This is a genomic window from Nocardia violaceofusca NBRC 14427 (genome assembly GCF_963869435.1).
GTDB lineage: Bacteria > Actinomycetota > Actinomycetes > Mycobacteriales > Mycobacteriaceae > Nocardia > Nocardia aobensis.
The window spans coordinates 55,683-112,669 of sequence record NZ_CAWMPM010000036.1; the positions used below are offsets into that span (position 1 = coordinate 55,683).

The following is a 56,987-nucleotide window of genomic DNA, read 5'->3' on the forward strand; positions in this document are numbered from 1 at the left end:
CAGATCGGGCATCGCGAACAGGTCGTCGGATTCCGATGATGCAGACATCTCGTCCTCTCCGGTGGTCGGATCGCGGTCGAGCTCTCTCTCATCATGCCCCGCCGCGGTAGCGGGACGGTCGCGTACGCGAGGGACAAATCGGGCGAATTCCGGCCCGCGCCGCGCCCGGCGCCGATGCCGTCGATCCGGGAAGGGGGATAGGTTGGGTATATGACCGACGAATCTCGGACGGCGGCCCTGCGCGAACAGGTGCGCGCCTTGATGCCGCGGGCGAAAGCCGATCTGGCCCAGTTGGTTTCGTATCGGTCCGTGGCCGATGCCCGGCAGTTTCCGCCGGAGGAATGTCATCGGGCGGCGCGATGGGTCGCCGACGCCTTCGCCGACCTCGGTTTCACCGACGTCGGCTTGCACGAGACGCCCGACGGTAGCGAGGCCGTCGTGGCCCGGTATCCGGCTCCGCCCGGCGCTCCCACGGTGCTGCTGTACAGCCACTACGACGTGCAGCCGCCGGTGGACGAGGCCGCCTGGGAGACGCCGGTGTGGGAGCTCACCGAGCGCGACGGCCGCTGGTACGGGCGCGGCGCGGCCGACTGCAAGGGCAATATCGTCGTCCACCTGACCGCCCTGCGGGCGTTGCGGAACACGCTGGGGGACAAGGGTTATCCGGTCGGCATCACGCTGGTCTGCGAGGGCTCCGAGGAGCAGGGCACCGGCGGTCTGGAGGAATTCGTTCCGCGGCACGCGGACCTGCTGCGCGCCGACGCACTGCTGATCGGTGACTGCGGTAATTTCGCGGCGGGCGTCCCGACCTTCACCCAGACCCTGCGCGGAAACGTGAACGTGCTCGTCACCGTCGAAACCCTCTCCGGCCCTCTACATTCCGGCATGTTCGGCGGGGCCGCTCCGGATGCCGTCGCCGCCCTGATCCACCTACTCGCGACGCTGCGGGACGAACACGGGAACACCACGGTGGACGGGTTGGCGGCCGATCAGGTCTGGGACGGCGCGCAGTATCCGGTCGAGCAGTTCCGGGTCGACGCCGGCATCCTCGACGGGGTGCAGGTGCTGGGCAGCGGCGGTATCTCGGACATGCTCTGGGCGCGCCCGGCCCTGACCGTACTGGGCATCGATGTGCCGCCGGTGGTGGGATCGGCGGCGGCCGTCCAGCCGAGCGCGCGGGCCCGATTGAATCTGCGGATCCCGCCCGGCGTCGATCCGGCTCCGGCATTGAAAGCCCTTACCGCGCATCTGGAATCGCATACGCCATGGGGTGCGCGGGTGCGGGTCGAGACCGAGGGCACCGGTGCGCCGTTCCGGTCCGGGACCGGCGGCCCGGCGCGGCTGGCGATGGAGGACGCCTTCGCCGCCGCCTACGGCCGCACCGCCACCACGCAGGGGCAGGGCGGTTCGATTCCGCTGTGCAACGTCTTCGCCGAGACCTATCCCGACGCCGAGATCATGCTGCTCGGCGTCGAGGAGCCGAAATGCCTCATCCACGCCCCGAACGAGAGCGTCGATCCCAGCGAGATCGAGCACGTGGCGCTGGCGGAGGCATTGTTCCTGTCCTCGTATACGCGGTGAGGGGTTCGAGGACCGGAGGCGCCCGCTAGAAGGTCTTGTTGTCCTCCGGCTCGATGAGCGCGAATTCGGTGTCGGCCGGGCGCATTTCGGACAGGCGGCCGAAGTAGATGCCCTGTGCCTCCGGCGCGATGATGCCGTAGTGGATGGGGACGGCGGTGCGCGGCGCCACGGCGCGCAGATAGTCCACCGCCTCGCTGATCTTCATCCACGGCGCGACCGCCGGCACCGCCAGCACTCCGACCGATACCGGCGGCACCCACAGCGAATCGCCCGGGTGGACGAACTGTGCCGGATCGTCGGCGGTGCCGAGCTGGAAGACGGTGTTGTCGACGACCGGCAGCTCCGGATGGATCACCGCGTGCTTGCCGCCGCCCCCGGTGATCTGCAGATCGCCGATGGTGACGATATTGCCCGCGTGTACGGCCTGCCACGGTTCACCGCGCTGCTGTGCGGTTTGCGGATCGCTGAGCAGGCGGGCGCTCGGATTCGCGTCGACCAGGGCCTCGATCCGGTTGGGATCGATGTGGTCGGGATGCTGATGGGTGATAGCGATCGCGTCGAGACCCGTGATGCCTTCGAAGCCGTGCGAGAAAGTGCCCGGATCGAACAGGATCTTCGTGCCGTTCAATTCGACGAGGACGCAGGAATGACCGAAGTGGGCGATGCGCATGGATTCACGCTATATCCCCCGGCCGCAGCGTGGGCCGAGGCGGGCAGCATGCGTGATCACGGAGGGCCGCACGGAGGCCGGCCGACAGGCGCTGTGACGTCCCTCGCAGGGGCCGCGGCCCGGCGCGGCGCCCGGGAGTAGCCCCGATTAAGCTGTTGTGGTAATCCCCCCACCAGCTTGAGGAGCAACGCGTGGCACGAGTTGTGGTCGAGGTGATGCCGAAGGCCGAGATCCTGGATCCCCAGGGTCAGGCCATTGCCGGCGCGCTCGGACGCCTGGGTTTCCCGGGTGTGTCGGATGTGCGGCAGGGCAAGCGGTTCGAGCTCGACATCGACGACAGCGTCAGCGATGCCGAGCTCGAGAAGATCGCCGAGGCCCTGCTCGCCAACACGGTGATCGAGGACTGGAAAGTGGTGCGGCTGCCGTGACCAGCTCTGCGCGAATCGGTGTCATCACCTTCCCCGGCACGCTCGACGACGTCGACGCGGCGCGCGCGGTCCGGCTGGCCGGCGCCGAAGCGGTGAGCCTGTGGCATGCCGACGCCGACCTCAAGGGTGTCGACGCGGTGGTGGTGCCGGGCGGATTCTCCTACGGCGACTATCTGCGCGCCGGTGCCATCGCCCGGTTCGCGCCCGTGATGGGCAAGGTCGTCGAGGCCGCCGGCAAAGGTATGCCGGTGCTGGGAATCTGCAACGGTTTCCAGGTGCTGTGCGAGGCCGGACTGCTGCCGGGCGCGCTGACCCGCAACGAGGGTCTGCACTTCGTCTGCCGGGATCAGTGGCTGCGGGTGGAGTCCACCGCGACCGCGTGGTCCTCGCGCTACGACGCGGGTGCGCAGATTCTGGTCCCGGTGAAGAACGCCGAGGGCCGCTACCAGGCCTCACAGGCCGTGCTCGACGAACTCGAGGGCGAGGGCCGGGTGGTCTTCCGCTATGTGGGCGGCAACCCCAACGGTTCGCAGCGCGATATCGCCGGTATCGCCTCGCCGAACGGTCGCGTCGTCGGTCTCATGCCGCACCCGGAACACGCCACCGAGCCGCTGACCGGGCCGAGTGACGACGGACTGGGAATCTTCCTGTCGGTCCTCGACAGCCTCGTCACCACGGCCTGATCGGGCCGACGCTCAGGGAATCACGACCGCGCCGGTGGCCGGTGCCGGGTCTTCCGCCCAGCGTCGGCCGGTCTCGCGCGGTGTGATGCCGTCGTCGGTCCAGGCGGACAGCAACCGCGCGACCTTGGTGTGCATGGTGGTGCGCAGGCGATCGAAGGACGTGTCCGGCACGTCGTCGACCTCACCGAGCAGCAGCCACCACGCCCAGGCCACCGCACCGGCATTGGCGACGAAGTCCGGCAGTACCGGAACGCCGCGGGCGGCGAGCATGGCCTCCGCCTCCGGGGTGGTGGCGGCGTTGGCCGCCTCGACGACGACGCGGGCGCGCACGTCGAACGAGTTGTCCGGCGTGATCGCATACGAGATGGCCGCGGGGACCAGAATGTCGACCTCGGCGGACAGCACCGCGGTGCGTGGCAGCTGCTCGACATCGGCCGGCAGCCGGGAGCGATCGATCTCGCCGTAGTCGTCGCGCAGCTCCAGGAGTGCCGGGATATCCAGTCCGCCCGCCCGGTGCAGGGCCCCGGCCGCATCGGCCACGGTGGTGACGCGCATACCCGCCTCGTGCAGGTAGTAGGCCGCGGCGCCGCCCATCGTGCCGACGCCCTGAATCGCGACCGTCGTCTCGGCCGGCATCCGGCCCCAGGAGACGGCCGTGGCGAGGCAGGCGTGCGCGACACCGTAGCCGCCGATCACATCGCCCAGCAGGAAACCGCCCTCGACCGCCGCGTTCAGGCCGTCGCGGACCCGTTCCAGGGTGGCGGCCGGATCGGCGGCGCGGCGGATCGCGGCGTGATAGCTCTGGCCCAGGCCCAGCTTCTCGAAGATCTCGTCGATCAGATGCTGCGGGACGCCCAGGTCCTCCGCGGTCACCCAGTGCGCGTCGATCCACGGGCGCATGGCCTCGCAGAATCGCTCCAGTACGCCGACGGCGCGCGGATCTTTCGGGTCGAAGTCGATACCGCCCTTCGCGCCGCCGATCGGCAGGTCGAAGGTCGCGGTCTTGGCGGCCATCCCGCGCGCCAGATCCTCCACCTCGCTCAACGTGCAGCCGGCGCGCATGCGGGTGCCGCCCGTGGCCAGTCCGCCGCGCAGGGTGTGGACGACGAGGTAGCCGACGGCACCGGTGGCCGCATCGGTCCACTGCAGTCGCATGTACGGCTCGGGGCGGCGGATCGCGGGGATGACCGGGGCGGTCTCGGGCACCGCCGGGACTGTGGCGGGCACCGCCGGGGTGGCCGGTGCGGTGTCCTCTGCCGGGTTGTGGATCGTCGTCACGGCGAACTACCTCCTGCGCGTTCGGATGTCCGACCACCACCCGCGGGACACGTCGAGTCGCGCTGTCGGCGTCCGGACCTCGTCGTCCCGGCTGGTGATTCGCTGCCCCCAGACTGCGTCCTGCCCGGTCACACGTCTATTTACGGTTCGTTCACGGCATCGTTCAGTGCTCCTACACAGCGGTGGCCGAGCCCGGGAACCGCTTACGCTCGATGCCATGGATCTGTCGCTGCCCCGACTGCGCATGCTGCGCGAGCTCCATCGGCGCGGCACGATCACCGCGGCCGCGAGTGCGCTGCACTACACGGCGTCGGCGGTGTCGCAGCAACTCGCGCAGTTGGAGCGGGACGTGGGGCTGCGCCTGTTCGAGCGGCGCGGACGCCGGCTGCAGCTCACCGATCGCGGGGTGCTGCTCGCCGAGCACGCCGAGGAGATCCTCGCCTCGGTGGAGCGGGCGACACAGGCGCTCGAGGAGTCCGGGGAGTCGGTGTCGGCGACCCTCACCGCCGGAGTGTGGGCCTCGGTCGCCTCGGGGCTGCTGCCCGACGCGCTCACCGCGCTCGCCCGCGCCCACCCGGGCATTCTGGTGCGGACCAGGGAACTCGCGCCGGAGGCGACGGCCGCCGCGGTGCGCGACGGCACTCTGGACCTGTCGTTCGTGCTCGACTATTCGAATTATCCGATGACCTGGGACCGCGGTCTGGAACGTGCCGTCATCGCGGTCGAGCGGCTCTACGCGGCGGTTCCGGCCGGAGCGGTGCCGGCGCGGACGGCGACGTTGGCGGATCTGGCCGAACATCCGTGGATCCTCGCGCCCGCTCGCTCCCATTTCGGTCATGCGGTACGGCTGGCCTTCCAATCCGGCGGGGTGGAACCGCGCATCGACCACGAGGTGGAGGAGCAGTCGACCGCGATGGCGTTGGTCGCGGCCGGATTGGGCGTCACGCTGGTCTCGGATCTGGGGCTGGCGTTGCGCCCGGCGGGCGTGGATATCGTCGGACTCGGCGAGGGGCTCACCAGGACCGTCTCGCTGGCCTACCGCACCAATACGGCACGCCGGGCGGCGCTGCTGTTCGTCGTCAACGCGGTCCGGGCCGCCGCCGTCGACAAGGGACTCGGTCCGGACCGGCCGTTGCTCGCCGCGCCGGGCCCGGAAACCGTTGCGCCACCGAATGATTCGGTCGAGATCACCCACAAGGCGCTCGGGCTCGAGTGAGCCGGGCGCCGGTGCCCGGCGTCAGTAGAGAGTGTCCAGAATCCGCAGGTCCACGCCCTCCGCGCGGGCGATCAGGCTGGGCGGGCGGACCACGTGATTGTCGCGGTACATCCGGGCACCCGACGGCGTCTCCAGCACCACCCCGTCCTCGAGCGCGGCCCGCATCCGCGGCACCTCGAGGGAGCCGACCGCATGGGCCATCGCTCGCAGCGTGTGCAGCGCCTCGTAGGCGGTGTTGCCGAAGTAGGTGAGTTTCGGCGCGAAGCGGCCGTGCATGTGGTGGTAGCGCGCGAGCCGGTCGGGATCGGCGTTCACGTTCGGGAACAGACTGGACGCGACATAGAGATCGGTGTTGGCGCCGGGACCGGCGGCGAGCAGGAGTTGTTCGTCGACGACCGGGCTGACCCGCAGTTGCGTCGCGGCGCGGCCCATCGCGGTGAACTGCTGATTGAACCGGACCGCGTCCATCCCGACCAGCAGCATCACGATGCCGTCGACCCGGTCCAGCAGCGGATCGGTGAGGATCGATCCGAAGTCCCGGGTGCCCAGCGGCACGTAGCGCTCGTAGTGGACGGCCTCGCGGTACGCGGCACGGACGTCGCGACCGGTGGCCACCGGCCAGATGTAGTCGTTGCCGATGATCGCCCAGCGCCGGGTGCCGAATTCCCGCGACAGCCACCGCATGGCCGGCAGGATGTGGCCGCTGGGCGCCTCGCCGATCATCACCACCTCGGCCGGTTCGTTCGGCAACTCCTCGTAGACGTTGGCGAACAGATAGGGGACCCGCCCGCCGGTGACCCGGGCAACCGCCTGGCGTACCGCCGAGATGTGCCAACCGGTGATCGCATCGACCATTCCGGTGGCCAGCAGCGCCGAGACCTCGTCGGCGACCTCGGCCGGACTGCGGCCGCCGTCGATGGTCGTCACCCGCACCTGGCGGCCCAGAATTCCTGTGCCACTGTTGATTTCTTTTGCGGCCAAGGAAATCGCGGCTTCACAGGACGGCGCGACAATTCCGACGGGGCCCTGCAGCGGGACGATATTCAGTACCTCGACCACTTCGTCCGGGCTCTCGCCGAAGGAGAACATTCGGTACCCTTCTTCGTATCCGAGCGAAATGATGGGGCGGAGAATATGTCGACCATTGTAAGTGGCGTCGCCACGCTGCACGGGGCGCTGCGCGCTGCGGAACGCGGTTGGCTCCGGCACCTCGACGCGGCACTGTGTGCCAGGCAGCTGACCGCCGACCAGTGGGCCATGCTGTCGAATCTGTCCGACCGCTCCGGCATCACCATGAGCGAGCTGGCGGTTCGCGCCCAGCTACCGCCCTCGTCGGCCACCCGCCACGCCGACGCTCTGGCCGAACGCGGCCTGATCTTTCGAATTGCGGCCGAGGATGATCGCCGCCGCATTCTCATCGGTTTGACCCACCGCGGCAAGGATCTGGTGGATTCGGTGCGCGAGCAGGAGTCACTGGCCGAAGAGGAATTGCGGAAACGAATCGGCGCGCGAAATCACGCGGAATTGCTCCGGCTACTCGAGTTGATGGTCGAGACGCAGTCGGAGTGATCCCGTTCGGGGGGCGACGGCCGACTCGGCAAAAATACGGCAATTCCGGCAGCCGTTAGGATCGCCGGTATGCCGGTCTCCACCACCGCGACGGCCTCCGGGCTGTGCGCCTTCGTCGATGCCTCGCCGTCTCCGTTCCACGTATGCCGCACCGTGGCAGCCGAATTGGCGGGCCACGGATTCACCGAACTGCCCGAGCCCCGGCCGTGGCCCGAGGCGAACGGGGCAGTGGGCCGCTACTTCGTGATCCGCGGCGGATCGCTGGTGGCATGGGCCGCGAAGAACACCGATCCGGCCGGGGCGTTCCGGGTGGTCGGCGCGCATACCGACAGCCCGAATCTGCGCGTCAAACAGCATCCCGATATGGCCGTCGCGGGCTGGCAGATGATCGGCCTGGAACCCTACGGCGGCGCCTGGCTCAATTCCTGGCTGGACCGCGATCTCGGCATCTCCGGCCGGCTCACCGTGCGCGAGGGCGACGGGCTGGGGCAGCGGCTGGTGCGCATCGACGATCCGCTGGTGCGGGTGCCGCAACTGGCCATCCACCTGTCCGAGGACCGCCGCGGGGTGACGCTGGATCCGCAACGCCATGTCAACGGTATCTGGGGGCTGGGGGAGCGGCCGCGTTCGTTCATCGCCTACGTCGCCGAGCAGGCCGGGGTCCCCGCCGGCGACGTGCTCGGATGGGAACTGATGACCCATGACCTGGAACCGAGCCGGGTGGTCGGGCGCGATCAGGATCTGGTGAGCGCGCCGCGGCTGGACAATCAGGCCACCTGCTATGCCGGACTGCACGCGTTCCTGGCCGCCGCCGACCGGGACGGCGACGTCACCCCGGTGCTGGCGATGTTCGATCACGAAGAGGTCGGCAGCCAATCCGACCGCGGCGCGCAATCGGATCTGCTACCCGCGATCCTGGAGCGGATCGTGCTCGCCCGCGGCGGTGGTCGCGCGGATTACCTTGCGGCACTGGCGGGTTCGATCTGCGCCTCCGGCGATATGGCCCATGCCACCCATCCCAACTATCCGGACCGGCACGAGCCCTCGCATCGCATCGAGGTCGGCGGTGGCCCGGTGCTGAAGGTGAACCAGAATCTGCGCTACGCCACCGACGCGGTCGGCGCCGGAGCCTTCGCCCTGGCCTGTGCGCAGGCCGGCGTCCCGTTGCAGCGGTACGTGCATCGCGCGGATCTGCCGTGCGGTTCGACCATCGGCCCGATGACCGCGGCGCGCACCGGCATGCCGACCGTCGACGTGGGTGCACCGCAGCTGGCGATGCATTCGGCCCGCGAACTGATGGGCGCCGCGGACGTGCACTCCTATTCGGCGGCGCTGGCGGCCTTCCTCACCCCGGCGGGCCGCGTCGCTCACGCCGAATCGGACACCGCGGGCCGGTAGGCGATCGCCGCGATCACCAGGGCGGCGAAGGTCACCAGCACATAGCTGCTGCCGATGATCTGCTGCCACCACGCCCAGCGCAGTTCGCGGTCGGCGTTGTGCGGCAGCACCCACTGCGGGCCGACCATGAACAGCACGGTGACAGCGGCGGTGACCGCGATCCACATCCGCCGCCGCCGTGCCGCGCGCCCCGGTGTGTCCGGGGCGTCCGCGGCCGGCATGCGGGCGATCAGGTCGCCCGCGACCAGGAGCGCCGGGGCGACCCACACCCAGTGGTGCGACCACGAGACCGGCGAGACCAGCAGGACCGCGGCCGAATTGACCAGCAGCGCGGATACCTGGTGGCCGGCGTCGAGCAGCCGCTTCATCCAGAGCGCGGCCAGCCCGATCGCGATGAGCGACAACCCGATCCAGATCCCCGTCGCGGCCGCGTCGGAGACGCCCAGGCGGAATGCGAAACCCTTGAGCGACTGATTGCCGGCGTACTGCGGCGGCCCGATGCGACCGGTATCCATCAGCGTGTGGAACCAGTATTCGGTGGAATCGTGCGGGAACAGCAGGAATGCCAGCGCGATCGCGCCGATCGCCGAGGCGATGAGGGTCAGGCACGCCCGCCAGTCCCGGCGCAGCAGGAAGTACAGCAGATAGCCGGCCGGAATCAGCTTCACCGACACCGTGATTCCGATCAGCATGCCGCGCGGCCAGAACGGTTTGCGCACCAACACGTCGAGCGCGACGGCCGCCATCAGGATCAGATTGATCTGGCCGAAGTTGTAGGTCTGGCGCACCGGTTCGGACAGGCCGAGTACGGCGAGCGCCCCGATCAGCAGAATCACCCGGGTGGAGCGGTCCATCCCCGGCCGCACCCGGACCAGCACCAGCCACAGCGTGACCGCCAGGCTCGCCATCGAGGTGAGCAGCACCAGCCATTCGGCGACGGCGAGCGGCATCAGCGCGAGCGGCGCGAAGAACAGCGCGGCCAGCGGCGGATAGGTGAACGGCAGCCCGATGCCCTCGACCTTGGGCATCGGCCCGTACAGGTCGCCGCCGTCGAGCCACGTGTGCGCGCCGTTGCGGTAGACCTGGAGATCGATGTAGCCGGTCCAGATGTGGGTGGCCCAGGAGACGATCGCCGAGACGACGAACAGGGCGATCGCGATCATGAGCAGCCGTCGCTGCCGAGTCGTCAGCCCCCCGGTGGACCGCGCGGACGACGTGGTCGCGGGCAGTTCGTCCGGATCCGCGACCCTGGATCGATCGTTCACCGGCTCAGCGTACCGGTGAACAGGTGCTGGCTGGTCGAGGTGGGTTTGGCACCCACTAGACTGTCCTCGACTCCCCATCCGCGTGCATTCCGTCTCTCACTCCAGCGTCGGAGCTCGTAGCTGCACGTTTGCCCGGCCGAAAGGACCTAGGTAGCCCACCGTGACTGTCCACGTCGACACCGTCAGCGCCGCCGCAGCCACCCCGGATACCCCGCAGCCGTACAAGGAGCTGGGTCTCAAGGACGACGAATACGCGCGCATCCGCGACATTCTGGGCCGCCGCCCCACCGATGCCGAGCTGGCGATGTACTCGGTGATGTGGAGCGAACACTGCTCCTACAAATCCTCGAAGGTGCATCTGCGCTACTTCGGCCAGACCACCACCGACGAGATGCGCGCCTCCATGCTGGCCGGTATCGGCGAGAACGCGGGCGTGGTGGACATCGGTGACGGCTGGGCGGTCACCTTCAAGGTGGAAAGCCACAACCATCCCTCCTATGTCGAGCCGTATCAGGGTGCGGCCACCGGCGTCGGCGGCATCGTGCGCGACATCATGGCGATGGGCGCGCGGCCGATCGCTGTGATGGACCAGCTGCGCTTCGGCGCTGCCGACCACCCCGACACCCGGCGCGTGGTCGACGGTGTGGTGCGCGGTGTCGGCGGCTACGGCAACTCCCTCGGCCTGCCCAATATCGGCGGCGAGACCGTGTTCGACGCCTCCTATCAGGGCAATCCGCTGGTGAACGCGCTGTGCGCGGGTGTGATGCGGGTGGAGGATCTGCACCTGGCCTTCGCCTCCGGCACCGGCAACAAGATCGTGCTGTTCGGCGCGCGGACGGGTCTGGACGGCATCGGCGGTGTGTCGGTGCTGGCCTCGGACACCTTCTCGGGTGACGAATCCGGTTCCGGCCGTAAGAAACTGCCCAGTGTGCAGGTGGGTGACCCGTTCGCCGAGAAGGTGCTCATCGAGTGCTGTCTCGAGCTGTACCACGCCGGACTGGTGGTCGGTATCCAGGATCTCGGCGGCGCCGGATTGTCCTGTGCGACATCGGAGTTGGCGGCGGCCGGCGACGGCGGTATGCGTATCGACCTGGACAAGGTGCCGCTGCGCGCGGCGAATATGACTCCCGCGGAGGTGCTTTCCAGCGAATCGCAGGAACGCATGTGCGCGGTGGTGACGCCGGACAACGTCGAGGCGTTCATGGCCGTGTGCCACAAGTGGGATGTGCTGGCCACCGTGATCGGCGAGGTCACCGACGGCGACCGCCTGGTGGTGAACTGGCACGGCGAAACCGTGGTGGACGTGCCGCCGCGCACCGTCGCGCACGAGGGCCCCGTCTACGAGCGCCCCGTGCGGCGCCCCGAGGAGCAGGACGCACTGGTCGCCGACACCACCGCCGGGCTGGCCCGGCCGAAGTCCGGCGACGACCTGCGGGCCACGCTGCTGAAGCTGATCTCCAGCCCGCAGCTGTGCAGCCGCAAGTGGATCGTCGAGCAGTACGACCGGTACGTGCGCGGCAACACGGTGCTCGCCGAACACGCCGACGCGGGTGTGATCCGCATCGACGAGGAGTCCGGCCGGGGCATCGCGCTGGCCACCGACGCCTCGGGTCGCTACACCAAACTCGACCCGTACACCGGCGCGCAGCTGGCGCTGGCCGAGGCCTACCGCAATGTCGCCAGCACCGGCGCCACCCCGAAGGCCGTCACCAACTGCCTCAACTTCGGTTCCCCCGAGGATCCCGGCGTGATGTGGCAGTTCCAGCAGGCCGTGCGCGGCCTCGCGGACGGCTGTGTGGCCCTGGGCATTCCGGTCACCGGCGGCAACGTCAGCTTCTACAACCAGACCGGTCAGACCGCGATCCTGCCGACCCCGGTGGTCGGCGTGCTCGGCGTCATCGACGATGTGCACCGGCGCATTCCGACCGGATTCGGCACCGAACCGGGTGAGACGCTGATTCTGCTCGGCGAGACCCGCGACGAATTCGACGGATCGATCTGGTCGCAGGTCGAGCACGAGCACCTGGGCGGTGTGCCGCCGCGGGTGGACTTCGCCCGCGAACAGTTGCTCGCCGAGGTGCTGACCGCCGGTTCTCGCGACGGAATGATCAGCGCCGCGCACGATCTCAGCGAGGGCGGACTGGCCCAGGCGGTGGTCGAAGGGGCGCTGGCCGGTGAAACCGGCGTCCGCATCCTGCTTCCCGAGGGCGACGACCCGTTCGTCACGCTGTTCTCGGAATCGGCCGGACGCGTCCTCGTCGCGGTGCCGCGGTCGGAGGAGACGCGTTTCACCAAGATGTGCACCGCCCGCGAACTGCCGTGGGTGCGCATCGGCGTCGTGGATCAGGGCTCGGACTCGGTCGAGGTGCAGGGCCAGTTCTCGATCACGATGGACGAACTGCGCACCGCCCACGAGGGCACGCTGCCCGCGCTGTTCGGCGCCACCGCGAAGTGACCCGATGCGGACCGCGGCGCCGCGGTCCGCTCACATCCGGAACGGATCGTGCTCGGCCATCAGCTTTTCCACGCGGGCCTCGTCGATGCGCTGATGCACGCGTGCGGATTCGAACCGGTCGCGGATCACCTTGGCGAGGGTGAAGGCGCTCGAGACCATGAACAGCGTTGTCATCAGCAGGAACCCGCGCTGCCAGATGTCCGGCGGCAGATAGACGATGCCGGCGGTGGCGGCGACGAAACTGACACCGAAGGCGATCGCGGCTTGGGCCAGGAATGCGGGGCTGCTCTTCTGCTGGGTGGAAGTGCTCATACCCTCGAGTCTGCGGTCCGGGGCCGCGGGGATCGTGCGTAGAACTACTCGAGTACCCCGGGTAATTCCCGTCGTAGCAGTTGTTTGCCTCACGTGGCGAGTTCCCCGATTTCCGCACGCCGACCGCCATACTTGACGGGTGCTCGATACCGCCGAGACTCTCACAACGCTGCGTACGCGCGGCGTTGTGGTCTATCGGCGAGGCCAGCGGCTGTTGCGACGGCTCGAGGACGACATCATCGCGCTCAATTACGTCGGACTCGTCACCGCGACAGTATTTTTCGCGTGGTCGGTGACACCGTCGCTACTGCCGCGCGACTGGTTGTTCCAAGGCCTGATCAGCGGCCTCAACGCCGCCATCGGCTACGGCGTGGGCTGTCTGCTGGAGTGGGGTTTCCGCAGACTGATCCGGCCGCGCTTGCGTTTTCGCACACCGTCGCTGCGGATTCGCTACGCGGTGAAGGTGACGATCCTGACGATCTGCCTGCTCACCGCGATCTACATGCTCGTCCTCTCGGCCGACTGGCAACGGCAGATCTACGAACTGATGGATATGGAGGGCACCACGCGCGCCGCCTATCTGCGCACCGGTGGGCTCAGTCTCGCGGTCGCCGCGCTGGTGGTGGCGATCTACCGGACGGCGCGGTGGATCGTGCGGTTCTTCGCCCGGCTGCTCAGCCGCTGGGTGCGAGTGCCGCCGCAGCTGGCTCCGAGCGTCGGCGCGATCGTGCTGGCCGTGGTGGCGGTGCTGCTGTTCAACGGTGTGCTGTCGGAGGCGTTCTTCACCGTCGCCAATTCGGCGTTCAGCGTGCGCAACGACAAGATGACGCCGTACGCGGTGCAGCCGACCGACCCCGGGCGCTCCGGCAGCCCCGCATCGATGGCCAAATGGGACACGCTCGGTTCGGAGGGGCGATGGTTCGTCTCGCACGGACCCGATGCCTTCCGGATCGGCGCGGTGACGGGTAAGCCCGCGCGCGAACCGGTCCGGGTCTACGTCGGCCTCGGCTCGGCGGGCGAGGGGCAGACCCAGGAGCAGCTGGCGGTCGCCGAACTCGAACGCACCCACGCCTTCGACCGCAAGGTGCTGGTCATCGTCACCACCACCGGAACCGGATGGGTGAACTCGGCGTCCGCCGGTGCGCTCGAGTACATGTACGGCGGCGACACCGCGATCCTGGCCTCGCAGTACTCCTATCTGCCCAGCGTGCTGTCGTTCCTCGCGGACCGGGAGAAGGTCGCGGTGGCCGGGAAGAAGATGTTCGACGCGGTGTACGCCGCCTGGTCGGCGCGGCCGCCGCAGTCGCGGCCGAAACTACTGGTCTACGGGGAGAGCCTGGGCTCGCAAGGCTCGGAGGCCGCCTTCGACGGGCTGGCCGATCTGCGCGCCGAGGTGGACGGCGCGCTGTGGGTGGGACCGCCGAATTCGAATCGGCTGTGGAAGCAGTTCGTCGAGCGCCGCGATCCCGGCACCCGCGAGGTGGAGCCGATCTACGCCGACGGCCTCGTGGTCCGCTTCGCCTCCGGCGCACCGGATCTGGCGAAACCGTCACCGGAATGGCGGCATCCGCGCATCGCCTATCTGCAACATCCCTCCGACCCGATCGTCTGGTGGTCGCCGGATCTGATTCTCTCCCAACCGGATTGGCTCTCCGAACCGCGCGGCTCCGACGTGTCCACGCAGATGCGCTGGTGGCCGCTGGTCACCTTCTGGCAGGTCGCCGCCGACCTGACCAACGCCCAGGGCGTCAGCGACGGGCACGGCCACAACTACGGCACCCTGGTCCTCGACGGGTGGGCGGCCGTGCTGCCCCCGCCGGATTGGAATCCGCAACTGCAGGAGAGCATTCGGACCCAGCTCGAGCTGTCGGAAGCATTCGAACGCGCGGTGAAATGAGCGGCGTAGTCGTCACCGCCACGGCGGAGAACACGCACTCGCACGGTGTGGGTCGATGAGTCGCCGAGGCCTGGCACGCACCCTTCCGGCAGCCTGCGTCGCCCTGATGTGGAGCAATCTCGTGCTGCCGCGGCTGGGGTCGGGCATACGCGGCCGCACGCTCGCCAACGCCGTGTTCGCGACCGGATACGCCGCTGTCTTCGACGGCCGGCCGGAGTGGCTGTCCCGGCGCGGATTCGTCTGGGGCGCAGCCGCATTCGGCGCGGTCGGTGCTGCGTACGGCGCGGGCCTCGCCGTGCCGGGCATCCGCGATCGGATAGCGGGGGTCGCCGATCGTGCGCCGGAGGTGAGTACGGCCGAATGGGTCGGCCTGCACATTCCGGTGGGCACCGTCTACAGCGAGGAGCTGATCTTCCGGGGCACGCTGGATCGGCTGTTCGAGGATGCGGGGCCCGTGCGAAGACATTGCGGCGCACTGGTATTCGGCCTCTGGCATATTCTTCCGGCGCGCTCCGCAGGCGACAGCGTCCCGATGACCGTCGCCGTCACCACCGCGGGCGGCCTGCTCTTCTCGTGGCTTCGCCGCCGCACCGGCAGCGCGACGGCGCCCGCCCTCGCCCACCTCGCCCTGAATGCCGGCGGTGCGCTGGCCCCGCCGGCGGCCGCGGCGCTGCGCGGCCGGAGCCCGTCTCACCGCTACGCTCGGTGGAATGGCGCGACATTCGGCTGTGGACCCTGCTCAGGTGCGTGATTCGGTGGCAGCGGTCGGTGCGTGGCTGCGCGACGAGTCGGCGGCGCAGCCGGGGCGGTCCGAGCTGGCGGCGGCCGTGCGCGCAACCGCGCGCAGTCTGGCCGCGGCGGCGCCGGGCGCCTCGGTGGAGGTGCGGGTACCGCCCTTCGTGGCGGTGCAGTGCATCGAGGGTCCGCGGCACACGCGCGGGACGCCGCCGAACGTGGTGGAGACCGACGCGCGGACGTGGCTGTTGCTCGCGACGGGACTGCTCGATTTCGAGACCGCGGTGGAAACGGGCGCGCTGAGCGCCTCCGGAATCCGGGCGGGAGAGTTGGCCCGCTGGCTGCCGCTGGTGGCGCTGTGAATCCGGGGCGGCCTCGGTGAACTAGGCCGGGGCGGGCTCGGTGCGGTTGATCGGCTTGCGCTCCAATCCTTTTCGGTCGTAGAAGCGCGTCACGATCAACCCGAGCGCCACACCGATTCCGAGGCCGAGCACGGTCATCCAGAATCCACGGGTGAAACCGGCCGCGCCGTTGCCGTCGAAATACAGCAGCGAACGCACCGCCAGGAACACCTGATGCATGGGTTCGAAGGTGGCCAGCCAGCCCAGGTACTTCGGCGTCGCCTCGATCGGCACCGTGCCACCCGACGACGGCAGTCCCAGCACGATGAACAGGATCATGTTCACCAGCAGACCCGCCGAGCCGATCGCGGCCAGGATGGAGATACCGGTGAATCCGACCGCGATGATCGCGAGCACCCCGTAGAGATACAGGCCCAGCGGATTGTCCAGAGGCATCCCCAGCGCCGCGCCGATACCGAGCAGAATCGCGGAGACCACCACCGCGGCGACCGCCATGACCGCCCACTTGATCAACAGCGTGCGGAGTCTGGAGACCGGTGTGGCGGGATAGTGCACGTACCACGGCCCGTATTCGGTCGGCACGAACCCGAGGGCCGAGTCGATCATCGTGTGCACGATCATCGCGCCGAGCATGCCGGCCATCAGCAACAACAGTGCGTAGAAGAAGGCGGTCAGCCCCTGACCGGATCCGCCCGGCAGGGGGTGGAACTCCTGCACCAGGATCTCCAGCGGTTGCGCCAGCGTGAGGCGGGTCGCGCCGGACAGCTCGGGGGCGGGCGGGCCGCCCGGCGCCGGCGTGAGCTGAGCCCGCACCTGCTCGACGAGCTGCTGACCGACCTTGTCGTTGATCTGCGGCAGCGCCTGATTACCGAAACGCACCACGATCTGGGTGGCGTAGGTGCCCGAACGCGGATTGGTCATCAGGGTGATGATCGGACGCTCGATATCGCCCGGTATGACACTGCCCACACCCAGGATCCCCAGCCGCTTGCTGAAATCGCTGGGAATGACGACCGCGCCGTAGACCTGGCCGTTCTGCATCTGCTGCTGGGCCTCCGGCAGCCCGAGTACGCGCAGATCGATCTGATCGGCGGGCACGGCGGCACGCAGCCCGTCGGCGACCTGGTCGCCGAAGTTCACGTGTTTTTCCTGGCCGGGTGCGCCGAGCGTCTCGCCCACGTCCTGGTTGACCAGGGCGATCGGGAAGTCGTGCAGATTTCGCTGCGGATCGACGACGTAGTCGAGATACAGCAGGCCCAGCAACGCCGCCACCACTGAGAGGACCGCCACAGGGAACATCCATCGAAACGGAATCAGCCGCCGCAGATTTCGACTTTGTAGTGCGGTGTCGGTGCTCGCCACGGTCGAACCGTAGCAGCAAACAGCTCGCCACCCGGCGGATCCGGACGTGGGTTTCGCGCGGATGACCCGTAGAATGATGAGTGCCCCCCGCCCGACTAACAGGGAGCAAACGGTGACCCACGCCGATCTGTCTATCCCGAAGACCGCCGCAGGCCGAAACACCTCCGCAGTCGACGAGCCTGAGAACGAGCCCCGCGAGGAGTGTGGCGTCTTCGGCGTCTGGGCTCCGGGCGAGGATGTGGCCAAGCTCACGTATTACGGCCTCTATGCCTTGCAGCACCGCGGACAGGAGGCCGCCGGTATCGCGGTCGCCGACGGTGCGCAGGTGCTGGTGTTCAAAGACCTGGGTCTGGTCTCGCAAGTCTTCGACGAGCAGACGCTGGCGGCGATGCCCGGGCATATCGCCATCGGGCACTGCCGTTACTCGACCACCGGTTCCACCATCTGGGAGAACGCGCAGCCGATCTTCCGGACCACCGCGGTCGGCACCGGACTCGCGTTGGGACACAACGGAAATCTGGTCAACACCGCCGAATTGGCGACCCGGGCCCGGGAATTGGGTCTGATCAACGGCCGCCTGCCGGGCAGCGCGATCACCGCCACCTCGGATTCGGATGTGATGACCGCGCTGCTGGCCCATGCCGCGGCCGACAAGAGCATCGAGCAGGCGGCCATGGAGTTGCTGCCCACGCTGCGCGGCGCCTTCTGCCTGACCTTCATGGACGAGCACACCCTCTACGCGGCGCGAGACCCGCAGGGTGTGCGGCCGCTGTGCCTGGGCCGCCTCGACCGCGGCTGGGTGGTTGCCAGCGAGACCGCCGCACTCGACATCGTGGGCGCTTCGTTCGTCCGCGAGATCGAGCCGGGCGAACTGCTGGCGATCGACGCGGACGGGGTGCGTTCGCTGCGGTTCGCCAATCCCGAACCCAAGGGCTGTGTCTTCGAATACGTCTACCTGGCCCGGCCGGATTCGACGATCGCCGGTCGCTCGGTGCACGCCACCCGGGTCGACATCGGCCGCCGGCTGGCTGCCGAACATCCCGTCGACGCCGATCTGGTGATCCCGGTCCCGGAATCCGGCACGCCCGCCGCGGTGGGCTACGCCCAGGGATCCGGTGTGCCCTACGGCCAGGGACTGATGAAGAACGCCTATGTGGGCCGTACCTTCATCCAGCCCAGCCAGACCATCCGTCAGCTCGGTATCCGGCTCAAGCTCAACCCGTTGCGCGAGGTGATTCGCGGGAAGCGGTTGATCGTGGTCGACGACTCGATCGTCCGCGGCAACACCCAGCGCGCCCTGATCCGGATGCTGCGCGAGGCCGGGGCGCTGGAGATCCACGTGCGCATCGCCTCACCGCCGGTCAAGTGGCCGTGCTTCTACGGCATCGACTTCGCCTCGCCGGCCGAGTTGATCGCCAACGGCGCCGGACCGGAACTGGCGGAGGGCTCGCAGGATTCGGAAGCGGCCATGGTCGAGAGCGTGCGCCGTTCCATCGGCGCCGACAGCCTGGGCTATATCTCGCTCGATGGCATGATCGCCGCCACCGAGCAGCCGCGCACCCGGTTGTGCTGCGCCTGCTTCGACGGCAAATACCCGATCCCGCTGCCCGACGAGGCCGCCGTGGGCAAGAACGTGCTCGAGGGGATTCTCTCCGGTAAGCCGGAATCGGAACTGCTGGGCGAGAACGCCAACGCGAGCGCGCTCAGCCGCCCCTGAGCGGCACGGCTGACGTGGCCGGGCCTGTCGTCGTGGCGGCCCGGCGCGTTCGTCGAGGAACTGGCCGAATCGGCCTGTGGCGCAAGCGCATTCGCCGTCGTTCCGGTTCGCCGGCCTAGGGGCTCGGTGACGTGCTCGGCGGTGTGAGCAATCCGCCGACCATCATCAGAATGCACTGCTCGGCCTCGGCGCCGGCCGCATCCGGATCGTCGGCGTGCGCGACGATCATGCCCGCCTCGGTGACAGCGGCCAGAATCAATTGGGCCAGGGTACGGACCGGGACCGCGGGCGCGAGTCCGGACTCCACGGCCAGTTCCAGCTGATTCATGATCAGGCCGAGGCCGTGGCGCGCTTCCATCTCCCGCCAGCCCTGCCAGCCGAGTACCGCCGGACCGTCCGACATGGCGATCCGGACCGTTTCCGGGCGGCGGCTGATCACGAGGAAGGTGTGCAGGCCGGTCGCCATCGCGGCCAGCAGATCGGTCGGGTCGGGCAGGGTGTCGATCGCATCCCTGATCTCCTCGGTGTTGTCCGCCTCGAGCTGTTCCAGTACCGCGATGAACAGGCCACGCTTGTCGCCGTAGTGATGATGCAGCGCGCCGCGGGTGACACCGGCCGCGGCGACGATCTCTTCCGCCGACGCCGCGGAATATCCGCGTTCGGCGAACAGCCGCCGCCCGACCGCCTCGAGACTCGCCCGCGTCGCGCGTGATCTGTCCTCCTGGCTACGGCGTGGCATGCAGCCGAGTGAACTCCACGATCAACTGGCTGAGCAACTCGGGCTGGTCCTCGGCGATGAAGGTGAGCGAATCGTCGATCGTGCGCAGGGTGGCATCGGGCAGATCGTGTGCCAGCCGCTGCGCGAACTCGAGCCGGAACACCTTGTCCTCGGGCGCCCAGGCCAGCAGAACCGGCAGATCCCACTCGCCGAAACTGCGTGCGGCCGCGAGGGTGTGACGGTTGTGGATATCGCGCAGGAACCGGCGCAGGTCGGCGCGGATCGCCGCGGAGTTGCGGCTCGGCAGCAGATACGAATCCGCGATCTCGTGCGGCAGCGGCTGTTTCGTGACCAGCCCGTAGGCGATGGGCAGACGCTGCGCCGGCCGGAAACGCAGGCTCTGCAGAACCGCGGTGAGCAGGCCGGGCACGCGCGAGAGTCGCGGCAGCGGAGTGAACGGCTGCGGGAAGAACTTCTCGTAGGCGTCGCAGTTGGTGAACACCACGCGTCCGACGCGGCTGCGGTCGCGCGACAGCATGATCTGCGTGATCGCACCGCCGGTGTCGTTGGCCACCAGGGTGACGTCGGTGAGATCGAGTTCCCGCAGGAACGCCGCGATCAGGTCGGCCGCGCCGGCCGGGGACAGGTCGGCGGCGGGCATCGGCTCCGAATGCGAGCCGAACGGCCAGTCCGGGGTGAGGCAGCGATGCCCGGCCGCGGCGACGTCCGGCACCACCTTGCGCCACAGATCGGCGTTGACGAGCAGGCCGTGCACGAAGACCACCGGCGAACCGGAACCGGTGTCGTGATAGCGGATGCGGCCGCCCGGCACCGCGACGTGTCGAATCGGGCCGAGGCTGGTGCTGATTCCCATGACATGCCTTCCGGAGTGGGGGTGATGTGTTCCAGAGTTACCTACATACCGTATGTATGTCAATGGCGGATGTGACGGTAGCCTCGAATCCGTACGTGCAGCCCAATACCGGTGCAGTCTCGTTATCCGGCTCCGGTAGCGTGATCAGGCATCTGTCCGCCGATTCGGTTTGGAGCTTTCCCGAACAATGACTGAGCAGACCCCGAGTGGTGCCGGTGTGAACGACACCGGCGCCGACGAGGCCCAATCCGGAGGCGCGTCGTATGCCGCCGCCGGTGTCGACATCGAGGCCGGCGACCGCGCAGTCGAGTTGTTCGCGCCGCTGGCCAAGAAGGCCAGCCGGCCCGAGGTGCAGGGCGGTCTGGGCGGTTTCGCCGGATTGTTCGCGCTCAAGGGTGGCTACCGGGAACCGCTGCTGGCCGCCTCCACCGACGGTGTGGGCACCAAGATCGCGGTCGCGCAGGCGCTGGACAAACACGACACGGTCGGCCTGGACCTGGTCGCCATGGTCGTCGACGACCTTGTCGTCTGCGGCGCGGAACCGCTGTTCCTGCAGGACTACATCGCGGTCGGCAAGGTGGTTCCGGAACGAGTCGCGCAGATCGTGTCCGGTATCGCCGAGGGCTGCATCCAGGCCGGATGTGCGCTGCTGGGCGGCGAGACGGCCGAGCATCCGGGCCTGATGGGCGCCGACGACTACGACATCTCCGCGACCGGCGTCGGCGTCGTGGAGGCGGACGAGGTGCTGGGACCGGACCGGGTCCGCCCCGGCGACGTCGTCATCGCGATGGGCTCCTCGGGCCTGCATTCCAACGGCTACAGCCTGGCGCGCCGGGTGCTGCTCGACATCGATCGGATGGCGCTCACCGGGCACGTCGAGGAATTCGGCCGCACCCTGGGCGAAGAGTTGCTGGAACCTACCAAGATCTATGCCAAGGATTGTCTGGCGCTGATCGCCGAGACCGATGTGCGCACCTTCGCACACGTCACCGGCGGCGGCCTGGCGAACAATCTGGCTCGCGTGCTGCCGGCCGGGCTCGTCGCCGAAATCGACCGCGGCACCTGGAATCCCGCGCCGATCTTCAAGCTGATCGCGCAGCGCGGCCGGGTCGAGCGGGCGGAGATGGAGAAGACCTTCAACATGGGCGTCGGCATGGTCGCCGTCGTCGCCCCCGAGGATGCCGATCGTGCGCTCGCGGTGCTGACCGCGCGGCATATCGAATGCTGGACCCTGGGATCGGTCAAGAAGGCCAAGGACGCCGACGCCGCGCGCGTGGCGCTGCTCGGCGAACATCCCCGATTCTGACCGGAAATACGATCGCCTCCTCGACCCGGGTACGGCCCGGTTCGGGGAGGCGATTGTCGTTCGGTTGAGCCGCTGCGGCATCCGAAGGCGACCGGCGGAAGCGCGGCCGGGCGGCAATGTGCCGAGGCACGTTCAACGCGGGTAGTGCCGCCCTCGGTATCACTGATACCCGCGGCGGCAACCCGTACTACGAGCCCTCATCGAGGTGGGATCGGTCGACCCTATCGGCCGAAAACGCTGCGCGACGTGCGAAGGGGGAGGCCCCTCAGGCCTCCCCCTGCAACGCGTCGATCGGAGTCAGCGGCGCCAGTCGTCGTAGTCCTCATCTTCCTCCCAGCGCTTGAGCGATTCGTCCGAATCGTGTTCTTCGGACAGCACACCGCTCCGCCGGGGGGTGTGCCCCGACAGCTCGCGCTGAAGGCTCGCGAAGTCGGTCGACGGCGAGCTGTACTTCAGCTCGCGTGCAACCTTGGTCTGCTTTGCCTTAGCCCGGCCACGGCCCATGGCTGACCCCCTCGCGTCACTGCGGGGCGGCCTGGGGTGGTTGGCGGCCCCGTTCGAATTAATAATCTTCCTGACAGACACTTTAGCGTGTGTCACGCGGTCGCGCTTCCAGGAGTGGGTGAAGACTGCGGAACATCCACCGTCGGCGGGGCGGTCGAACGGGGCTTCGGCGAAATGGTGAGTCTCTACACCGCACCCGGGATTGCCCGGATGATGCCGACCCGCGCCCCGCCGCCCAGTACCGGCGGCCCGGCGAGCGCGGTGTGGGCCTCGGTCCACTCGACCCCCATACGCTGGAGAATCGCCTGCGTCAGCGGCATCCGGGCGCGGTCGTGGCCGTCATCGATCTTGTAGGCGAAGGCGCGGCCGTCCGGTAGGGCCCCCGCGTGCACACCGTCCGCCCCGATCTTGCAGACCAGTCCCGGGGTCGCGCGCATGGTCTCGAGATCGGGGGCGTCCGTGCCCGAAATCACTCGGGGGTGGTGGCGAATCGCGTCCGCGACCCGGCGTTCCGGCGATCCGGGGGCGGCGGTGGCGAGACGGGCGTAGGCGCGGGCCAGATTGATCAGCGAGACCGGGACGATCGGCAGGCCGCAGCCGTCGATGCCGAGGTCGGTCTCGGGTTCGCCGGTGATGTCGGCGATCGTCGCCGTGACCGCCTGCTGCAGCGGATGGGAGGGGTCGAGATATCCGGTCGCCGGCCAGCCGTTGACCACACAGGTCGCCAGCATCGCGGCATGTTTGCCCGAGCAGTTCATGTAGATCTTGCGGGGGGCCGAGTGACGATCGCGCCCGGCCAGCGCCTCGGCGCGGGCCTGTTCGCCCATCGGCAGATCCGGCGGGCACTCCAGGCTGTTCTCGTCGAAGCCGAAGCGCTCCAGCAACCGCCGTACCAGCGCCAGATGGTCGGGTTCGCCGAAATGCGAGGCGGTGGCGATGGCCAGTTCGGCCTCGTCCACCGGCTCGAAACCGTTGCGCAGCAAGGTGATCGCCTGCATGGGTTTGTTGGTCGATCGCGGGAAGATCGGCAGATGCACCTCACCCAGGGCGAGCGAGGGCTCCCCGTCGGGTTCGACGATCACCACCGACCCGCGGTGCACACATTCGCGGAAGCCGGAGCGAACCACTTCCACCAGTTCCACACTCATGGCCGGTCTCCTCCCTCCGCGCTGCCGGCAGCCGTCGCGCCCGATGCCTCCGCCCGCAGCACCGCCCCGCTCGGCATCGCCGAGTGCGGCGTTCCGGCCCCGGTCGCCGCCGGCTTCGACGCCGTCCGGCCGGCCGTCGCATCCGACCTCGCCGCGATGCCGAGCCCTTCGGAGGGCGCGGTGGTCCGCGCCGCGTTGGCGGCCCGCCGCGCATGCCGGGCGATCTGCATGCGCACATCGTCGGAGATCGTCGGTTCGGCGGCGAGCAGATGCTCCAGCCGGGCCGGATCGTGGCCGGTGAACAGGTCGCGGACCGTGATGCCGTGTCCGGGAATGTGTTCGACGTGCACCCGGTCACCGGCCCCGATCGTGCCCTCGGTCAGCACACGCAGGTAGGCGCCGGTATCGGCCTGCAGGGTGAAGCGCTTGACCCACTGCTTCTCACCGGACCAGTGCCCGAAGGTCGCGCACGGCACGCGCGGTGCGCTCACCTCGAGCACCGCCTCACCGACGCGCCACCGTTCACCGATCACCGCATCGCTGACCGGCAGCCCGGTCACCCGCAGATTCTCACCGAACCAGCCGGGAGCCAGTGTGCGGCCCAGTTGCTCGCCCCACTGCCGCGCGTCCTCGTCGGCATAGGCGTAGACGGCCTGGTGGACGCCGCCGTGATGTTTCGTATCGCAGACGTGGTCACCGGCCAGGCCCAGTGTGCGGACCGCGACCCGGTCGGCGACCGGGCGCTTGTCGATCGCGGTCCGGCCGACCCGGCTCACCTTCGCGGGCACCTCGAGTTCGGCATGCAGAACGCAGACCGCGAGCACGTGGCCGATCGCGCCGATTTCCCGGGGCGCTGCGGGCGCGCTCACCGGCCGCGCAACTTGTCCACGGCGAGCCGGCCGGCCTGCGGCTCGTCATCGGACGGGATCGAATCCGGATCGATGGCGGCGGCCATCGGACCGGCCTCCAGCCGGGTGTCGGCGGGAATGGCGCGTTTGATCAGCGCGAGTGCGATCGGCCCCAGTTCGAAATGGTCGATCACCGTGCCGAGCCGGCCGACCGCGCGGCCGCCGGCGGTCACCGCGTCACCGGCCGCGGGCCGGGCATCGGCGGAGCCGTCCAGGTGCAGCAGCACCAGATGCCGCGGCGGTTTACCGAGATTGTGCACGCGGGCGACGGTTTCCTGCCCGCGATAGCAACCCTTGTTCAGATGGACCGCGCCGAATTCGTCCGGGCCGCCGATCCAATGGGCCTCGTGCGGAATGGTCCGATCGTCGGTGTCGACGCCGATACGCGGGCGTAGCGCGGCCACTCGCAGCGCCTCGAATGCCCACAGGCCGGCCGGTTCGGCGCCGGCCGCGGTCAGCGCCGTCCACAGCTCGCTCAACCGCTCGCGCGGTACGACCAGGTCGTAGGAGTCCTCGGTGGGCCACGGCATCCGGCGCAGGAATCCGCCGCCGGGCAGGGCGACCGCGCCGTACACCTGCGGCAGGGCCGCGATTCCGAGCGTCTCGGTCAGGTCGCTCACCCGCGGTCCGAGCAGGCTCAGGACCGCGTGATCGGGTGCGGCCTCGGGTTTCGCGTCGGCCCAGAAGACCATCTTCTGCAGGAAGTCGAGCAGCGCGGGGCCGCGGTCGGCTTCGGTATCGATCCACACCGTGCCGTCGAGCTCGGTGAGCACGAAATGGTGCTGGACGCGTCCGTTGAGGTCCAGATCCAGATTCTCGGCGGACCGGCCGTCGCTCAGGTCGGCGATGTGCTGGCTGGAAATCGTGTGCAGCCAGCTCAGCCGTTCGGCGCCGGTGATCCTCGCCACGAAACGGTGGGAACGGTCCACGAGAGCGACACGCTGGGCCGCGGCACGCTGTTCCCCGAAGGGATCGCCGTAATGCCAGGCGACCGCGGCATCGGGACTTTCGGGCGGGCCGGGCACGGCCCCTGGGAGACCGAGCAGTGGACTGGGGGCGGCAACCACGGACACGTTTTCCACAATAGGCGGTCGCGCCGACCCGCGCCGCGCAGCGGGTTGCCGCAGGTGTGCGGTGAGTATGCCGTGGATACGCCTGTGGGCGCGGGGCTCGCCCGGGCGTTGCCGGACGATTGCGTACCCACGCCTGGAGCGCTCGATTCGCCTAGGCTGCCACGCATGGTGGATCGAGTTCTGGTGACACTCGACGGTACCGTCCGGAATCCGGACGAGCCGTTGCTCTTCGCGGACGACATCGGCGCGTTGCGCGGCGACGGCGTCTTCGAGACGGTGCTGGTGCGTGACGGTAAAGCGAGTGCATTGGAATTACACCTGGCTCGGCTACGCCGCTCGGCCCAGGCGCTGGACCTGCCGGACCCCGACGTCGCCCAGTGGCGCACCGCGGTGGAATCCGCGGTCAAGGAATGGGGGTCCGACCGCGAGGGCGTGCTGCGCATGATCGTGACCCGGGGTCGCGACGGCGCCGAGTCCAGACGGGTCGGTTCGGGCGAACTGTCGGGCCCGGCACCGGATCTCACCGGCTACGTACTGGTGAGCGCGGTCGCCGAGCGGGTGAGTAAGGCTCGCGCCGAAGGTATTTCGGTGATCACCCTCACCCGCGGCATCTCCACCGAACTCGCGACCACCGCTCCGTGGCTGTTGCTCGGCGCCAAGACGCTCTCCTATGCGACGAATATGGCGGCGCTGCGCTTCGCGGCCCGCCAGGACGCCGACGACGTGATCTTCACCAGCACCGAGCATCGCGTGCTGGAGGGACCGCGCTCGACGGTCGTGATCCAGCGCGACAAGCAGTTGCTCACCCCGCCCGCGCGCGACGGCGTGCTGCCCGGCATCACTCAGCGAGCCCTGTTCGCCGAGGCGGGGAAAGCCGGCTGGGACTGCAGCTACAAATCGCTGTTCACCGCGGATCTCGTTACCGCCGATAGTGTTTGGCTACTGTCGAGCATCACGCTCGCCGCGCGGGTGGCGACGTTGGACGGGCTGCGGATGTCGGCGCCGGATTGTGCCGAGGAGATCGCGGATCTGGTGAATCGCGGGATCGAGCGAGCCTGGAATATCGCCGACTGGACCTGATTCGATCGTCGTGTCGGAGCGTCGGATCGGAACTCGTTACCGCGCAGCAATAATTGTTGGAATGTCGTGACGTAGGACTCGTTGCTCCACGGCTGTTCCGGCGTAGGCTCTACTACGACATGTCGTAGTACGTGTGGATGTCCCGCATGACACAGGAGGCCGCCGGATGGATGTCGTCGACGTCTCACGTTGGCAGTTCGGGATCACGACCGTCTATCACTTCATCTTCGTGCCGCTCACCATCGGCCTCGCGCCCTTGGTCGCCGGGATGCAGACCGCATGGGTGATCACGGGTAAGGATCATTGGTACCGGCTGACGAAGTTCTTCGGCAAGTTGTTCATGATCAACTTCGCGCTCGGCGTCGCCACCGGCATCGTGCAGGAGTTCCAGTTCGGTATGAACTGGAGCGAATACTCGCGCTTCGTCGGCGATGTCTTCGGCGCTCCGCTGGCCATGGAGGGCCTGGCCGCGTTCTTCCTGGAATCGACCTTTTTGGGCCTGTGGATCTTCGGCTGGTCGCGGCTGCCGAAACTGGTCCACCTGGCCACCATCTGGCTGGTCGCGATCGGCGTGAACGCCTCCGCCTACTTCATCATCGCCGCAAACTCGTTCATGCAGCATCCGGTCGGCGCCCGCTACAACCCCGAATCCGGCCGCGCCGAACTGGAGAGCATCGGCGCCCTGTTGACCAACAACACCGCGCTGGCGGCCTTCCCGCACGTCGTCGCGGGCGCGTTCCTCACGGCCGGCACCTTCGTCGCCGGTATCGGCGGCTGGTGGATGGTCCGCAACGCCCGCTCGGGTCATCCGGAGTTGATGGCGGAGGCGCGCGGTATGTGGCGGCCCGCCGCCCGCGCCGGGATGTGGGTGATCGTGATCGCCGGTATCGCGCTGATATTCACCGGCGACATCCAGGGCAAGCTGATGTTCAAACAGCAGCCGATGAAGATGGCCTCGGCGGAATCGTTGTGCCACACCGAAACCGATCCGGACTTCTCGGTGTTGACCGTCGGCACCCACAACAACTGCGACAGCATCACCCGCGTCATCGAGGTGCCCGGTGTGCTGCCGTACCTCGCCGAAGGCAAATTCAGCGGCGTGACGTTGCAGGGCGTCAAGGACCTGCAGGCGAGCTACAACGAGAAATTCGGACCGGGTGACTACCGGCCCAACCTGTTCGTCACCTACTGGACCTTCCGCGCCATGATCGGCTGGGCGGCCGGTTCCGCGGCAATCGCGCTGCTGGGCTTCTGGCTGACCCGGCGTGGGAGGGTACCGGATCAGCCCTGGTTCAAATGGCTGAGCCTGATCTGCATTCCGACGCCCTTCCTGGCCAACAGCGCGGGCTGGGTCTTCACCGAGATGGGCCGGCAACCGTGGGTGGTCGCCCCGAATCCGACCGGTAACCCGGCCATCCGGATGACCGTGCAGCAGGCGGTCTCCGGGCATACCGCCGGCACCGTGCTGACATCGCTGATCATCTTCACGCTGCTGTACGGCGCCCTGGCGGTCGTGTGGTTCTTCCTGATGCGGCGCTATGTGATCGAGGGACCCGAACAGCCACCCGCGGAGACGGAAACGCCTGCGGTCGAGAAGCTTTCGTTCGCGTACTGAGGAGCCGAGGATGAGTCTGCCCGAATTCTGGTTCTTGCTGATCGGTGTGCTGTTCACCGGCTACTTCGTGCTCGAGGGTTTCGATTTCGGCGTCGGCATACTGATGCCGATCATCGGCCGCGGCGACCAAACGCGAAAACGCGCCGTACTCAACACGATCGGGCCGGTCTGGGACGGCAACGAGGTGTGGCTGATCACCGCCGGCGGTGCGATGTTCGCCGCTTTTCCGGAGTGGTACGCCAGCCTGTTCTCCGGGTTCTATCTGGCGCTGCTGCTGATTCTGGTGGCGTTGATCGTGCGCGCGGTGGCGATCGAATGGCGCGGCAAGATCCATGATCCGCGCTGGTACAAGTGGTGTGACGCCGCGATCGTCTTCGGTTCCTGGGTGCCCGCGCTGGCCTGGGGGCTGGCCTTCGCGAATATCGTGCACGGAGTACAGCTCAACGCGCACAAGCAGATCGAGGGCGGTCTGCTCGGCTTGATCAACCCCTACGGCCTGCTCGGCGCCCTGACGCTGCTGCTGTTGTTCATCCTGCACGGCGCGGTGTTCATCGCCTTGAAGACCGGTGGCGATATTCGCGAGAGCGCCGAGCGGATCGCCCGGGTTGTCTGGTTGCCCGCCACCGTGGTCGCCGGCGCGTTCGCGCTGTGGACGCAGTTGGCCCACGGCCAGGGCTGGACGTGGATTCCGCTGGGCGTGGCGGTCTTCGGCCTGCTGCTCGCGGGCGGTGCGGTGCTTCGGCACCGTGACGGCTGGGCGTTCACCGGCACCGCCGTCACCGTGGTCGCCGCGATCGTGCTGCTGTTCGGCGCGCTGTTCCCGTACGTGCTGCCGTCCACCATCGACGCCGCCTACGGGCTCACCGTCGACGGCCGGATGGTCGACGGGCATCCCACCGTCAGCGCGTCCTCCACGCACTACACGCTGGTCGTGATGAGCTGGGTCGCGGTGGTGCTGACCCCGGTCGTGCTGATCTACCAGGGCTGGACGTACTGGGTCTTCCGCAAACGCATCACCGTCGAGCAGATTCCGGCGCCGATCGGCCTGTCGATGCGCAGCGGCGCGCGGTAGGTCCCGATGGCCCGACCCGTCGATCCCCGGCTGTGGCGCCACGCCCGCTCGGCCCGCCGCTACCTGATCATCAGCGTGGGACTGTCGCTGGTGATCACGGCGGGCATCGTGGTCGCGGCGCTGATGCTGGCCCGGATCGCGGCGGGCGTCATCACCGATCCCGGCCTGCGCACGGTCGGCGCGTGGACGACCGAGTCGGCGATCCTGGCGGCGGCGATCGCGGTGCGGACGCTGGCGAGTTGGTGGCAGTCGCGGCTCGCGCATCGGGCCGGCGCGCAGGTGGTCGCGGAATTGGAGACTTCCGTACTGGCCGCCGGAGCCGCCCTACCGCCGCGCGAAATGGAAAGCCGGCGTACCGAACTCGCGGTGGTGGTCGGCGACGGTCTGGGCGGTCTGCGCGCCTATCTCACCGGCTATCTGCCGGCGCTGCTGCTCGCGGTGCTGGTACCGCCCATCGTGCTGACCGTGATCGCCGTGCACGACCTCACCGCGGCGATCATCATCCTGGTGACGCTGCCGCTGATTCCGATCTTCATGATCCTGATCGGGCTGATGACCCAGGGCCGTGCCGCCGACGCCCTGGCCGCCACCACCCGGCTGTCGGAGCAGATGCTCGACCTGTTCGCGGGGATGCCGACGCTGCGGGCGCTCGGCCGGGAAACCGGTGTGGCCGAAGACGGTTCGCCGACCATGCGGCATCGGGTCCGCGAGCTGGGCGAGGCGTTGCACAAGCGGACCATGGCCACCCTGCGGATGGCGTTCCTGTCGTCGATGGTGCTGGAAATGCTGGCCACCCTGTGCGTGGCGCTGGTCGCCGTGTCGATCGGCATGCGGCTGGTCTTCGGGCATATGGGGTTGTACGCGGGCCTGCTGGGCCTGATCCTCGCCCCGGAGGTCTATCTGCCGCTGCGTGCGGTGGGGGAGAGATTCCATGCCGCGCAGGACGGAATGGCCGCTGCCGAACGGGCTTTCGCGGTATTGGACCCGGACGGCTCGGTGGCGGTCCCCGCGCCCAGCGGACCTCCGCGAGCAGATGCCCACACCGCTCGGCGATCCGGCGAGCCGCCCGCGGTGCGAGTCCCGGTGACGGTCGAACCGGGGGCCGGAGATATCGAGCTGTGTGACGTGTGGGTGCGCGCGCGGGACGGGCACGCACCCGCCGGATTGTCGGGTGTGCTGCGTCCGGGGGCGGTGACCGCTCTCGCCGGCCCCAACGGCAGCGGGAAATCGACTGCGCTACAGGTGATATTGGGTTTGATGGCACCGGACCGGGGTGCGGTTCTGGTGGGCGGGCGCCCGGTCGGCGAGTTCGATCCGGACGCATGGTGGTCGCATATCGCCTGGTTGCCGCAACGCCCGGTGCTGCTGCCCGGCACCTTGCGCGAGAACCTCGAACTCTTCGGCGCCCGAGCCCGCGACGCCGGGTGCGGTGAGGGCGGCGACGAGGCGGCCCGCCGCGCCGACGCCGTCGACAAGGCCTGCGCGGCAACGGGTTTCGACGCGGTCCTCGCCGAACTTCCGGACGGGTGGGACACCGTGGTGGGCCCCGGCGGCCTCGGCCTGTCGCTCGGCCAGCGCCAACGCCTGGCATTGGTGCGCGTGCTGGCCGCCGACCGGCCGATACTGCTGTTCGACGAGCCCACCGCCCATCTCGACGAGCGCAGCGAAGCCACTGTTCTCGCCGCCCTCACCGAACAGGCGCGCGCGGGTGCGACGGTCGTCGTGGTAGCGCACCGGCCCTCGGTGCTCGCCATCGCCGATCACATCATCGAGGTACCCGCGCGGACGGAGCCGAAGCCGGCGGAACAGCGTGCCGCGCAACGGGAGTCGGACGATCCCGGACTTCGCCGGGCGCAGCCATCGATCGACGGGTCCGGCGGCTCTCGGGCGTACGACGACGTCGAAGCAGGGCTGACGCATCGGGTCGGCGAGCTGCGGCGGGGCGATGCGCCCGCCTCGGGCACGCCCGTTGCGCCGATCGGAGTCGGCCCGACGAAGACGGGGGAGTGGACGCCGTGAAATCCCTGTGGGCCGAACTGCGCGAGCTGCGGCGAGTTTCGGAGATCTCTCCGTGGCGCGTGGTCGTATCGATCTGCTGGGGGACGATCGCGCTGGGCAGTGGACTCGCGCTGGCGGCGCTGGCGGCGTGGCTGATCGCTCGGGCGTGGCAGATGCCGCCGGTGCTGGACCTCACTGTCGCCGTGGTCGCGGTGCGGGCGCTGGGTATCTCCCGCGGGCTGTTCCGCTACATCGAGCGGCTGGCGAGCCACGATGTGGCACTGCGCGCGATGACCACCGCCCGTACGTCGGTGTACGCGGCCCTCGCCCGCGCCGATTTCTGGACGCTGCGACGCGACGGCCGGTCCGAGGGCCGTCCGGACTCGGGTAGCGGTGCCGGACGGGGGACCGGTCTGCTGCGCCGGGGCGATCTGCTCACCCGGATCGGTGCGGATATCGACGACCTGGGCGCCGTGGTCGTGCGGGCGGTGGTTCCCATCGCCGTGGCGATCCTGCTCTCGGTCACCGCCGTCGCCCTGCTCGCCACCATTTCCGTACCTGCCGGTGTGATCCTCGCGGTCGCCCTGCTGGTCTCCGGCGGGTTCGCCCCCTGGCTGTCCGCGCGGGCGGCCAGGGACGCCGAACTGGCCGTGCAATCCGATCGTGCCGAGTTCCGGGCCGCGGCCGTCACCGTGCTCGATCACGCCGCCGAGCTACGGGTCGCCGGCCGGCTCGACGCGGCGACGACGGCAGCCACGACCGCCTCGGCACGCGCGGTACGCGCCGAGGACCGAGCGGCCGCACGCAGCGCCTGGACCGCCGCGGCGACCCCGCTGTCCGTCGGAGCCAGTGTGCTCGGCGCGTTGCTCATCGGAATCACGTTGTACGGCAACGGCTTCGGCGCACCGTCCGAGCCGCTGCAACCCGCACCGGCCGGCGGTATCACCCCGATGGCCTTCGCGATACTGGTGCTGCTGCCACTGTCGGCATTCGAGGCCGTGGCGGTGCTGCCGACCGCCGCGCAGGCCCTCACCAAGGGCCGTGCCGCCCTACGCCGCATTCGTGCCCTCGACCCGGCCGAGTCGGCGCGGGCGGTCGCTACCGACGACGTCGTGACCGACGACGATGCCTCGGCGCCGGCCGATCACGCGTCCGGTGATCTGCGGGCCCGCCTGATTCGCGCGCTGCCCGACCTGCCGCCGGGCCGCCGGATCGCGGTGGTCGGTCCGAGCGGGGCGGGTAAGACCACGCTGCTGATGAGCTGGGCCGGACTGTTCGACACACCGCGCCCCGGCCGGACCTTCTTCGCCGAGGATGCCCACGTCTTCGGCACGTCCGTCCTGGAGAACCTCCGGGTGGCCCGCGGCGACGTGACCGATGCGGAGGCAGAAAACGCCCTGCGTGCGGTCGGTTCCGGTCCGTGGCTCGACGTCCTGCCGGAGGGTGTGGACACGGATCTGGTCGGCGGCGCGGCCGCACTCTCGGGCGGGCAGCGCCGCCGTCTGCTGCTGGCGCGCGCACTCGTCGCTCCTACCGACACCCTGCTGCTGGACGAACCGACCGAACATATGGAGGCGGCGGCGGGTGCCGAACTGCTGCGCGCACTGCTCGATGAAACCAGCGGTCTCGTCGACCCGGACCGCACGGTGGTCGTCGTCACCCACCAGCTGCCCCCGGACCACCGTGCCGACACGGTGGTCACGGTCGCACCCGGCGGCGAGATATCGATCACTCGCCGCGTCTCCGCCTGACCCGGCGAATGCCCAGGTCGGCACCGGAATTCGGCTCTGCGAAAAATCCGTTGCAGCCCCGCGTCCACGGCCGGTAGTTTCGTCTGTACACGGGAAAGGAGGTGGTTCGAAGAATGGATATTCAGAGGACGCGTGAGGTGGCTGCCGGTTGAGCGCCACAGCCGCGGTCCCCGTACCGCGGCCCGCTGCAGTGGATTCGGTCCCCGCGCGAGCGCTGAACTAATCCAAGGCAGTCACCCGGCCCCCGAGCCCCCGGTTTGTCCGACCGGGAATCGCGAGAGACGAGATCTCCGCGGTAAGGCTCGGGGGCCGTACCCGTTTCCGCCTCGCCGCGTATTCGGGGGTTTGGGCTCGGCTCAGCCGATGTAGCGCTGGAGGCGGGCGGAGAGGCGGGGCTTCAGGGCGCCGTCGGCTTCCACTCGTTCCTCGACGTAGCCGAGGTCGCCGCCTTCGACGATGCCGTACAGGCGTTTGGCGCCGCCGACCACCGCGCCGGACTGGCTGCGGATCACGACATCGGTGGCCAGTTCCCAGGACGACTGGGTGAGGGCCTGACCGTAGAAGAGTTCGACGATTCCGGAGCTGTGGGTCAGCAGGAGTTCGATGACCTCGTCGTCGCCGTCGATGCCGACCCGCCAGAAGCCGCTTTCGCGCAGATCGGGGCCGGAGTAGTTGCCTTCGGCGTCGATGACCCAGGAACGGGAATCCCAGGCCAGATAGTCGCCACCGTCGTGGGAGACGATGATCTGCTGCCCGAAGTGGTAGTCGCCGCCGCGCTCGGGATCGTTGCCCTCGCCTTCACCGCGCCAGACGCCCACCAGGGGCAGCAGCGCGAGCATGGAGGCGCTCAGATCGGGACCCAGCCGCAGATTCGCGGTGTCCTCGGGCAGCGGCAGACCCGGCAGCTGCGGGATGTTGCGGCCGCCGGTCGATTTGGCGCGCTCGGCAGCGTCGGCTACCGCCTCGTCGCCACTGCGGCGAGCCGCATCGTCGGGACTGCGGCGAGCCGCGTCGTCGGGCTCGCGGCCCTCGGCGTGCGCCTGCGAGGCGTGACCGTTGGTCGCTGCGTTTTCGACGTTCTCGCTCGCCGAATCGGTCACGACTCGGTGAAGAGCCGGTAGAGGACGTAGAGCCCGAACCAGGCGATCAGCACGGAGCAGATGACCAGCAGAATCTCGAAGGTTAAGACCACATATCGGAGTTTAACGACCCGCTCGGCGAAGACGAAAACGGCCCCGGGAAAACGAATCCCGGGGCCGTTCGCGTGCGATGAGCGCAGTTTCCGGCGCCTGCCGGCGACGCTCCGCGTCGGTGTTACTTGGCGACGCTCACGTCGACGTTGTGGACGCCCGCCCCTTCGGGGCTGACCTTGGCCGAACCGTTGCCGGCCGACGACAGGGCCCGGATGGTCCAGGTGCCGGGCGCGGCGAAGAAGCGGAAATCACCGGTGCCGGAGGCCACGACCTCGGCGGTGAACTCGTCGCTCGAGTCCAGCAGGCGGACGAAGGCGCCGCCTACCGGGTTACCGTCCGCATCGAGGACGCGTCCGGTGAGGACGGTCTCCTTCTCGGTGTCGACGTTGGCCGGAAGGGCCTGACCCTGGGTAGGTGCTGCACACATATCTATTTACGCTCCCAACTCGATCGGTGCACCGACGAGGGAGCCGTATTCGGTCCAGCTCCCGTCGTAGTTCTTGACGTTCTTGTGGCCCAGCAGCTCCTGCAGCACGAACCAGGTGTGCGACGAGCGCTCACCGATGCGGCAGTAGGCGATGGTCTCCTTCTCGCCGTCGAGGCCCGCTTCCTTGTAGATGGAAGCCAGTTCCTCGTCGGACTTGAAGGTGCCGTCCTCGTTCGCGGCCTTGCTCCACGGCACGTTGATGGCGCCGGGGATGTGGCCGGGACGCTGGCTCTGCTCCTGCGGCAGGTGCGCGGGAGCGAGAATCTTGCCGGAGAACTCGTCGGGCGAACGCACGTCGACGAGGTTCTTGACGCCGATGGCCTGGATGGCGTCGTCGCGGAAGGCGCGGATCGACAGGTCCTGCTCGGAGGCCTTGTAGGTGGTCGCCGGACGGGTCACCGCATCGGTCGACAGCGGGCGGGCGTCGAGCTCCCACTTCTTGCGGCCGCCGTCGAGCAGCTTGACGTTCTGGTGACCGTAGAGCTTGAAGTACCAGTACGCGTAGGCCGCGAACCAGTTGTTGTTGCCACCGTAGAGAACGACGGTGTCGTCGTTGCCGATACCGCGGGCCGACAGCAGATCCGAGAACTGCTCCCGGTTGACGAAGTCACGCCGAACCGGATCCTGCAGATCCTTCTTCCAGTCGAGCTTGACGGCACCTTCGATGTGGCCCGTGTCGTAGGCGGAGGTGTCCTCGTCGACCTCGACGATCACGACGCCGGGGGTGTTGAGGTTCTCTTCGACCCAGTCTGCGGAGACCAGGACATCGGAGCGAGCCATGTTGTTCCTTTCGATGTGACTTGCCGGGGTATGTGGAGAGATGAACGGTGGATTGTGGGGCCGGTCAGTTCGTCGAGCTGCTCGAAGCGACCGGGGTTCGCGAGGTGAACCGCTGGGTGAGGGGATAGATCTTGCAGCCCAGGCAGATTCCGAACGCAGCGTTGAGGAACGCCGCGAACAGTGCGAAGGCGGTGAAGATCGCGCCCACCACGCCGGATCCGGCCGCGAAGCCGACGAAGCCGACGATCGCGAACACGAAACCGACCAGCTGCGCGAACCGCAGCGGCGGCACCGGCTCGGTCTCGGTCGCCGGGCCGACACGCGGCGCGACGAAGGTGGCGAACAACCACCCGTAGGGGCTGCGCCGCGGACCGTACAGCGCGCCGAGCGCGAAGACGATCGCCTGCACAGCGATCAGCACCGCCGCGGCGGCCGTGGAGAAGGCGGAGACGATCAGGACCAGCACGAGGACACCGGTGGTGATCCACGCCGCGAACCGCGGTCCGCGGACGTCCACCTGACCGGTGGGTGAGTTGGTGTTCTGAGGCACGGGGGCTCCTGCGCTGAAGGAAGGCTTATCTGGCTTATCCGGTTGCGGGTTATCCGTCAGATAGGTCGGATCACCGGGGGATCGACGAGATCTCACACGCGGTGGAGAAACCGGTCGGCGGCAGGGATACGAAAGGCCGACCGGCTACATGCACAGGCAGCAACAACCGCCGAGGCGGCACAGATCGACTGTGCGGCGTCGGGTGAGCATCAGCTCTCGGCGGGTTTGCACGCCAAGCAGTTTACCCGGTTTCGGGAGGGAATTGGACCCGGGGTACGAAACTCGACCCGACGCCGGGCGCGTGGACGGCTCGCACGCCGCGCGCAAAGATGTTCGGAAAGCCCTCGTGAGCAGGAGGTTCAGGCCGCCTCGGGGACCGTCAGCGGCGCAAGGGCACTACGCAGATCGGTGGCCTTGGGCACACCGGAGATCCGGAACCGCTCACGCCCGTTGGCGTCGAAGACGAACGTGGTGGGCAGCGACAGGACGTTGAGTTCGCGCGCGAGTTCGGCCTCGGCGTCGATATCGATCTCGACGTCGCGGGGCGGCCGCACGGTATCGGCCAGATCGGCGACCACTCCGGCCACCACCCGCCGGACCGCGGCGCAGGGACCGCACCATTCGGCGGAGAAGTGCAGAACGGTCGGCACCGCCTCGGTGACACCGACCGCGCTGAGCAGTTCGGTGCGCGAACCCGCGATCTCGGTGGTGCCGGCCGGCCGCACGCGGCCCTCGCGGTAGCGCAGGGCGATACCCGCGGCCACCCCGGCCAGCAGGACGACGGCCAGAATCGTGAGTTCAATCATGGTCGGGCAAACCTGTCCATATCAATGCGAATATTCTCCCCTTCCCCCTCTACCACGATATTGCCGCCGATGGCCTGCACCTTCTTCGGGGGCACCCCGAACGGCAGATCCTTGGTGTCGATGGTGCGGGTGAAGCGGGCCAGGACCGCGGCCTTGTCCAGGTCGGGACCCAGTTCGGCGGCGGTGGTCGTCGGCGCGTTGCTCTCGACGCCGCCGTGATAGAGGTCGGTGGCGACCAGTTTGATCTGATCGCCGTCGAGGAACAGATCGGCCTTCACGCTGACCCGATCGGTACTGCGGGTCTCGGGTCCGAGCTGGATGGTGCCGGTGAGGACCAGCGCGCCCTGGGTGGTCATGCCGGAGCCACCGGAACCGCCGGTGCCGTCGGATTTGTCGGCCGGGCGGGTGACCACCTCGAGGTCGGGAATGTTGAACAGCCGTCCCAGTTCGACCGGTTCGATCCGCATCCGGCCGGCCACCTGGTCGACCATCACCGAGCGCATGTCGTTGTCCACCAGATCGTGCATCGACAGGTGGACGCCGTTCAGTGTGGCTTCGACCAGGATTTCGCCGGGAATGTCGGGGCGGTTCGCGCGCGCCCGGATCTCGAGATTGCGGTAGTCACCGCGCGCGGTCTGGGCCAGGAACGGGAATCCGTGGATGGTCACCTCGGGATCGGCGCTGAGTTCACCGCCGGCCCGCAGCGACCGCGAAACCCGGTACTCCGAGTAGGCCGCCGCAGTGAAATCGACCACTACGGCGATCGCGACCACCAGCAGCAGCCCGACGATCAGTTTTCTCATCCACATGCTCCGAGTTCAGGCCGTCCGGGCGCGCGGTACACAGCGGTCGCGCGCGGAGGGGTGCGAGGCGTGGGTGTCCCGAGGAGAGGCTACCCGGTACGAAGATATCTGCCCGGACCGTGCCGGCCGCGCGGGTGTGGGCCCGGCGGTGGCCATCACCGCTGGTCCCCGTGCGAGTGCGGAATACATGATCGGGGCCCCGCACGCGCTAATGTAGGCACGAATTACCTGTGCCGACGCGCATGGATTCGCGAATGACGTCGAGGTTGCCCGCGGACATGCCAGATTGGGAGGAGAGCCGGTGGAGCTGCTCCTGCTGACCTCCGATCCGAACCCGGAAGCCGTGCTGCCGTCCCTGGCGCTGCTGCCGCACAACGTGCGGCCCGCGCCCACCGAGGTGGCGTCGCTGCTCGAGGCGGGAACCGCGGATGTGGCTCTGGTCGATGCCCGCACCGATCTGGCCGCCGCGCGCGGACTTTGCAGACTGCTCGGCAGCACCGGTTCCTCGGTGCCGGTGGTGGCGGTGCTGACCGAGGGCGGTCTGGTGGCGGTCAACGCCGATTGGGGGCTGGACGACATTCTGCTGCCGGGAACCGGCCCCGCGGAACTGGACGCCCGGCTGCGTCTGCTGGTCGCCCGCAACGGCGGCGCGGCCAGTCCGGAGAACACCGGCAAGATCACGCTCGGCGAACTGGTCATCGACGAGGGCACCTATACCGCGCGGTTGCGCGGCCGCCCGCTCGACCTGACCTACAAGGAATTCGAGCTGCTGAAATATCTCGCGCAGCACGCCGGCCGGGTCTTCACCCGCGCGCAGTTGCTGCAGGAGGTGTGGGGTTACGACTTCTTCGGTGGCACCCGCACGGTCGACGTGCACGTGCGGCGGTTGCGAGCCAAACTCGGCAGCGAATACGAGTCGCTGATCGGCACCGTCCGCAACGTCGGTTACAAGGCGGTTCGCCCGGCGCGCTCGGCCAACAACAAGGGCGGTGAGCAGGCGGCCGGCATACCGGACGAGGGCGACGACGGCGCCGACGACAACCAGTTGACCCAGGTCAACGGCAGTCCGTCCTGAGGCCGGTGGGCCGGGACGCGAACGGGATGCCGGTGCGGTGGGCGCGGCCCGGACGATCGGCCGGCGAAAAGGATTGCGCCGAAAGGACACCCGCAGCCGGGACGGGTGTTCGCCGCAGGCGGGAATCAGGGCGGTAGCCGAGCCGGTTGTCGGAAGGGCCGGTTGTCGGAACAGCCGGTGTGCCGGCGGATGTGAACGGATGAGCGAGGGATGGGTGTGAGCGTGCAGGTGCCGGACTGGACCACCGAATTGGCTCCAGCGACCGCGGCCAAGATCGTGGACCTGGTGGAACGCGCGGGTGCCGCCGACGCGGTCGCGCCGATCTCCGAACAAGCGGTGCTCTCGGTGACCGCATCCGGGCAGGCCGATGTCGATACCGATACCGATACCGATACCGATGCGCCGGTCGGGCGGACGCGGCACCTCGCCGTCGAGCGCGACGGCGAACTCGTCGCGTACGCGAATCTCGTTCCCGCGCACGGTGATCACCCGGCGATGGCCGAGGCCGTGGTGGATCCGCGGGTGCGCGGACGCGGGATCGGCGCGACGCTCGTCGCCGCGGCCCTCGACGCGGGGGGCCCGGGTGCGCGGATCTGGGCGCACGGCAATCTGGCGCCGGCGCGGGCGGTCGCGGGGCGGCTCGGACTGACCGTCGCGCGCGAGCTGTGGCAGATGCGACGGGCCCTGACGCAGGCTCCGGACGGCGATCGGGCAACCGCTGAGCTACCGGAATTGAAGGTGCCCGCCGACATCGTGCTGCGGACCTATGCCGGGCCCGCCGACGACGCGGAGATTCTGCGGGTCAACAAGGCCGCCTTCGACTGGCATCCCGAACAGGGCGGCTGGACCGAGGCCGAGATCGCGGTCCGGAGGGCGGCGCCCTGGTTCGACCCGAAGGGGCTGTTCATCGCCGCCGATCCCGCGGATCCCACGCATATTCTGGGCTTTCACTGGACCAAGGTGCACGACCCGGACGAGAACTCGGACGCGGTCGGGGAGGTCTACGTGGTGGCCATCGACCCGGCCGCTCAGGGCCGCGGTCTGGGGCGCGTGCTCACCCTCGCGGGCCTGCACTATCTGCGCGATCGGGGTCTCGGCGCGGTGATCCTCTACACCGAGGCCGACAACACCGCGGCCGTGCACACCTACACGCGTCTCGGGTTCGAGACGGCCCACATCGACGCCGCCTACACCGCCCGGTGATTCGCTCGCAGTAACGCTGCGGCAAATCTCACAGGTTTGAACCGCAATCGCGCCGGGTTGTTCACTCTGCGTTCACTTGCCCAGGTCCCGCTGTCAACCGGACGAATCTACTTTGATCGTGGGCGGCATTCGCTGCTCGGTGCGCAAGTTCTCTGCGAACGGCCACCCACTGGACTCGTCCGGTCGTTGAGGGATCGGACGCGTACGAAGCGTTTCCCGGAGGAACAGGTGAATTTCAAGCGCAGCGGCGCTCTCCTCGGCGTGCTGGCGGCAGCCGGCACTCTGACACTGACTGCCTGTGGTAGCGACGACAACTCGGCCGCGACCGGTAACACCACCAAGGTCGACGTGGCCTGCGGTGGCAAGAAGGCTCTGAAGGCCAGCGGATCCTCCGCTCAGAAGAACGCGATGGACCGCTTCATCGCCGCCTACGAGCAGAACTGCGACGGCGCGAAGCTGGACTACACCTCCAGCGGCTCCGGCGCCGGCGTGAACGAGTTCGTCGGTGGCCAGACCGATTTCGGTGGTTCGGACTCGGCTCTGGACCCGAAGAAGGACGAGCCGAAGAAGGCCGCCGACCGCTGTGGCGCACCGGCCTGGAACCTGCCGACGGTCTTCGGTCCGATCGCCGTCACCTACAACCTCGACGGTGTCACCAACCTGACCCTCGACGGCCCGACCGCGGCGAAGATCTTCAACGGCACCATCACCAAGTGGGACGACCCGGCGATCAAGGGCCTGAACCAGGGCGTGAACCTGCCGTCGGACCAGATCCACGTGATCTTCCGCAGCGACGAGTCGGGCACCACCGACAACTTCCAGCGTTACCTGGACGCCGCCTCCAACGGTGCGTGGGGCAAGGGTGCGGGCAAGGCGTTCGCCGGCGGTGTCGGCGAGGGCGCGAAGGGCAACGAGGGCACCTCGGCCGCCATCAAGAGCACCAAGGGCTCCATCACGTACAACGAGTGGTCCTTCGCGCGGTCGCAGAACCTGTCCACCGCGCAGATCATCACCGATGCCGCCGTGAAGCCGGTGGCGCTCAACGCGGAGTCGGCCGGTAAGGCCATCGCCTCCGCGAAGATCGTCGGCGAGGGCAACGACCTGATCATCGACACCAAGTCGTTCTACAAGCCGACCGATCCGGGCGCCTACCCGATCATGCTGGCCACCTACGAGATCGTGTGCTCGAAGTACGCCGACGCCGACACCGGCAAGGCCGTCAAGGCGTTCCTGACCTCGGCGATCTCCAACGGTCAGAACGGCCTCGAGGACTCCGGCTACGTGCCGATCCCGGATGCGTTCAAGACCAAGCTGACCACCGCGATCAACGCCATCTCCTGATTGCGAAACCCATGACCGTCCACGACGAAGTCACCGCCGCGGGCCAGTCGGATTCGACCGGCCCGCGGACGGGCAACGAAGTCCCGCCGGGAGATACTTCCTCCATGCCGAGTGAGTCGAGCACCAAGCCGGCCGGTCGCAACGCCGGCGGTCACAGCCGCCGGGGGGAGACCGTTTTCCGTTCCCTGGCCACGGCCGCCGGGGCGACGATCGTCGCGGCGATCGCGCTCATCGCGCTGTTTCTGCTGATTCGCGCGGTGCCGTCGGTGGCGGCGAACAAGGCGAACTTCTTCACCAGCGCCGAGTTCAACGTCACCAACGCCGACAACATGCACTTCGGCATCCGCGACCTGTTCATGGTCACGGTGCTGAGTTCGCTGCTGGCACTGCTGATCGCCGTGCCGCTGGGCGTCGGTATCGCGTTGTTCCTGACGCAGTACGCGCCGAAGGTGTTGTCGCGTCCGTTCGCGATGCTGGTCGATCTGCTCGCGGCGGTGCCTTCGATCGTGTTCGGTCTGTGGGGTTTCCTGGTGCTGGCCGAGAAGCTGGCACCCTTCGAACAATTCCTGAACGACAAATTGGGCTGGTTCTTCCTGTTCAAGGAAGGCAACGTCTCCATCAGCGGCGGTGGCACGATCTTCACCGCCGGTGTCGTGCTCGCGGTGATGATCCTGCCGATCATCACCTCGGTCAGCCGCGAGGTCTTCCACCTGACTCCCCGGGCGCACATCGAGGCCGCGCAGGCCCTGGGCGCCACCAAGTGGGAGGTGGTGCGGATGACCGTGCTGCCGTACGGCCGCAGCGGTGTGATCGCCGGTTCCATGCTGGGCCTCGGCCGCGCGCTCGGTGAAACCATCGCGGTGCTGATCGTGCTGCGTACCGCCGCGACACCCGGCCACTGGTCGCTGTTCGACGGCGGTTACACCTTCGCCTCCAAGATCGCCTCGGCCGCTTCGGAATTCAGCCAGGCGCTGCCCACCGGCGCCTACATCGCGGCGGGCTTCGTCCTGTTCGCGCTGACCTTCATCGTCAATGCCCTGGCTCGGATCGCCGCCGGCGGGAAGGTGAACGGGTGATGACCACCACGTTGGACAAGCCGATCAAGGCGCCCACGTTCCGCCACGTGAGCCTGGGCCGCAAGGTCCGCAACAATGTCGCCACCTCGGTCATGTGGCTGTGCTTCGGCATCGCGCTGGTGCCGCTGGGCTGGGTGCTGATCCTGGTGCTGAACAAGGGTTTCCACGCGATCGTCAGCAGCGGCTGGTGGTCCAAGTCGCAGAAGGGCGTGCTGCCCGACCAGTTCGCGGGCGGTGTGTATCACGCGATCTACGGAACGATCGTGCAGTCGGCGGTCGCCGCGGTGATCGCGGTGCCGCTGGGCATCATGGCCGCGGTCTACCTGGTCGAATACGGTCGCGGCTGGCTGGCGAAGACGACCACCTTCATGGTCGACATCCTCGCCGGTGTGCCCTCGATCGTGGCGGCGCTGTTCGTCTTCGCGCTGTGGATCGCCACCTTCGGTTTCCCGCAGTCGGCCTTCGCGGTGTCGCTGGCACTGGTGCTGCTGATGTTGCCGGTGGTGGTGCGCAGTACCGAGGAAATGCTCAAACTCGTGCCCGACGAATTGCGCGAGGCCTCGTACGCGCTGGGCATCCCGAAATGGAAGACGATCCTGCGGATCGTCGTGCCGACCGCTCTGCCCGGCATGATCAGCGGTATGTTGCTCGCGGTCGCCCGCGTCATGGGCGAAACCGCGCCGGTGCTGGTCCTCGTCGGCTATTCGAAGTCGATCAACACCAACATCTTCAACGGAAATATGGCGTCGCTGCCACTGATGATCTACCAGGAACTGGCCAACCCGGAAGCGGCCGGCCGGATGCGAGTGTGGGGCGCGTCGCTGACGCTGATCCTGATCATCGCCCTGCTGTACATCGGCGCGGCCGTGGTCAACAAACTGCTCACGCGGAATCGATAGAAGCGAACGGAATACGACAATGGCCAAGCGGATCGACGTCAAAGATCTCAACATCTACTACGGCAAATTCCACGCCGTAAGCGATGTGTCGCTGACCGTATTGCCGCGCAGCGTCACCGCTTTCATCGGTCCGTCCGGTTGCGGTAAGTCGACGGTGCTGCGTTCGCTCAACCGCATGCACGAGGTGACGCCGAATGCTCGCGTCGAGGGCGCGGTGCTGCTCGACGGTGAGGACATCTACGGCTCCGCGGTCGACCCGGTCGGCGTGCGGCGCACCATCGGCATGGTGTTCCAGCGGCCGAACCCGTTCCCCACCATGTCGATTCGCGACAACGTGGTGGCCGGGCTGAAGCTGCAGGGGGTGCGCAACCGCAAGGAACTCGACGAGGTCGCCGAGCGCTCGCTGCGCGGCGCCAACCTCTGGAACGAGGTGAAGGATCGCCTCGACAAGCCGGGCGGTGGCCTGTCCGGCGGTCAGCAGCAGCGTCTGTGCATCGCCCGCGCGATCGCGGTCTCGCCCGACGTGCTGCTGATGGACGAGCCGTGTTCGGCGCTGGACCCCATCTCCACGCTCGCGATCGAGGATCTGATCTCCGAGCTGAAGAAGGAGTACACGATCGTCATCGTCACCCACAACATGCAGCAGGCCGCGCGTGTGAGTGACCAGACGGCGTTCTTCAACCTCGAGGCCCAGGGCAAGCCCGGCAAGCTCATCGAAATCGACGAGACCGAGCGGATCTTCTCCAACCCCACGCAGAAGGCGACCGAGGACTACATCTCCGGCCGCTTCGGCTGAGCGGGCCGAGCCTGTCGGTGTTTCGGAAGCCCCGTCCCTGGTGGGACGGGGTTTTCTCTTGTGGCACGCAGGGACATCGATATGGCGTCCATCACAGTGATCCCGAGTTGTGTGCTCGCTCATCTCCTACCGTAGTCGGTTGTCTGACACTCGCGGTAACAGTTATCTTCCTCCTGAACTAAACCGATCGTTATAGTCAGGAGGCGGGATGACGGTGTCAACGGCGAGACCAGTGGCCCAGCAGGGGATTCCGATCGCGACGCGGATGCGGATCTTCGCGTTGATCGCGATCTGTGTGGCCGAACTGCTGGTCGTACTGGACAACACGCTGGTCAATGTGGCTCTGCCCTCGATGGCGGTGCAGTTGCAGGCCCGGATGAGTGGCCTGCAGTGGATCGTGGACGCGTTCACCCTGGCGTTCGCCGGACTGCTGCTGCCGCTCGGCCATCTGGGCGACCGCTACGGCCGCCGCCGGCTGATGATCATCGGCCTGGCGGGCGTGGCGGTCATGTCGGCCGCCGGTGCGATGTCCTCGGGCCTCGGCCAGGTGATCGCCGCGCGCGCCGGCATGGGCGTCTTCGCCGCCGCGGTCTTCCCGGCGACGCTGGCGTTGATCATCAACCTGTTCCCGGAGGCGCGGGCCCGAGCCGCGGCCATCGCGTTGTGGACCGCCATGGCAGGTATCGCGGTGGCGATCGGACCGGTGACCGGCGGGTGGCTGCTCGAATACTTCAGCTGGCACGCCGTGTTCTGGATCAATGTGCCGATCGCGGCGATCACGATCGCGGCAGTGCTCGTCGTCGTTCCCGAATCGCGGGCCGACCACAGCGGCCGGCTCGATGTGCTCGGCATCGGTCTCTCGCTGGTGGCGGTCACGACGCTGGTGTGGACGATCATCGAGGCGCCGAAGCACGGCTGGTTGTCCGGGCGCAGCGTCGGCGGCTATGCGCTCTCGCTGATTCTGCTTGCGCTGTACGTGATCTGGGAGTTGCGGGTCGAATCACCGGTGCTGAACATGCGGCTGTTCCGGATCCGGCGCTTCTCGATCCCGGCCCTGGCGATCACCGTCTCCTATTTCTGCGCCTTCGGATTCCTGTTCCTGATCACTCAGTACTTCCAGGGGGTGAAGGAGTTCAGCGCCCTCGAATTCGGTATCCACTCCTTGCCTTTCGCGGCGGCGGTGGGCTTCGGCGCGCCCCTGGCGACCCTGGCGGCGCAGCGCATCGGCACCACCGCCACCGTGGTGTGCGGTCTGCTCCTGCTGGCCGCCGGCATGTTCTTCGCGGGCCGGGTGACCGTCGAAACACCCTATCTGGGAACGGTTCTGGTCTCGATGGTGCTGATGGGCATCGGCTTCGGCGTCGTGCAGGGACCGGCCACGGAATCCATCATGGGTGCGGTGCCGATCGAGGAGGCGGGCGCCGGGTCCGCGGTCAACGACACCACCCGCGAGGTGGGCGGCACCCTCGGCGTCGCCGTCCTCGGCTCGATCATGACCTCCGTCTACACCGATCGAGTCGGCGCCCGCATCGACGCGATCCCGGACGCGATCATGAATCCCACCCAGAAGAGTCTGGCCCGCGACACTCCGATCAGCGTGCTGGAGATCGTGAAGGCGCCGATCAGCCCGTTCTTCGCCGGCGCGAAAGCCGATCTGGTGCATGCCATGAAGGTGGCCGCCCTCGCCGGCTCGACGGCCGCATCCTGGGCGGCGGTCGGCGCACTGCTGGTCTGCGCGGTGCTCGTCGCGGCGCTGTTGCCCTGGAAACCTCAGCGCGGCGCGTCACTACTGCTGGGCCGAACCACGGAGGAAGTCCCGGCAAAAGCCGATTTCCCCGGCCGCACATAACATCGCTGCCCGTCCGCATGCTGGACGGGCAGCGGTCTCCGCCCGGACCGGAGAGGCGGCCCGACCTCAGATCTTCTCGGTCGCGGCGTCCGGGTCGGGCGGCAGCACACCGGTCACGAGGAAGACGACCCGGCGGCCGATCTCGACCGCATGGTCGGCGAAGCGTTCGTAGTAGCGGCCCAGCAGCGTGACATCGACGGCGGCGGCCACGCCGTACTTCCATTCCCGGTCCATCAGCAGCGAGAACAGGTGGCGATGCAGATCGTCCATCGCCTCGTCGTCCTCGTTGAGTTGCGCGGCCCGCTCCGGATCGCGCGTCTCCAGGACCTCCTTGGCGGCGGCGCCCATATTCACCGCGATGCGGCCCATCTCGGCGAAGTAGCCGTTCACCGATTCCGGGAGCGCGTGGTTCGGATGCCGGCGGCGGGCCACCTTGGCCACATGCAGCGCCAGCACACCCATCCGATTCACATCGGAGACGATCTGGATGGCGCTCACCACCTGCCGCAGGTCGCCGGCCACGGGCGCCTGCAGCGCCAGCAGCGCGAACGCCTTCTCCTCGGCCTGCGCGATCATCTCGGCGATCCGGTCATACTCGGTGATCACCTGTTCGGCCAGCGAGATGTCGGCCTGCAGCAGCGACTGGGTCGCCCGCTCCATGGCCGAACCGGCCAGTCCGGCCATCTCACCCAGAAGATCGGCGAGTTCGGCCATTTGTTCGTTGTAGATGACACGCATGAAACCAAAGACTAGTTCCCGGCTCTGACCAAGTCACGAACGGTGGGTGAATCGTCGGTGCCGGGCAGACCGGCGCTGTCGTCGCAGGTGAGCGCGGCTCACTTGCAGAGGTCGTCGCCCGCGTTGACGTGCTCGAGATCGGAGGGGAGTGTGACCGGCGTCGCGGCGGCATCGGTGGCTCCGGCCGGGGCGGGAACCGGCGACCCGAACGCGGTCGGCGTGCCGACGGTGCCGGAGAAGTCCGCGCCGAGGGCCACCTCCACGATGCTGCCCAAATTCGATGCCACGGCCAGTTTCGCGCCCGGCAATGCCGAGGCCACCGTCGCGGCCTCGGCCTCGTGACCGGCCGCATAGCGGACCGTGGTGTTGTCGATCGTGCCGCCTGAGTAGTTGCCGACGTTGTAGATCTGGAAGCCGTCGACCGCGAACCTGGTCGCCGCCGTGCTCGCCACGCCGGTCACTCCGGAACCGTTGGACACCTGCACCGACACCGTGTTCGGATCCACGGCGGTCAGCTGCGGCGGGGCCGGGGCCGGAGCGGACTTGGACGGCTCCGGCGCCTTCTTCTCGCCCGGCAGCGGCTGGTCGTCGATGATCGCCTGGAAGATCGCCTTGATATCCGATTCGCGGGGAATCTCGTTGCCGTAGGAGGTGGTGCCCGCGGTCGGCACCGTCAGGAACGTGATCGCGCCCGCGCTCACCTTCTGCAGCGAGCGGCCCAGCATCAGCAGATCCTTGGTGTTGACGTTGTCCATGAAGGCATGGCTGCTGAACGCGCCGATGAAGCCGTTGAGCTTGCCGATGTCGAAGAGCACCTTCGAGGACAGGGCACTGCGCAGCAGCGAGGAGAGGAACAGCTGCTGGCGGTGGATGCGGTCGTAGTCGCTGCGCTCCTCGCCCTGGACGTGGCGGGCGCGGACGTAGTCCAGCGCGGTCGGGCCGTTGAGGATCTGGCGGCCCGGATTCGGCAGCACCGTACCGAGCTCCTCGTCGACCAGCGGCCGGTTGGTGCACACCTCGACACCGCCGATGGTGTCGACCATCGACTGGAAACCGCTGAAGTCGATGCCGACGAAGTGGCTGATCTTCAGGCCGGACAGCCTCTGGATCACCTTGGTCAGGCATTTCGGCCCGCCCAGGGCGTAGGTGGCGTTGAGCTTGTCGCCGATCGCGGAGGGGAATTTCGCGTCGGTGTATTTGGCCTTGTCGTTGTCCCAGCCCTCGCATTCGGGGCGGCTGACGTCGAGGTCGCGGGGGAAGGAGACGGCCACGACGCGGGAGCGGTTCGCCGGAATGTGCACCAGCATCACGGTGTCGGACCGGGCGCCCTCGGCGTCGTCGGTGGTGCCGGCACCGAGCGAGCTGTCCACGCCGGCACGGGTGTCGGTGCCGACGATGAGGAAGTTCTCGTCACCGGTCTGGCCGCCGGGATCGATGATGTCGGCGGAATTCTCGTCCAGCGCCGACACCTGGGTGAACCCGTTGTCGGTGGCACGCAGGTAGTTCCAGCCCACACCGGTCATGACGAGAGCCAGAACCGCGCACATCGACGTGGTCACCCGGGCCGCGAGCCGGGTACGCCGGCGCCGGCGCTGCCGACTCGCCGCCAGCCGCGACAACGGCGGCTTGCCGACCGTCGCGGGGCCCGCCGAAGCCGTTGCCTCCGTGCCGGATTCGTCGTCGGGTACGGGCAACTGGTCGGTCACCTGGTCGGCGACGGGCGCCTTGGCGGTGGCAGGCCGATCGGCCGGACCCTCGGCAGCGGGGGCGCGGTAGACCGCGGTTCGCTGGGCATCGGCGGAAACCGGTGCGGCACTACGCGTTGCGGCGGATTCCGGTCGTTGCGATCCCGGTTTCGACGCTGCGCGTGGATCGGATGCGCCCCCGAGGCGACGTGGGTCCGCGGCCGTACCCGGCGGAACCGGAGTGGCCGGCGGGCGTGTACCCGCCGCGGGTTCACGCTGCGCGGCGGCCGGCCCGGGCTGCGGCGGCGCGGGCTTCGGATCGGGGCCACGCCTGCCCGGTGCCGCAGGTGTGGCGGACTGCTCGGGGCGCGGCCGGCGAGTGCGCGGGTCGGGCACCGGGCCGGATGTTCCGCTCGAGGCGTTGCCGTCGGCCGGCTTGAGGCCGCGTGTGGTCGGGATGGCGCCCGATGCACCGGTCGGTGCCTTCCCGCGGGCGAGGTCGCGCGGGTCGCCGCCGCGGCCGGGCGGGTTTGCCGGCTGGGCGCCCCGCGGGGTGCCGCTACCGGCCGCTCGGTTCGCGCCGGTGGCGGGCCGGGCGGTGTTATCCGTTGTGCGCCCGCGGTTTCCGGCCTGACGGCTGGTGTTCTCGGGCTGCGGGGTGCGGCCGGCGCCGCTCTCGTTCGCGGTGCGGCGCTTACCGGCCTCATCCTTGCGGCGGCGCTCGATACGTTCACTGTCGACCCGCTGCACGAGGTCGTGGACGGTGATCGGCTTGGAGGTCTGCGGTTCCTCCGCACGCCGGTTACGGGGGGCCTCGTCGGAATCCGGCGCAGGGTATCGCTCCCACGGGGCGCGACCTCCGGGCCGGGACGAACGCCCGCGCCGATCGTCGTCACCCACCAACGAACCTCACTTCACTCTTCGTCGCGACCGGAGCTGTCGATTCCATCACTCCGGTGGCGGCACGCGCAGTCACATCCGGCCGAATCGGCCCCAGCCATGATAACGATTACGCCACAGTTGGCCACTTCTCAATCACCCATCACTGTCGGCGCAGGTCGGAGAGTATGCGCGCGTCAGCCTCCGCTGTGCATCACGTCGGCGGCCGAGGGCACGGTGGGATCCTCGGGATCGTCGAGCCAGCCCTCGGGCAGCACCACCTTCGCCGCCGGGGAACCCTGGCGGCCGCGCGGCCCCTGCGCATCCGCGGGGAACGGCACGTCCGGCGGCAGTTGCTCGATCAGCTCGCGCAGCTGTGTGAGACTGCCCACGGTCGCGAAGCTGCGGCGCAGCTGCGAACCCAGCGGGAAGCCCATGAAGTACCAGGCCATATGTTTGCGGATATCGCGCATGGCCTTGTCCTCGCCGTCGTGGTCGACGAGCAGGGTCGCATGCCGGTACAGGATTTCGCCGACCCGGCCCAGTCGCGGTCCCTCCGGAATCGGCTCCCCGCGCAGCGCGGCGCTCAGCTCGGCGAACAGCCACGGACGGCCCAGGCACCCGCGCCCGACGACCACTCCGTCGCAACCGGTTTCGGCGATCATCGCGAGTGCGTCTGCGGCACTGAAGATATCGCCGTTGCCGAGTACCGGAATCGTGGTGACGGCCTGCTTGAGCCGCGCGATGGCCGACCAATCGGCGGTGCCGGAATACAGCTGCGCGGCGGTACGGGCGTGCAGCGACACCGCGGCGGCGCCCTCGGCCTCGGCGATGCGCCCGGTGTCGAGATAGGTCCGATGGTCGTCGTCGATGCCGATGCGGAATTTGAACGTCACCGGCACACCGGCGGGTTCGGCCGCCGCGACCATCTCCCGCACGATCTCGGCGAACAGCCGTCGCTTGTAGGGCAGCGCGGCACCGCCACCCAGCCGGGTCACCTTCTTCACGGGGCAGCCGAGGTTCATATCGATGTGGTCGGCCCAGCCCTCGCCGACGATGATGCGCACCGCCTCGCCGAGCGTCTTGGGGTCCACGCCGTAGAGCTGCATCGAGCGGGGATGCTCGTCCTCGTCGAAGGCCATCATGTGCAGCGTCTTCTCGTGCCGCTCCACCACCGCGCGCGCGGTGATCATCTCGCAGACGTAGATCGAGGTGCGGCTGCCGAATTCGCGGCACAGCTTCCGGAACGCGACATTGGTGATCCCGGCCATGGGCGCGAGCACCACCGGCGGATCGACGGGGTAGGGGCCGATTCGCAATCCGGTTCTGGTGTCGAGTGCCGCGGTCACGAGTTCCAGTGTCCCATCCGAATGACAGTGCGAGAGATCACAGGTCTCCCGGTGCGTGCGACGGGACCGGTGCCGTGCGGCACCGGTCCCGGTCGTAGTCGTGCGGGCGAGCTCAGCTCGCCGCGGTGAGGTCGCGCTCGCGCTTGGCGGCCTCGCGGGCCAGCATGCGGTCGCGCTGCTCCTCGAACTTCAGGACGTCCTTGCCCAGCTTGTCCAGGAACAGGCCGAGCCGCTCGCGGGTCTGCTCACCGCGCGCGGTGAAGTCGTCGCGCTCGAAGATCTGCCACTTCTTCAGCACCGGCTGCACCACGTCTTCGAGGTGCTGGCGCAGGTCGTAGATGCCGTGCTTGGCCATCAGCACACCGTTGCGGCGGAAGTTCGGCATTCCGGCGCCGGGCATCTGGAAGTTCTCGAGGATCAGGGTGATCGCGTCGAGGGCCTGATCCGGCGCCAGATCCAGCGCCGCACCGCACATGTTGCGGTAGAAGATCATGTGCAGGTTCTCGTCGGCGGCGACGCGCTGCAGCATGCGGTCGGCGATCGCGTCGTCGCACACCTTGCCGGTGTTGCGGTGGCTGACGCGGGTGGCCAGCTCCTGGAAGGTCACATAGGCGACCGAGTGCAGGAAGCCGGCGTCGGCCTCGGCGGGGGAGGCGAAGCCGTTGGTCATGTGGACCATGCGGGCCTGTTCCAGCGCCACCGGGTCCACGCCGCGGGTGACCACGAGATAGTCGCGCATCACGATGCCGTGGCGGTTCTCCTCGGCGGTCCAGCGGCCGACCCAGGTTCCCCAGGCGCCGTCCTGGGAGAAGTTCTCGGCGATCTCGCGGTGGTAGGAGGGCAGGTTGTCCTCGGTGAGGAGGTTGGTGATCATCGCGGCCTTCGCCACTTCACTGAGCTTCGACTGCTCCGGATCCCAGTCGACGCCGCCCAGCGCGGCGAAGTTGCGGCCCTCGTCCCACGGCACGTAGTCGTGCGGGTGCCATTCCTTGGCCATCGAAAGGTGCCGGTTGACGTTTTCTTCGGCAACCGGCTCCAACTCCGTCAGCAGCTCGAGTTGAGTCAGATCCCTTGCCATACATACGCCCTTCGGTGTTGTCCTGCGATATTGCTGGTCGCCCCCCTGCTGGCCGTGCCGCAGCCGCCCATACCTTACGGCACCGTAGGTGTGATGCGAAGCGCACCTGTATGAGTTCACAGCCTCGGTGACAGAACTCATAAGGGTGTTCGGCACATGCCCCAACCGGTTGCGAGTGTAGGGGGGAGACCTGTGCGTCAACGGTGTATCGGCTGGGAGTCTCGAACGTTAGCCGAGTATCGGATTGCCCAGGTCCCGGCCGCCCGAGCCGGGGGACGACGCCGGAGACGGCGATGGGCCGGAGCGTGCACTCCGGCCCATCGGTGTGCCCCCACCAGGGCTCGAACCTGGGACCTGCGGATTAAAAGTCCGTAGCTCTACCAACTGAGCTATAGGGGCGCGGTCCGCAAGTCTAATGTTTCGCGCGCGGAAGTGGTAACCGGTATCCGTGTGACGGTGTGGGGGTGGGTATCTGCGCTGGTCGCGCGGCATTCGACGGCGGGGTGGCGGCTCCCGGGAGCGGGATCGCCGCCGGCGATGTCGGGGCAGCCCCCTGAACGCCGGGCCGCGCCCGCCGCGGCGGTCCGAGGGTTCCGTATCCCGGCCTCGCCGGTTCCGGAGCGCCGGGGCGTTCCCGGATACCCGGCCGATTGCCGGGCAATCACCTTGCTCAGCAATTTGTTTCAGCGCGGAAGTGTGGAAACATTGTTCAAACGTAGTGCGTGACAACATATTTGGTACGGGAGGTGATCGTGTCGGTGGATCCGCCCGGTGGCCGACCGCAGCGGCCGGGATGAGTCCCGGGTATCCACGGCGCCGGCCGGTGGTGGTGAACATTGCTGGGGCGCGCCGGAATTCGCATACCCGGGCGCTAACCGGGCATTTGCCGCAACCGGTTCCGGTTCCCGGTGAAGTGACTCCTCGGTACGTGGCGCGCTGCCCGGGATTCGGGGTACGGTGATCGCTTGGTGAATTCCGGCGAATCCGGGAGATCTTCCGGCCGTTGGGATTCGGCCGAAGATTGTGGTGCCGGCACATCTCGCGACCGGCCGGGCCGGTCACGAGGTCGGAGGAGACGACGTCGCAGGAGGCGGATCCGAGACGAACGAAACGCCCGGGTGCGCACCCCCTGCGGCGCACCCGGACGTCGAAACTATACCAGCTGGTGTGTTTCAGGTATCCCTGCGAATTTTCGTACCGAAAGTCTGAAAGCCGGGCGTTAGCCCGGAATTAAGTATTTGAAAATCTAATAACTTCTCGTCGAGGACCGTCCCCTATCGGTTCCTCCGGCGGCAAGCAGCTTCGGAGGCGTTTCGAGCATGGCACGGCAGCAAGAGCGGGCCCGCCGGACACGGGCGGCGATCATCAGGTCCGCCGCCGTTGAATTCGGGAAGAGCGGCTATGCCGCGGCATCGCTGAATCGCATATTGGAGGGATCGCGCGCCACCAAGGGCGCGATGTACTTCCATTTCGATTCCAAGGAGGATCTGGCCCGGGCGGTGCTGGACGCTGCCGTCGAACGATATCGGGCGACCACCGAAAGGTGGCTGGCCAGAACGGATCTCGAGCCGCTGGACATCATGCACGGGATGATCGACGAGGTCGCGCTGCGCTTGGAGAACGACATCATCGCCCAGGCGGAGTTCCGGCTCGTGATCGAACCGGAGTTCTATCAGGACGCGCGAGCCGGCGGCAGCCGCATCGTCAGCCGGTCCGCGCGGCTGCTCGCGGTGCGCGCCGTCGACCGCAAACAGCTGCGCCTGGATACCGACCCGGACCGCTTCACCCGCACCCTGGCCGCCGCGCTGGCCGGACAGCGCTACATCATCGATCTGCTCGGCGGCGGGGTCGATCTGCGCACCCGGTTCACCGAGGCGCTGGAGGTGATCATCGAGGCGATGGCGACTCAGGATTGGCTCGAGGAGTTCCGCCGGCACGGCTGGAAGGCCTCGGCACGCCTGGAAGATCTGAATCTGGGCCTCTGACCAGCCGATTTGGGAATAGCGCAAAGCCTGTCATAAGCTATGCGAGCTCCCAACGGAAGCCGTTGAGGTACGGACCGGAGAGATCCGGCGGGCCCCCTTCGTCTAGCGGCCTAGGACGCCGCCCTTTCAAGGCGGTAGCGCGGGTTCGAATCCCGTAGGGGGTACGGTGGCAACACCGTTGAGAGCATGCAAGGCCCTGTGGCGCAGTTGGTTAGCGCGCCGCCCTGTCACGGCGGAGGTCGCGGGTTCGAGTCCCGTCAGGGTCGCTTTGTTGTACGGCATTCGGTTCGGGTGCCCCGGCCAGGTAGCTCAGTTGGTACGAGCGTCCGCCTGAAAAGCGGAAGGTCGCCGGTTCGATCCCGGCCTTGGCCACCACATCCCCCTGACATATCACCTGGTCAGGGGGATTTTTCGTGTTCTCCGGCAATGAGGGCCGCTGCCAGGATTGACCGCTGGTATCCGCCCCGATCCGCGCAATGTCGCACGTTCGTTGCACGCGCGGACGGTGGTCTGGCTGCCGCCGACTGCTCTTCCCCGCCTTCCTCATACTGGCCGCCCTCAGCGGAAGTCGGGCGTGTCAAGGATGCGCAGCACCGCGTAGCGGACGCCGTAGGTGGTCCTTGACTCGTTCGGCTGGAGCGAGACGATTCGGCTATGAGGAAGGTGGGACACTCGCTTCGCGAAACTGCCTTGGCACCGGTGGCCCGAGGCGATACGTTCGCGGCGTGATAGCAGTCAGCGTGCTGATCGATGACATCGATGCGGCGATCGATCGCGTACGGCGGGCCTCCACTCCCGAGGAGCAGCGGCGCGCGGTCAAGAACGCGCTTGACGAGCTGTACTCCCTCCGGACTTACCGCGAAGCAGCCCACGACGACAAGCTGAAAAAGGCGTATCACCGACGTTCGGGCGCCACTCACGCTGGGCAGATCGCGGAGGGGCTCAGCCTGGTTCGAGGTGCGAAAGCGCACGATGCGCTCAAGGACGTGGACCCGCGCCCTCGGATGCTCTATCCAAGCGCCAATCTGTTTCCGGGAGAGAACACCTATCCCGGTCGACAACTGATCTGGCGCGATGCCGTCGAAATGGGAGGTCTGGGCCTTGGCAAGGATAAGCGTAGGCCGTACTACGACAGTGTGGTCGCCGGACAACCGGCGCTGGAGACACTCGTACAGGCGCGGAACTTCTTGGCGACTGATCCCGGACCCTGTAGCCCGTAGTCGCGCCACCTCCTCCATCTACTAGATATAAGGCGAATTCGGCAGCGACTCAACGCGAGTTGTGGCGGTAACCCGATGCGGACGGAAGGACCGTCGTCCGCACCGGGTGACCGGTGTCCCGATGTGACCAGCATCGGGGGATCGGCTGGAGTCGACGTCGTTGGCGACTCACTCACCGGCGGCGCTGCCGGTGGCCGAAGTGGTGAGATCCTGGTGAGCTTCCTCGGATATTCGGCTACCGAGGGCGACCACAGCCGGTCGACTGAGCTGGTGGCCGGCCGATTCGGTCCTCGGCTGCGGGAGGCCCGGCCGGGTACGGCAGACGGAGTGCCCAGCACTGCCACATCGTTGCGTGAAGTGGCCAGATAGGAACAGTCGTCGTCACTGCGCCGCCCGCGCGGTACCGACGTGCCGACGCGCCGCGTGCGACGCCCCATCAGCGCGCGTTGCGCGTCGCCGCGCGGCGGAGCCGCGCGGGCGGCGCAGCAGGCGCGCCTTGATCCTCTGTGGCCAAATTCGGCAATGGGCGGATCAGGAGTGAGCAAGCGGTGAGCACAGCTCGGATGTCGATCACTCCACCGCGACTGCTCCAGTCCGGGTGGGAGCGCACATAGCGATTGCGAGCGATGCGGATCGCCTGGTCGGAGGCTTTGGTTCTCTCTGAGTCTCCGAATGTTCACCGGGCTGTGACTAAATCCCCTGCCGAAAACGTACGGAAGAACGTACAGTTCTCGTATGGACGCACATGCGAAGCCAACCGACACATCGTCAGTCGTGGCTCTGACAGAAGCGAGAGAGAACCTCAAGGACATCATCGATGAGGTGGTCGAGACAGGGACTGAGTTCACGATCACCCGGCATGGCAAGCCGTTGGCGGTGGTGCTTTCGTACGAGGAGTACGAGTCCCTTCTTGAGACGCTGAACATCCTGAGTGATGACGACGCGATGGATGCGATCGCCGAAGCGGAGGCGGAACTCGACGCATGACTCGACGAACCAAGAGGGCTACCGCCGATCTGGATGGTCTGCCGCCGGCCTTGAGGGAGAAGGCTGAAACGCTCATTGAGCGCCTACAGTCTGAGCCTGCGCTAGGCAAAAAGCTTAAGGGCAAGCTTGAGGGCAAGCGTTCCCTTCGGCTTGGTCGAACGCATCGTATTATTTACGTGACAGAGCCCGTAATCGTCCTTACGATCGTGCCCCGGAAGGACGCATACCGTTGACCGACCCGGGGGAGGCTAAGCGCAAGCACGACAGTTTGTTGTATCGCGCCCTAGCACAGTATAGTGATGCGTGCGATTTGCCGGACTTGACACCTTCGTGCCCATTTTACGCGGTTCAATCTGACGGAACCCCTGTGTGCGCTGAGGAATGCAAAGATATTCTCGGCGATGAGCTCGCTGCAACTATCCGGCATAACGATGAAGTGTTGTTGGTGCGGGACGAAGCGCTCGATTTGGGGAGCGACTTGCGCGCATTTAGGCGACCGCGACCGAGGCGGGGGCCTCAGGAAAACGCAAAGCCGTTTGATGCTCGTGAGGTTTATATACGCGAACGTTCACGCTCAATTGACACGTGGAGCATGACAGCGTTGGTCATGGGTCTGAAGAATCAATTCGCATGGATGAAGATCGATGAGGATGACCGCCCCAACCTCGAATTCGCAACGAAGATTCTTGAAGAGCTCACGGCGCGGAAAGTTGACGCTCACTCTGTTCTTCGGCACGGACTCGCGACGAGTATGCAAGCGTCTATCTACTACCACATTTACGCAGCCATCAAAGATAAGTCTGGTGCCACAAGCAGCCTGGGCTGGATCGAATATCTGAAATCCGCCATTCCGGGGGATGTTGTTCTCGATGGTGATGTCGAAGACGTCATCGAGCCGATTTATAGCGAATTTACGTGGCATATTGTTCTGTGGATACTCACGGCACCGGTAGAGGATCTCATCAGCCACCGTGCCCCTTCGGCTGTTCCGTATTCCGCGCCGAGGGAGTCTGAGCTCCCGCCACGTGATGCAGATGCTGTGTGGCTCGTGGATAGGTTCACCGAGACCTATCTTGGTACTTGGACTCCGTCATCGTGGGTAAGTGAATGGCGCTACATGCATTCACAACGATCTGGTTGTTGTCCGCCGGGGTACATGCGTGATCGGCCCGTGGATGGCCCCAAACTCGCTGAGGTTCTCGCAGAGTACGGGAGTCGTGAATTCGAGAAGGT

At 67.9% G+C, this 56,987-nt stretch carries 51 protein-coding genes, 4 tRNA genes and 1 pseudogene (2 of these 56 cut by a window edge); 32 read left to right on the top strand and 24 right to left on the bottom strand.

Annotated features, from left to right (window positions below):
• A protein-coding gene (gene gad, locus AC5592_RS27615; protein WP_063065916.1) for a glutamate decarboxylase crosses the window boundary here: on the bottom strand, positions 1 to 48 show its 5' portion. It extends 1,398 nt beyond the left edge of the window; 48 of the gene's 1,446 nt are visible here — the first part of the coding sequence; the start codon lies at positions 46 to 48; its stop codon lies off the left edge, out of view.
• Between the two features lie 162 nt (positions 49 to 210).
• Here gad and AC5592_RS27620 point away from each other — a divergent pair, with 162 nt between their 5' ends.
• A complete protein-coding gene (locus tag AC5592_RS27620) occupies positions 211 to 1,581 on the top strand; it encodes a dipeptidase (RefSeq protein ID WP_063065917.1) in 1,371 nt (456 codons plus the stop codon).
• A gap of 25 nt (positions 1,582 to 1,606) precedes the next feature.
• Here the strand turns inward: AC5592_RS27620 and AC5592_RS27625 are convergent, their stop codons facing one another.
• Positions 1,607 to 2,251 (bottom strand): MBL fold metallo-hydrolase, encoded by a 645-nt coding sequence (locus tag AC5592_RS27625; protein ID WP_036497758.1) that lies wholly within the window; start codon positions 2,249 to 2,251, stop codon positions 1,607 to 1,609.
• A gap of 191 nt (positions 2,252 to 2,442) precedes the next feature.
• Between AC5592_RS27625 and purS the strand changes: the two genes are divergently transcribed.
• Both purS and purQ read left to right on the top strand, forming a co-directional pair.
• Positions 2,443 to 2,679, top strand: a complete 237-nt coding sequence (gene purS / locus AC5592_RS27630; protein WP_030517414.1) for a phosphoribosylformylglycinamidine synthase subunit PurS — start codon at positions 2,443 to 2,445, stop codon at positions 2,677 to 2,679.
• Positions 2,676 to 3,362: a phosphoribosylformylglycinamidine synthase subunit PurQ gene (gene purQ / locus AC5592_RS27635; protein ID WP_036497761.1), complete on the top strand. Its 687-nt coding sequence runs from the start codon at positions 2,676 to 2,678 to the stop codon at positions 3,360 to 3,362. Before purS ends, purQ begins: the two co-directional genes overlap by 4 nt.
• A gap of 12 nt (positions 3,363 to 3,374) precedes the next feature.
• Here the strand turns inward: purQ and AC5592_RS27640 are convergent, their stop codons facing one another.
• Positions 3,375 to 4,517, bottom strand: coding sequence for a Glu/Leu/Phe/Val dehydrogenase dimerization domain-containing protein (locus tag AC5592_RS27640; RefSeq protein ID WP_036497819.1), 1,143 nt, complete (start codon positions 4,515 to 4,517; stop codon positions 3,375 to 3,377).
• A 340-nt stretch (positions 4,518 to 4,857) separates the two neighbouring features.
• Between AC5592_RS27640 and AC5592_RS27645 the strand changes: the two genes are divergently transcribed.
• The gene (locus tag AC5592_RS27645; RefSeq protein WP_051024189.1) at positions 4,858 to 5,856 is read left to right on the top strand and encodes a LysR family transcriptional regulator; all 999 of its coding nucleotides are present in this window, start codon (positions 4,858 to 4,860) and stop codon (positions 5,854 to 5,856) included.
• A 21-nt stretch (positions 5,857 to 5,877) separates the two neighbouring features.
• Here AC5592_RS27645 and AC5592_RS27650 read toward each other — a convergent pair whose 3' ends face one another.
• Positions 5,878 to 6,945, bottom strand: a complete 1,068-nt coding sequence (locus AC5592_RS27650) for a substrate-binding domain-containing protein (RefSeq protein WP_063065918.1) — start codon at positions 6,943 to 6,945, stop codon at positions 5,878 to 5,880.
• A 45-nt stretch (positions 6,946 to 6,990) separates the two neighbouring features.
• On the opposite strand from AC5592_RS27650, the gene AC5592_RS27655 reads away from it, so the two are divergent.
• A complete protein-coding gene (locus tag AC5592_RS27655; protein ID WP_036497765.1) occupies positions 6,991 to 7,425 on the top strand; it encodes a MarR family winged helix-turn-helix transcriptional regulator in 435 nt (144 codons plus the stop codon).
• A 69-nt stretch (positions 7,426 to 7,494) separates the two neighbouring features.
• Positions 7,495 to 8,823 carry a M18 family aminopeptidase gene (locus tag AC5592_RS27660; RefSeq protein WP_063065919.1) on the top strand — a complete coding sequence of 443 codons (1,329 nt, stop codon included), beginning with the start codon at positions 7,495 to 7,497 and terminating at the stop codon, positions 8,821 to 8,823.
• Here the strand turns inward: AC5592_RS27660 and AC5592_RS27665 are convergent.
• Positions 8,793 to 10,088 (bottom strand): glycosyltransferase 87 family protein, encoded by a 1,296-nt coding sequence (locus AC5592_RS27665; protein WP_232329581.1) that lies wholly within the window; start codon positions 10,086 to 10,088, stop codon positions 8,793 to 8,795. The two genes, AC5592_RS27660 and AC5592_RS27665, sit on opposite strands and share 31 nt — an antisense overlap.
• 160 nt (positions 10,089 to 10,248) lie before the next feature.
• On the opposite strand from AC5592_RS27665, the gene purL reads away from it, so the two are divergent.
• Entirely contained in the window at positions 10,249 to 12,543 is a 2,295-nt protein-coding gene (gene purL / locus AC5592_RS27670) for a phosphoribosylformylglycinamidine synthase subunit PurL (protein ID WP_063065920.1), read from the top strand.
• Positions 12,544 to 12,573: 30 nt separating this feature from the next.
• Here the strand turns inward: purL and AC5592_RS27675 are convergent, their stop codons facing one another.
• Positions 12,574 to 12,855, bottom strand: coding sequence for a YiaA/YiaB family inner membrane protein (locus AC5592_RS27675; protein ID WP_063065921.1), 282 nt, complete (start codon positions 12,853 to 12,855; stop codon positions 12,574 to 12,576).
• 139 nt (positions 12,856 to 12,994) lie between these two features.
• On the opposite strand from AC5592_RS27675, the gene AC5592_RS27680 reads away from it, so the two are divergent.
• From AC5592_RS27680 to AC5592_RS27690, 3 genes are read left to right on the top strand one after another with little or no spacing between them, the layout of a single operon-like run.
• Complete coding sequence (locus AC5592_RS27680) at positions 12,995 to 14,752, top strand: alpha/beta hydrolase (protein WP_063065922.1); 1,758 nt, start codon at positions 12,995 to 12,997, stop codon at positions 14,750 to 14,752.
• Positions 14,753 to 14,807: 55 nt separating this feature from the next.
• Positions 14,808 to 15,503, top strand: a complete 696-nt coding sequence (locus AC5592_RS27685; RefSeq protein ID WP_084507298.1) for a CPBP family intramembrane glutamic endopeptidase — start codon at positions 14,808 to 14,810, stop codon at positions 15,501 to 15,503.
• Positions 15,463 to 15,849, top strand: a complete 387-nt coding sequence (locus AC5592_RS27690; RefSeq protein WP_036497768.1) for a sterol carrier family protein — start codon at positions 15,463 to 15,465, stop codon at positions 15,847 to 15,849. Before AC5592_RS27685 ends, AC5592_RS27690 begins: the two co-directional genes overlap by 41 nt.
• A 21-nt stretch (positions 15,850 to 15,870) precedes the next feature.
• On the opposite strand, the gene AC5592_RS27695 is transcribed toward AC5592_RS27690, so the two are convergent.
• Entirely contained in the window at positions 15,871 to 17,148 is a 1,278-nt protein-coding gene (locus AC5592_RS27695; RefSeq protein WP_063065923.1) for a YhgE/Pip domain-containing protein, read from the bottom strand.
• Positions 17,149 to 17,323: 175 nt separating this feature from the next.
• Between AC5592_RS27695 and purF the strand changes: the two genes are divergently transcribed.
• Positions 17,324 to 18,928 carry an amidophosphoribosyltransferase gene (purF, locus tag AC5592_RS27700; protein ID WP_036497769.1) on the top strand — a complete coding sequence of 535 codons (1,605 nt, stop codon included), beginning with the start codon at positions 17,324 to 17,326 and terminating at the stop codon, positions 18,926 to 18,928.
• Between the two features lie 115 nt (positions 18,929 to 19,043).
• Here purF and AC5592_RS27705 read toward each other — a convergent pair whose 3' ends face one another.
• Together AC5592_RS27705 and AC5592_RS27710 are read right to left on the bottom strand one after the other, a co-directional pair.
• A complete protein-coding gene (locus AC5592_RS27705; protein ID WP_063065924.1) occupies positions 19,044 to 19,667 on the bottom strand; it encodes a TetR/AcrR family transcriptional regulator in 624 nt (207 codons plus the stop codon).
• A complete protein-coding gene (locus AC5592_RS27710) occupies positions 19,654 to 20,520 on the bottom strand; it encodes an alpha/beta fold hydrolase (protein ID WP_063065925.1) in 867 nt (288 codons plus the stop codon). Before AC5592_RS27710 ends, AC5592_RS27705 begins: the two co-directional genes overlap by 14 nt.
• Before the next feature lie 187 nt (positions 20,521 to 20,707).
• Between AC5592_RS27710 and purM the strand changes: the two genes are divergently transcribed.
• Positions 20,708 to 21,826: a phosphoribosylformylglycinamidine cyclo-ligase gene (purM, locus tag AC5592_RS27715; RefSeq protein WP_051024195.1), complete on the top strand. Its 1,119-nt coding sequence runs from the start codon at positions 20,708 to 20,710 to the stop codon at positions 21,824 to 21,826.
• A 297-nt stretch (positions 21,827 to 22,123) separates the two neighbouring features.
• Here purM and AC5592_RS27720 read toward each other — a convergent pair whose 3' ends face one another.
• The 4 genes and pseudogenes from AC5592_RS27720 to ygfZ form a co-directional block, all read right to left on the bottom strand.
• A complete protein-coding gene (locus tag AC5592_RS27720; RefSeq protein WP_036497777.1) occupies positions 22,124 to 22,330 on the bottom strand; it encodes a DUF3073 domain-containing protein in 207 nt (68 codons plus the stop codon).
• Positions 22,331 to 22,515: 185 nt separating this feature from the next.
• Positions 22,516 to 23,478 (bottom strand): asparaginase, encoded by a 963-nt coding sequence (locus tag AC5592_RS27725; RefSeq protein ID WP_063065926.1) that lies wholly within the window; start codon positions 23,476 to 23,478, stop codon positions 22,516 to 22,518.
• A gap of 203 nt (positions 23,479 to 23,681) precedes the next feature.
• A pseudogene (locus AC5592_RS27730) lies at positions 23,682 to 24,320 on the bottom strand (MOSC domain-containing protein); the annotation flags it as partial.
• Between the two features lie 23 nt (positions 24,321 to 24,343).
• Entirely contained in the window at positions 24,344 to 25,459 is a 1,116-nt protein-coding gene (gene ygfZ, locus AC5592_RS27735) for a CAF17-like 4Fe-4S cluster assembly/insertion protein YgfZ (protein ID WP_371507507.1), read from the bottom strand.
• Between the two features lie 165 nt (positions 25,460 to 25,624).
• Between ygfZ and AC5592_RS27740 the strand changes: the two genes are divergently transcribed.
• The 5 genes from AC5592_RS27740 (at position 25,625) to cydC (ending at position 32,975) form a co-directional block, all read left to right on the top strand.
• A complete protein-coding gene (locus tag AC5592_RS27740; protein ID WP_036497786.1) occupies positions 25,625 to 26,539 on the top strand; it encodes an aminodeoxychorismate lyase in 915 nt (304 codons plus the stop codon).
• Between the two features lie 166 nt (positions 26,540 to 26,705).
• On the top strand, positions 26,706 to 28,154 hold the full coding sequence (locus tag AC5592_RS27745; protein WP_063065927.1) for a cytochrome ubiquinol oxidase subunit I: 1,449 nt from the start codon (positions 26,706 to 26,708) through the stop codon (positions 28,152 to 28,154).
• A 10-nt stretch (positions 28,155 to 28,164) separates the two neighbouring features.
• Positions 28,165 to 29,226, top strand: a complete 1,062-nt coding sequence (gene cydB, locus AC5592_RS27750) for a cytochrome d ubiquinol oxidase subunit II (protein ID WP_063065928.1) — start codon at positions 28,165 to 28,167, stop codon at positions 29,224 to 29,226.
• 6 nt (positions 29,227 to 29,232) lie between these two features.
• Positions 29,233 to 31,245 (top strand): thiol reductant ABC exporter subunit CydD, encoded by a 2,013-nt coding sequence (gene cydD, locus AC5592_RS27755; protein ID WP_063920407.1) that lies wholly within the window; start codon positions 29,233 to 29,235, stop codon positions 31,243 to 31,245.
• A complete protein-coding gene (gene cydC / locus AC5592_RS27760) occupies positions 31,242 to 32,975 on the top strand; it encodes a thiol reductant ABC exporter subunit CydC (RefSeq protein ID WP_084507303.1) in 1,734 nt (577 codons plus the stop codon). The genes cydD and cydC overlap by 4 nt, the downstream gene beginning before the upstream one ends.
• Positions 32,976 to 33,331: 356 nt before the next feature.
• Here cydC and AC5592_RS27765 read toward each other — a convergent pair whose 3' ends face one another.
• The 6 genes from AC5592_RS27765 to AC5592_RS27790 form a co-directional block, all read right to left on the bottom strand.
• The gene (locus AC5592_RS27765) at positions 33,332 to 34,075 is read right to left on the bottom strand and encodes a heme-binding beta-barrel domain-containing protein (protein WP_063011839.1); all 744 of its coding nucleotides are present in this window, start codon (positions 34,073 to 34,075) and stop codon (positions 33,332 to 33,334) included.
• A 214-nt stretch (positions 34,076 to 34,289) separates the two neighbouring features.
• Entirely contained in the window at positions 34,290 to 34,595 is a 306-nt protein-coding gene (locus AC5592_RS27770) for a DUF1416 domain-containing protein (protein ID WP_036497793.1), read from the bottom strand.
• Positions 34,596 to 34,601: 6 nt separating this feature from the next.
• Positions 34,602 to 35,435 carry a sulfurtransferase gene (locus tag AC5592_RS27775; RefSeq protein WP_036497794.1) on the bottom strand — a complete coding sequence of 278 codons (834 nt, stop codon included), beginning with the start codon at positions 35,433 to 35,435 and terminating at the stop codon, positions 34,602 to 34,604.
• Between the two features lie 64 nt (positions 35,436 to 35,499).
• Complete coding sequence (locus AC5592_RS27780) at positions 35,500 to 35,985, bottom strand: DUF4395 domain-containing protein (protein WP_036497797.1); 486 nt, start codon at positions 35,983 to 35,985, stop codon at positions 35,500 to 35,502.
• A gap of 359 nt (positions 35,986 to 36,344) precedes the next feature.
• A complete protein-coding gene (locus AC5592_RS27785; RefSeq protein WP_036497799.1) occupies positions 36,345 to 36,791 on the bottom strand; it encodes a thioredoxin family protein in 447 nt (148 codons plus the stop codon).
• A complete protein-coding gene (locus AC5592_RS27790; RefSeq protein WP_036497841.1) occupies positions 36,788 to 37,594 on the bottom strand; it encodes an LmeA family phospholipid-binding protein in 807 nt (268 codons plus the stop codon). The genes AC5592_RS27785 and AC5592_RS27790 overlap by 4 nt, the downstream gene beginning before the upstream one ends.
• A 301-nt stretch (positions 37,595 to 37,895) precedes the next feature.
• On the opposite strand from AC5592_RS27790, the gene AC5592_RS27795 reads away from it, so the two are divergent.
• From AC5592_RS27795 to AC5592_RS27825, 7 genes are all read left to right on the top strand, one after another.
• On the top strand, positions 37,896 to 38,669 hold the full coding sequence (locus tag AC5592_RS27795) for a winged helix-turn-helix transcriptional regulator (RefSeq protein ID WP_036497800.1): 774 nt from the start codon (positions 37,896 to 37,898) through the stop codon (positions 38,667 to 38,669).
• Between the two features lie 210 nt (positions 38,670 to 38,879).
• Positions 38,880 to 39,872, top strand: coding sequence for a mycothiol synthase (gene mshD / locus AC5592_RS27800; protein WP_063065929.1), 993 nt, complete (start codon positions 38,880 to 38,882; stop codon positions 39,870 to 39,872).
• A gap of 228 nt (positions 39,873 to 40,100) precedes the next feature.
• A complete protein-coding gene (gene pstS, locus AC5592_RS27805) occupies positions 40,101 to 41,213 on the top strand; it encodes a phosphate ABC transporter substrate-binding protein PstS (protein ID WP_063065930.1) in 1,113 nt (370 codons plus the stop codon).
• 104 nt (positions 41,214 to 41,317) lie between these two features.
• A complete protein-coding gene (gene pstC / locus AC5592_RS27810; RefSeq protein ID WP_036497844.1) occupies positions 41,318 to 42,289 on the top strand; it encodes a phosphate ABC transporter permease subunit PstC in 972 nt (323 codons plus the stop codon).
• Positions 42,289 to 43,188, top strand: a complete 900-nt coding sequence (gene pstA / locus AC5592_RS27815) for a phosphate ABC transporter permease PstA (protein ID WP_036497805.1) — start codon at positions 42,289 to 42,291, stop codon at positions 43,186 to 43,188. Before pstC ends, pstA begins: the two co-directional genes overlap by 1 nt.
• Positions 43,189 to 43,207: 19 nt before the next feature.
• On the top strand, positions 43,208 to 43,984 hold the full coding sequence (pstB, locus tag AC5592_RS27820) for a phosphate ABC transporter ATP-binding protein PstB (protein ID WP_036497807.1): 777 nt from the start codon (positions 43,208 to 43,210) through the stop codon (positions 43,982 to 43,984).
• A 208-nt stretch (positions 43,985 to 44,192) separates the two neighbouring features.
• Positions 44,193 to 45,833 carry an MFS transporter gene (locus AC5592_RS27825; RefSeq protein WP_051024197.1) on the top strand — a complete coding sequence of 547 codons (1,641 nt, stop codon included), beginning with the start codon at positions 44,193 to 44,195 and terminating at the stop codon, positions 45,831 to 45,833.
• 66 nt (positions 45,834 to 45,899) lie between these two features.
• Here the strand turns inward: AC5592_RS27825 and phoU are convergent, their stop codons facing one another.
• From phoU to AC5592_RS27850, 5 genes are all read right to left on the bottom strand, one after another.
• Positions 45,900 to 46,571 (bottom strand): phosphate signaling complex protein PhoU, encoded by a 672-nt coding sequence (gene phoU / locus AC5592_RS27830; protein ID WP_063065931.1) that lies wholly within the window; start codon positions 46,569 to 46,571, stop codon positions 45,900 to 45,902.
• Positions 46,572 to 46,669: 98 nt separating this feature from the next.
• Positions 46,670 to 49,156: an LCP family glycopolymer transferase gene (locus tag AC5592_RS27835; protein ID WP_063065932.1), complete on the bottom strand. Its 2,487-nt coding sequence runs from the start codon at positions 49,154 to 49,156 to the stop codon at positions 46,670 to 46,672.
• A 176-nt stretch (positions 49,157 to 49,332) separates the two neighbouring features.
• On the bottom strand, positions 49,333 to 50,454 hold the full coding sequence (gene dusB, locus AC5592_RS27840) for a tRNA dihydrouridine synthase DusB (RefSeq protein WP_232329584.1): 1,122 nt from the start codon (positions 50,452 to 50,454) through the stop codon (positions 49,333 to 49,335).
• A 142-nt stretch (positions 50,455 to 50,596) separates the two neighbouring features.
• The gene (locus AC5592_RS27845; protein ID WP_036497861.1) at positions 50,597 to 51,562 is read right to left on the bottom strand and encodes an acyl-ACP desaturase; all 966 of its coding nucleotides are present in this window, start codon (positions 51,560 to 51,562) and stop codon (positions 50,597 to 50,599) included.
• Between the two features lie 326 nt (positions 51,563 to 51,888).
• Positions 51,889 to 51,961, bottom strand: a tRNA-Lys gene (locus AC5592_RS27850).
• A 920-nt stretch (positions 51,962 to 52,881) separates the two neighbouring features.
• Between AC5592_RS27850 and AC5592_RS27855 the strand changes: the two genes are divergently transcribed.
• From AC5592_RS27855 to AC5592_RS27890, 8 genes are all read left to right on the top strand, one after another.
• Positions 52,882 to 53,547, top strand: a complete 666-nt coding sequence (locus tag AC5592_RS27855; RefSeq protein ID WP_030517458.1) for a TetR family transcriptional regulator — start codon at positions 52,882 to 52,884, stop codon at positions 53,545 to 53,547.
• 91 nt (positions 53,548 to 53,638) lie between these two features.
• Positions 53,639 to 53,711: transfer RNA gene (locus AC5592_RS27860), tRNA-Glu, on the top strand.
• 28 nt (positions 53,712 to 53,739) lie between these two features.
• Positions 53,740 to 53,813 (top strand) — tRNA-Asp (locus tag AC5592_RS27865).
• A gap of 32 nt (positions 53,814 to 53,845) precedes the next feature.
• Positions 53,846 to 53,922 (top strand) — tRNA-Phe (locus AC5592_RS27870).
• A 350-nt stretch (positions 53,923 to 54,272) separates the two neighbouring features.
• Complete coding sequence (locus AC5592_RS27875; protein WP_063065934.1) at positions 54,273 to 54,767, top strand: hypothetical protein; 495 nt, start codon at positions 54,273 to 54,275, stop codon at positions 54,765 to 54,767.
• A 735-nt stretch (positions 54,768 to 55,502) separates the two neighbouring features.
• Positions 55,503 to 55,754, top strand: a complete 252-nt coding sequence (locus AC5592_RS27880) for a type II toxin-antitoxin system Phd/YefM family antitoxin (RefSeq protein WP_063920408.1) — start codon at positions 55,503 to 55,505, stop codon at positions 55,752 to 55,754.
• Positions 55,751 to 55,987: a type II toxin-antitoxin system RelE family toxin gene (locus tag AC5592_RS27885; RefSeq protein WP_157122261.1), complete on the top strand. Its 237-nt coding sequence runs from the start codon at positions 55,751 to 55,753 to the stop codon at positions 55,985 to 55,987. The genes AC5592_RS27880 and AC5592_RS27885 overlap by 4 nt, the downstream gene beginning before the upstream one ends.
• 134 nt (positions 55,988 to 56,121) lie before the next feature.
• Positions 56,122 to 56,987: the 5' portion of a tetratricopeptide repeat protein gene (locus AC5592_RS27890; RefSeq protein ID WP_157122263.1), read on the top strand. 481 nt of this gene lie beyond the right edge of the window; 866 of the gene's 1,347 nt are visible here — the first part of the coding sequence; the start codon lies at positions 56,122 to 56,124; its stop codon lies off the right edge, out of view.

Excerpts from the sequence above, each read along its gene's own strand:
- AC5592_RS27620 (WP_063065917.1), top strand. The coding sequence starts at position 211 with ATGACCGACGAATCTCGGACGGCGGCCCTGCGCGAACAGGTGCGCGCC.
- AC5592_RS27625 (WP_036497758.1), bottom strand. The coding sequence starts at position 2,251 with ATGCGCATCGCCCACTTCGGTCATTCCTGCGTCCTCGTCGAATTGAAC.
- AC5592_RS27640 (WP_036497819.1), bottom strand. The coding sequence starts at position 4,517 with ATGCGACTGCAGTGGACCGATGCGGCCACCGGTGCCGTCGGCTACCTC.
- AC5592_RS27645 (WP_051024189.1), top strand. The coding sequence starts at position 4,858 with ATGGATCTGTCGCTGCCCCGACTGCGCATGCTGCGCGAGCTCCATCGG.
- AC5592_RS27650 (WP_063065918.1), bottom strand. The coding sequence starts at position 6,945 with ATGTTCTCCTTCGGCGAGAGCCCGGACGAAGTGGTCGAGGTACTGAAT.
- AC5592_RS27655 (WP_036497765.1), top strand. The coding sequence starts at position 6,991 with ATGTCGACCATTGTAAGTGGCGTCGCCACGCTGCACGGGGCGCTGCGC.
- AC5592_RS27660 (WP_063065919.1), top strand. The coding sequence starts at position 7,495 with ATGCCGGTCTCCACCACCGCGACGGCCTCCGGGCTGTGCGCCTTCGTC.
- AC5592_RS27675 (WP_063065921.1), bottom strand. The coding sequence starts at position 12,855 with ATGAGCACTTCCACCCAGCAGAAGAGCAGCCCCGCATTCCTGGCCCAA.
- AC5592_RS27685 (WP_084507298.1), top strand. The coding sequence starts at position 14,808 with ATGAGTCGCCGAGGCCTGGCACGCACCCTTCCGGCAGCCTGCGTCGCC.
- AC5592_RS27690 (WP_036497768.1), top strand. The coding sequence starts at position 15,463 with ATGGCGCGACATTCGGCTGTGGACCCTGCTCAGGTGCGTGATTCGGTG.
- AC5592_RS27695 (WP_063065923.1), bottom strand. The coding sequence starts at position 17,148 with ATGTTCCCTGTGGCGGTCCTCTCAGTGGTGGCGGCGTTGCTGGGCCTG.
- AC5592_RS27705 (WP_063065924.1), bottom strand. The coding sequence starts at position 19,667 with ATGCCACGCCGTAGCCAGGAGGACAGATCACGCGCGACGCGGGCGAGT.
- AC5592_RS27710 (WP_063065925.1), bottom strand. The coding sequence starts at position 20,520 with ATGGGAATCAGCACCAGCCTCGGCCCGATTCGACACGTCGCGGTGCCG.
- purM (WP_051024195.1), top strand. The coding sequence starts at position 20,708 with ATGACTGAGCAGACCCCGAGTGGTGCCGGTGTGAACGACACCGGCGCC.
- AC5592_RS27720 (WP_036497777.1), bottom strand. The coding sequence starts at position 22,330 with ATGGGCCGTGGCCGGGCTAAGGCAAAGCAGACCAAGGTTGCACGCGAG.
- AC5592_RS27725 (WP_063065926.1), bottom strand. The coding sequence starts at position 23,478 with ATGAGTGTGGAACTGGTGGAAGTGGTTCGCTCCGGCTTCCGCGAATGT.
- AC5592_RS27740 (WP_036497786.1), top strand. The coding sequence starts at position 25,625 with ATGGTGGATCGAGTTCTGGTGACACTCGACGGTACCGTCCGGAATCCG.
- AC5592_RS27745 (WP_063065927.1), top strand. The coding sequence starts at position 26,706 with ATGGATGTCGTCGACGTCTCACGTTGGCAGTTCGGGATCACGACCGTC.
- cydB (WP_063065928.1), top strand. The coding sequence starts at position 28,165 with ATGAGTCTGCCCGAATTCTGGTTCTTGCTGATCGGTGTGCTGTTCACC.
- cydD (WP_063920407.1), top strand. The coding sequence starts at position 29,233 with ATGGCCCGACCCGTCGATCCCCGGCTGTGGCGCCACGCCCGCTCGGCC.
- AC5592_RS27770 (WP_036497793.1), bottom strand. The coding sequence starts at position 34,595 with ATGTGTGCAGCACCTACCCAGGGTCAGGCCCTTCCGGCCAACGTCGAC.
- AC5592_RS27775 (WP_036497794.1), bottom strand. The coding sequence starts at position 35,435 with ATGGCTCGCTCCGATGTCCTGGTCTCCGCAGACTGGGTCGAAGAGAAC.
- AC5592_RS27785 (WP_036497799.1), bottom strand. The coding sequence starts at position 36,791 with ATGATTGAACTCACGATTCTGGCCGTCGTCCTGCTGGCCGGGGTGGCC.
- AC5592_RS27790 (WP_036497841.1), bottom strand. The coding sequence starts at position 37,594 with ATGAGAAAACTGATCGTCGGGCTGCTGCTGGTGGTCGCGATCGCCGTA.
- mshD (WP_063065929.1), top strand. The coding sequence starts at position 38,880 with ATGGGTGTGAGCGTGCAGGTGCCGGACTGGACCACCGAATTGGCTCCA.
- pstC (WP_036497844.1), top strand. The coding sequence starts at position 41,318 with ATGCCGAGTGAGTCGAGCACCAAGCCGGCCGGTCGCAACGCCGGCGGT.
- pstA (WP_036497805.1), top strand. The coding sequence starts at position 42,289 with ATGACCACCACGTTGGACAAGCCGATCAAGGCGCCCACGTTCCGCCAC.
- pstB (WP_036497807.1), top strand. The coding sequence starts at position 43,208 with ATGGCCAAGCGGATCGACGTCAAAGATCTCAACATCTACTACGGCAAA.
- AC5592_RS27825 (WP_051024197.1), top strand. The coding sequence starts at position 44,193 with ATGACGGTGTCAACGGCGAGACCAGTGGCCCAGCAGGGGATTCCGATC.
- phoU (WP_063065931.1), bottom strand. The coding sequence starts at position 46,571 with ATGCGTGTCATCTACAACGAACAAATGGCCGAACTCGCCGATCTTCTG.
- AC5592_RS27845 (WP_036497861.1), bottom strand. The coding sequence starts at position 51,562 with ATGGCAAGGGATCTGACTCAACTCGAGCTGCTGACGGAGTTGGAGCCG.
- AC5592_RS27855 (WP_030517458.1), top strand. The coding sequence starts at position 52,882 with ATGGCACGGCAGCAAGAGCGGGCCCGCCGGACACGGGCGGCGATCATC.
- AC5592_RS27880 (WP_063920408.1), top strand. The coding sequence starts at position 55,503 with ATGGACGCACATGCGAAGCCAACCGACACATCGTCAGTCGTGGCTCTG.
- AC5592_RS27885 (WP_157122261.1), top strand. The coding sequence starts at position 55,751 with ATGACTCGACGAACCAAGAGGGCTACCGCCGATCTGGATGGTCTGCCG.